We start from the raw sequence: 57,671 nt of genomic DNA on the forward strand, positions 1-57,671 counted from the left end.
ACAAAACCTTCATCACATGCGGATCAACCCGGTTCGGACGGGGAACCCGCTTCTCGGCTGGGTCCTCCTGCCACTCCAGACACAAGCATCGTCCTCCTGGTCGCAGCACTCTTGCCATCTGGCGGATGGACTCCTCCAGTTGATCGGTGATATGAAGGATCAGGGAAGCGATGACTCGATCCACAGCTTCATCCTGGAGGGGAAGCTTTTCCAACATGCCTTCCATCACCTTAATATTCGTGAGTCCCTGTTCCTGTGCACGCCCCCGCATCATGTCCAGCATGGCTGGCTCGGTATCCAGCGCGTAAACCGTGCCTTTCGTTAACTCGGCTGCCGGTATGGAAAAATAGCCGGTACCTGCCCCGATGTCAAGGACATCCACCCCGCCGCTCACTTGGAGCTTCTCTAGCAGCGAAGATGCCGGTAACTCCTTCTTCCTTTCGGGACTTTCCAATCGGTCTATGAGTGACGGATCAAAGCTCTCTTTCATGGTATCGCTTTCCTCCTCGCATGATTGCATTTTTGCTTATACGTACTAATGTGAACCCAGTGAGGGAGAACTCCCCTCATCGGTCTACCATACCTTTGATAGGAAACGATGTAAACCGGTTCGTTGCCTTATATCACTATATCGATCCTTATATCATAGTACTGATAAGATTAATGCAGGTTCGGAACCATTATATATAATAAATGGCCGCAACAGACACCCTGAATTATGATAATCAGGCTAAAAAGGGCATCCCCACGATCATAATGACCATGAAGTTGCCCCAATTTGTACAATTAGTCAGGCTTATCCTCAATCAGCACCTGCTCAGCCAGAAAATCCACAAGATGAACGGCCTCTACGCCATTTTGTTTACCGGCACGCTCGATCCCCCACTTCATCTGCAGCAGGCATCCCGGGTTCGAAGTCACGATGACCTTGGCTCCGGTAGCCTCCACATGTTCCATCTTGTGATCCAGAAGCGTGGTCGACATTTCCGTCTGGGTCAAATTATAAATGCCGGCGGAACCGCAGCATACCTCGGCCCCCTGAAGCTCGCACATCTGTACAGCCGGAAGCAGCTCCATCAGCTGTCGCGGCTCGCCTTGCACCCTCATCACATTGCGCAAGTGGCAAGAGTCCTGATAGGTGACGGTTATGGCCTCGTTCTGCGGGTTTTCCGCCTGAATCGGCGTAAGCGGCCGACCGAGGCTGTGCAGCAGCTCGGAGATGTCCTTCACCTGATCTGCAAAACGAATCGCCGCTTGCTGAAGCCGCTCATCCGGTTCTGCATGCATCAGATGATCGTATTCCTTCAGTAGTGCGCCACAGCCTCCTGCATTGCTTGCAATGTAATCCACGTCCGCTTCCCCGAAAGCCCATATGTTCTGACCGGCCAACTGCTTGGCATCGCCCATCTCACCAGCATGCGCATGCAGCGCTCCGCAGCATACCTGCTCCTCCGGAATGACAATTTCGAACCCGGCCTGCCGCAGCAGCCGTACGGTGTTCACGTTCGTGGATGCAAACATGACATCCATAATGCAGCCACGGAACATCCCGACCCGGCCAACCTTAGCCCCAGCCGCAGGGATAACCATTAGCCTTGAACCGCTGTCTGTCGTCTCGCGGCGGTAGGGCAAGCCAGCCTTGCTCCACAGCTCTTCCAGGCCGTCGCCCGTTACGGGAGGCAGCGCCTTCTCCAGCTGTTGGAGATGGTCGGGAAACAGCTTCATGGCTCCGGAACTGCGCGCAAACTTTTGAAGGCCGGATTTCTGGTAGAACGAAAGCGTCTTGCCGATCAGCTTTAGTCTTCCGCGATGCGGGAATATCCCTTGCAGGAACGTCTTACGGACGACTCGTACCGGCAGCGAATAAGGCTTCTCGGCCGCAATCGCCGCCCGGGTCTGCTCGATCAGCTGACCATATTTCACATCGGAAGGACAAGCAGGCTCACAGGCTCTGCAGCCCAGACATAGATCCATCTGGCTCCGAAAGCTCTCATCCGGCTCCATCAAACCATCCACAACCGCTTTCATAAGCGCAATCCGCCCGCGGGGGGAGGCAGCTTCGAGCCCTGTCTCGAGGAAGGTCGGACAGGCGGTCTGGCAAAACCCGCAACGCATACAATTCGTCAATTGATCCTCATCCAGCGTCAACTTTAACGATTGTGCAAGCTTCTCATGGGTTGAACTCATGCGCGTTCGCCTCCTCTCACGATGTTTCGATCTTCTGATCCTGATCCGAAGCTGAGTCCCGCTCTGTCCGCTCCGCCTGCTCTGTCCGCTCCTGGAAGACAATTCGCTTCCGGGTTTCCGCAAACAACTTGCCGGGATTCATGATCTGGTGCGGATCAATCGCATCCTTAATGGATTTCATCATCTTGATGCCGGCTTGGCCCACCTTCCATTCCAGGTATGGAGCCTTCACGATACCGACGCCATGCTCACCGGTAATGGTGCCCCCCATGGCAATCGCCACCTCAAAGATTTCGGCGAATGCCTGCTCCACGCGGTGAATCTCTTCCGGGTCACGGGCATCCGTCATCGCGGTCGGATGCAGATTGCCATCCCCAGCATGGCCGAATGTGCAAATCTGCACGTCGTATTTCTGGGCGATACGCTGAACTTCAAGCACCATGTCCGCAATTTTCGAACGCGGAACCGTCGCGTCCTCCAAGATCGTGGTCGGCCGCAATCGGGATAGCGCGGCAAGCGCGCTCCGTCTCGCCTCCATTACCTTCGCACCCTCCTCTGGTGTCTTGGCGATGTTGAGCTGAACCGCGCCAGAAGCGAGACATATCTCCTCCAGCTTCTTTAGATCCCGCTCCACATCATCGACATTGCCGTCCTGCTCGATCGCCAGCATCGCTTTGGCGTGAACCGGCAGTCCGATTTTGGCAAATTCCTCAACCACCTGGAGGGTCGGCTGATCCATGAATTCCAAGGTACACGGGAAAATATGATTCGCTATAATATTCGAAACCGTTCGGGCCGCCGCGTTAAGATCGTCGTAGACGGCAACCATCGCCTTCCTGTATGAAGGCTTAGGAATCAACTTAACCGTGGCCTCGGTCAGAATGGCTAGCGTACCGCCTGATCCTACCAACAGTCGGGTCAAATCATACCCTGCCGCGTCCTTCACCAGCTTGCCGCCCGTACGCAGGATGCTGCCATCCGGCAATACGGCTTCCAGGCCAAGGACATAATCCTTGGTCGTTCCATACTTCAAGCCGCGCAGCCCGCCAGCTCCCAGAGCGATATTACCGCCCATCGTGCAGATAATCATGCTGCTTGGATCCGGAGGATAGAACAGCCCTGTCTGTTCAACCGCCAGATGAAACTGCTTTGTATTCAAACCGGTCTGGAAGGTCGCGGTCAGGTTATCGGCATCGATCTCCAGCAGCTTATTCATTCGGGTCATGACCACAATCAGACCGCCCTGAAGCGGAATGGTCCCTCCGCACAGATTGCTGCCAGCCCCCCGCGTAATAACGGGTATGCGGTGTTTTGAGCAAATTTTAACGATGTCGGATACTTCCTGCGTGCTTCCAGGAAAGATAACCCCGTCCGGCATCGCTTGATATAGCGGCGTAGCATCATAACTGTAAGAGACGAGACTTTCCGGATCGTCCTTGAACCACTTTCCGCCAACCACGGCGGCCAGCTGCTCGCGAATAACAGATTCCAGCACGTTGTTTCCCCCTCCCCTATACGGGTTTGACTACAACAAAAAATAATCAATTTACTTATCTAATCGCTGTTTAACATTATCTATCCACCATCGCTTGGCATTACCGTCCCGCGGTCTTTAATGAACGGTTATGCTCGGGTTTATGTTCGGACTAAGCACAGGTTTATGCACGGTTGCTTCCTCCGCTATGGCAGGGCCAGCTTCCCCATAACGGTTGGGCGATCGGCTCCCGTCGCCGCAGGCAAATTGTTAGGAACACCGAGCATGAAGTCATTGCCTAAGAGTGCAAAAATGACGGCTTCTTTGGCATCGTCATCAAAGCCCAGCGCCTTGGAGGTCATGACTTTCTGTTCCGGCAGCAGCTCGCTTAACATGGAGAGCAGCGTCTTGTTGTGGGCTCCTCCGCCGGTCACGATCACTTCATCGATCTTGTAACGAGGAAACACGTATCTCACATAGCTGTCCGCAATAGTATGGGCGGTAAACGCCGTAGCCGTTGCCATCACGTCCTCATCCGAAAGCTTCCTGAGCCTGGCTTGTTCCAGAAATGAAATCGCATAATTATGACCAAACCATTCTCTTCCCGTTGATTTGGGCGGCTCGGCGTGAAAATAAGGATGCTCCATCATCTCGCTTAACAAGGCCTGATCCGGGTTGCCTCGGGCAGCCCATGTTCCGCTGTCGTCATACGAAAGCTGCCCTCCGGACAGCATATGGACTACAGCATCCATGATCATATTGCCGGGCCCGGTATCAAAGGCCAGCACATCCGCAGGATCCGCCCCTGCGGGCAGCGCCGAGCAATTGCCGATCCCGCCGATGTTCTGCAGCAGCCTTCCACGCTGCGGGTGCCGAAACAGGATCAAATCTCCGTAAGGAGCAAACGGAGCCCCTTGCCCCCCAACCGCCATATCTGCGGGACGGAAGTCTCCTACCGTAAGTTTGCCGGTATGCTTGGCGATAACGGATATATCACCGATCTGTAGAGTCGAAGCGACAGCATAGGGATCACCTTGTTCAGGTACAGGCTGATGCCAGATCGTCTGTCCATGTGAACTTACCAAATCCACCTCATCGATTCGCATGCCGGCATCGGCGACCACTTCCAAGACTGCCGCCCCGAACTGATACCCCAGGTATGCATTCATACTGCATACAGCTGCGCTATTGGAATTCTCTTCACTGCACAAATCGCGCAGCCGCTGACGGAGCTCCGGTTCGTATGGCTTGCTATAGTAATGCAGCAGTTCAACCGATGCCTCGAGGCCGCTTCCGTGTATGCGGACGATGGCCGCATCGATGCCGTCAAGCGAAGTGCCCGACATCAGGCCGACCACAACGGTCGGCCCTCCATCCTTCCATGGTGAGAACATCATACTTTACGCCTCCCCATACAGCAGGTAAGGAGCCCGCATCATTCTCCACCGCTCCGCATCCTTGCCCCATTCGGCAACAATGCGCTGGAGTCCGGCTTCTTCGTGGATATGCCGTCGGACATCCTCGCTGCCCGTCAGTAAATCAATAAAATACCGGTTGCGTCCCTCCGGTGGGGTAAGCCACTGGAACTGATCCGGGTACATTCGGCTAACCAGGTTCAGCAGCACAAGCCCTGTACGCACAGCTTCCACTTTTGCCGAATTCGTTACAAACAACATCACCCCGCCGCAGCCTTCGCCCTGATGCTTCGAGAAGGTGGGTGTCATGTACATGGAATGGGCAAACACACCTGGCAGTCCGTACGAGTTGAATGCCTTCGCCAATTCTTCTCCATTGACCCATGGAGCACCGATCCATTCAAACGGCCGGGTCGTCCCCCTGCCTTCCGAAAGATTGGTCCCTTCGAAGAAGCAGGTCCCGCTGTACAGCCGCACCGTATCCATCGTAGGAATGTTCGGGGAAGGCGGTACCCACGGAAGACCCGTGTCGGTATAGACCATGTCGCGCGTCCATCCTTCGAGCTGAATCACATCCAGATCACATCCGGTCCCCCGCAAGTCATTGGCCATGCGCGCAAATTCGCCAATGGTCATCCCGGTGCTAATCGGAATCTGCCATCCTCCCACCATGGATTCATATCCCGGCTGCAGCAAGCCGCCTTCACAGCGCTCACCGCCAAGCGGATTCGGCCGGTCCAGGACAAGCAAGCTCTTGCCTTGCTCAGCGCATGCCTCCATGACATAGAGCAGCGTGGTCAAATACGTGTAGAAACGGACACCGAGGTCTTGAATATCGAAGATGACCGTGTCCACGTTCTTCAGCATGTCGGCATCCGGTTTACGCCGCGAACCATACAGGCTGTACACCGGCACGCCGAATACCGGGTCCACTTCATCATCGACGTGCTTGCCTGCCTGCAGCTGACCGCGCAGCCCATGCTCGCAAGCAAACAAAGCCGTCAATTCGGACTCGGGTAAGCCTGCAATCACCTCGATAGATGAACGAAAATCCGACGTAAGCCCCGTCGGATTCGTGATGACGCCAAGGCGACGACCCGTAAATTTCTCATGCTTGATGTTCGGCAGCATATCAATTCCGCTCCGCACGTTGCTTCTCATCATATGCTTACACCTCTCGCTTCCGAGGCTACCACACCGTCTTCCACCGGTTTGGCCTCTTCCGGATTCAGTACATTATACGTAACCTTGTGCTGGTATATAGCCCACATACCGTTAAACAAAAATCCAAAGGCAACGACCGTAACCATCAGCGGAATCGCAACGCAGAAGGCTTGAAAGCATGCGCCCAATGTATAGGCCGGAAACTTCAGGAACAGCTTGACACTGTGGGCCATGGCCTTGAAGATGCCCATCCCTTCCTGAATGACAAGCTGAAAGGTGTAGAATTGGGAGATGAGCGCCATGACAACAAAATAAGTTTGGAACACGCCAATCGCAAGATAGCCGATCCCCTCTTTGCCTCCGTAATACCACCAGGTGGACCATAGAATCAATGTCATCACCACGAAGAAGAAGCCCATGACGACGGCGGGTCCAAGCCCTTTAAGCGCACCTTGAAACACGTCTTTCAGCCTGGACTTGCCCCGCTCCGTTTTGCGGTGATAGGCATAACAAACACCATAGAACAGCGGCATATACAGAACCGGCAGCAGCACCAGCGCTACCCACAGCGGCACAAACATAACCACCGTTACGAGCACCAGCGAGGTAATCATGCTGTATAAGGCCACCGCCGTAATCTCACGGTAAATCTCAACCCCGGTCTTCTTCAACACATCATTCAGCTTGCGCATAGCTTTCCTCTCCTCTTCGTCGTTGTTTACCAATCGATACGCTGCTCCGTCTCAGGATCGAAGAAATGCACTTTATCGAAATTGAAAATGAAGGTTTTGTCCATGCCCGGATAACCCGTCGTTTCCGGATGAACCTTCGCGGTAACGGTCCGGTTTCCTACGCGGAAGTACACCAAATTCTCAGAACCGAGATGTTCAACGACCTGAACCTTGGTGGAATACTTGTAATCCAGATTGGTTGTGCCTGGCATATCCTCGCCAGTAATATGCTCAGGGCGAATCCCCAGAATAAGATGCCCATTGTCGTATTTGCTCAGCGCACCCGCCATCGCGTCCGGAATGGTAAATGCCCCGCCTTCCATGCGGAGGACATTTCCTTCCTTCTGCACATCGATGAAGTTCATCGGGGGGGAGCCGATAAAGCCAGCCACGAACATGTTCTGCGGATTCGCATACAGCTCGGTTGGTGATGCGATCTGCTGGATAATGCCGTTGTTCATCACGACGATCCGCTCACCGAGCGTCATCGCTTCAACCTGATCATGCGTTACATATACAATGGTGGCTTCCAGACGCTTGTGCAGCTCAGACAGCTCTACCCGCATCTGCACGCGAAGCTTCGCATCCAGGTTCGACAGCGGCTCATCAAAGAGGAACACCTGCGGGTCGCGCACGATGGCCCGCCCTACCGCCACACGCTGACGCTGTCCACCGGACAGCTCGCGCGGCTTCCGGTCAATCATCGACTCCAAGCCGAGAATGGACGCCGCCTGCGCTACCTTTTGCTCAATATAAGCCTTGGGCTTCTTCAAGTTCTTCAAGCCGAAGGAAAGATTCTCGCGAATCGTCATATGCGGATACAGCGCATAATCCTGAAACACCATGGCGATATCCCGGTCTTTCGGATGAAGATTGTTCACCACCCGGTCGCCGATGACGATATCGCCGGACGTCTGACGCTCAAGGCCTGCAATCATGCGCAGCGAGGTGGTTTTGCCGCAGCCGGAAGGACCGACAAATACCACGAACTCTTTATCATTGATCACAAAGTCCGACCCCGCTACAGCGGTAAAGGTCCCTTTGTTGTCGTCTACAAATTCTTTTCGTATATTACGGAATTCTACGCGTGCCATAACTTTGCCTCCTTCTAGCCTTTAACGGCTCCAATGGTGATGCCTTGCAGGAAATAGCGCTGAAGCGAGAAGAACAGGATCATCATCGGCAGTGCCGCGACGGTTGCTCCAGCCATAAGTGCGCCGAAATCGGTCGTGTCCGCATAAACGAAGGAAGCCAGACCGACTTGAATGGTCCTCATTTCCGTCGAATTGGTCACGAGGAAGGGCCAGAAGAAATCGTTCCAGGATGCAACGAACGTGAAAATCGCCAGCACGGCAAGACCCGGTTTAGCCATCGGAAGAATGACTTTCCAGAAGATGCCGAATTCCCCGCAAGCGTCGATACGCGCTGCATGAATCAGAGAGGTAGGCAGCGATGACATGTACTGCTTCATCAAGAAAATATTGCCCACGCTTACAATGCCGGGAAGAAGTATAGCTGTGTATGTATTCCCCAGATCAAATACGTCAATCATCAAAATATAGAGCGGAATCAGCGTCACTTGCGCCGGGATCATCATCGTGCTGAGCAAAACCCAAAATACCGCTTTGTTCCCTGGGAACTTCAGCTTCGCAAAGGCATACCCTGCGAGTGAGGCCAGGAATACGTTGGTCACCGTCAGGATGGACGAGATCAATAAGGAGTTAAAGAGCCATCTCATGACGTTGGTTTTGCCAAAAAAACGCTCGTACGGGGCCACGGAAAATACGTCCGGAATCATTTTCGGGATAAACGAAGCCGCTGATTTGGTGTCCTGCACAGAGCCAATCAACATCCAGTACATCGGAATGATCGTCAGAACGCTCCATACCACCAAGATGACCGAAGCCACAATCAGCATGATCAATTTTGATCTTGATTTCATAGGTGCACCCCCTTTTAGCTTCAGAAATATGCATTAATACTCCACGTCGGACGAGAAGTATTTGAACTGAATGATGGAAATGACAATAATCAATGCGGCTAATACAAAAGATTGCGCTGCTGCGAGTCCAAATTCATAGAAGTTGAAGGCGGTGCTGTAAATCAGGTAGGCGATGGTTGTCGTCGCGAAGTTCGGACCGCCCTGCGTCATCAGATACACCGAGATAAATACCTGGAAGGACGTAATGACACCCGTCACCAGCAGATACAACGTGGTTGGTTTCATCAGCGGCCACGTAATGCGCCAGAATTTGGACCAACCGCTTGCATGGTCAATATCCGCAGCTTCATAGAGGGATTTGGGAATCCCGCCCATGGCAGCCAAATACAGAATAATGCCCGCACCATGAGAACCGAGCCAGTTCATCAAGATGAGCGAAAAGAGTGCGGTGTTCGATTTGCCGAGCCATATGACCGGGTCAAATCCGAACAATCCAATGAAGCGATTCAACAGCCCCGCATGGGTCGGATCGTAAATCGCGAGCCATACGACCGAGATGGTGACGCCGGAAGCAACGGCCGGCAAATACATCGTAGCCTTGAAGAACGTCTGCCATTTATTCTTCATCTGAAAAATAAAAAAGGATAACGCATACGTGATGACAATGTTAACCGGAACGGTACCGATCGTGAATAAAACCGTATTCCTCATGGATTTCCAGAACACTTCATCCTGTACCATCCGTGTGTAATTGTCCGTTCCAATCCATTCGGAGCCCATCACGCTGTATTCCTGAAAGCTCATCAGAAAAGCGGAGGCAACAGGGTAAAGTGTAAATACCAAGAACAACAGTACGGGAGCCAGAATGAATAAATACGCCCATCCATATTCGCGTAGATAACCCTTCATTGGGGGACGCGAGGGCCGGGTTTGCGCCGGGGCAGTCTGCATTTGATTTCCTCCTTTGCGCACAGGTGAAGTATTTTCATGAAGCCTTTTGAAGCCTGGAGTGGTTGGTTTAAAAAGGGAGTGACCCGTTTTGTTCCTGCTAAGGACAACGGGACACCCCCTTATAACTTCAATTACTGTCCTAAAATTTGTTTGCCTTTATCCTTGAAGTCCTGTGCGATCTGCTCCGGTGTCTTCTCTCCCGAAAACAGCGCCTGAATGTTCGGCTTCACCACTTGCTCCTTGAACTTCTTCTGGTTGCCTGAGGCATCTGCATCGAGGTTCAGGGTCACCGGAATTTCTTTGAAGTTTGCGAAAATTTCCGCTGCTTTAATTGTGGATTCCGTACCGAGTCCTTTGCCTTCATAAAACTCCGCTTGGGATTTGCGAACGAAAGGCAACACCAGTTCATTCGCGGAATTGCCGGCTTTCGCGCCGCTCAGTCCTTCCATGATCAGGAACGTGTTCTTCGCATGCTCTTCGCCTTTATCCTTCTTCTGTTTGAAAGCGACATAGCCTTCACCAAACATGGATGTCTTGCGCTCCGCCCCGTCATTATGCGGAACCGGCAGCAGGACGAACTCGATTTTCGCGCCTTGGACCGTACCGCTGTCAATATCCTTCGCGCGGTTCTGGAGCATCACATCGTAGTAAGGAATCGCTTTGGACACAACCGCGGCTTCCTCTGCATAGAACAGATCCATCCGTTTCGCCGGCGTAAGCGCGGCAGTCTCGGCAGGCAAATGCCCGGCTTTCATCAGATCGGACACGAATGTCATCGTGTCCAGAATCCGCTCGTCGTTCCATTGAAACTCGCCTTTATCGTTCAGAACGTCCGGCATGCCGTTGCTGCGTGTCAGCATTTCCATGAAGTCCAGGGAAGTACCGTCCGTCACAAGCGCATACTGCGTATTTCCGTTCGGGAGCTTCTTGGTCAGCTTCTCGGCAGCTGCCTTAAATTCGGTCCAAGTCCAGCCGTTCTCTTGAATAGCCTTCCAGTCGATGCCTGCTTCTTCAAGGATCTTCTTGTTGCCGCCCCAAGCCCAGAGGGATTGGTACAGCGGAAGTCCATATTGTTTGCCCTGGATTTGGCCCAGCTCAAGCGTTCCCGGCAGGTAGTCGTTTTTGATCTCGTCTGTAATATAAGGGGAAAGCTCCAGTGCAAGGCCCGTATCCACATAAGCTCCATCCACTGCGTGGAAATAGAGGTCAGGCGGGTTACCGGCATTCAAGGCCACGTCGAACTTCTTCGGACCTTCAGCCCAGGAGAGCACTTCGGTTTGGACCGTAATGTGCGGATATTTTTCTTTCAAATCCGCCACATGCTCTTTCAACTCATCTTCGTATTTACCATGAACCGGATAAGTCCAGACGACAACCGTATCCTGCTTCGGTGCGGCCTCACCGTTTCCTTCCGAAATGGTCCCGGATCCGCCTTCCGGAGTCTTCGCCCCGCCGGATCCGCCGCAAGCTGCGGTAAACACGAGCATCAAAGAAGCCAACAATGTAAGCCAACCTTTTTTCTTCATGTACTACTCCCCTTATCATTTATATATTTGTGGTTTTCGCTATCAACTACAACCGCTTGATCGCTTGCCGGCTCTCATCCAGGTATTTCACTGAATTCTCGTAATTCCGACTGGCGACGCCCAGATATAAAATATCGATAAGATTAAGCTGCGTAATACGAGAGGACATCGCGCCACTGCGAATCTCGTTCTCCGTGGAAGAGGTGTACAAGGGAATGTCTACCGATCGGCTCAAGGTAGAATCACCGTATTTGGTAATGCCAATCGTCTTGCACCCCTTCTCCCTCGCAATGGCTGCTGCGCGGATCACTTCATCCGTTTCACCGGAGTAGGAAATGCATACGGCCGTATCATCTGGCGTCAGCAGTACCGCCGAGGTGAGCTGAACATGTGGATCCGGAAAAGATATGCATACCTTATTAATCCGCAAAAATTTCTGTTGAGCATCCATCCCGATCAGATTGGAAGCCCCTACCCCGAACATGAAAATGCGCTTCGATTGATCGAGGGCCAGAACGGCCTCTTCTACCTTCCCTTCCTCCATAATCTTCATCGTATCCCGAATCGATTGAATGTTGTTGTTCGAGACGTTCTGTATAATTGCAGAAATGCTGTCATTGGGCCGGATATCCTGATACCCGGTGGCTAATGGCTCCTGCAAATCTCCAGCTACCTTCAGCTTCAGATCCTGATAGCCTTTGAAACCCATCGTTTTGCACAGGCGTACTATGGCAGCCTGACTGGAACCGCTTCGGACTGCAAGATCCGCGACCGACATCTGTATCATCTCTGCCGGTTCCTGCAAAATGAAGGCTGCAACTTTGCGCTCGGACGGATTTAATGAATCATACACCTCACGCAATCGAACCAATCCGCCGTTCATTTCTTGCCCCCCTTTACAAATAATCCTCTGATGATCATTCATATGTAACATTACTTTACACAACTTGAATGAAAGCATGACTGGTATCGCTTTCAATATCAGTGGATTGAGTTTATTATAAATTGTATGAAATTATATTTCAATACATAATTCATGATTTAAAATTTTATTTTACAACACTTCTGTTTTCTCCTATACTGGTTATAGAAAGCGAAGTGGTTCAATATGGAAATTTTTATCGGTGTGGATGGTGGCGGTACCAAGACCGAAGCAACCGCTATCAACAGCGCTGGAGAAGTGTTGTCCCGGTTTACCGGAGGTTCCACCAATCCCTACATTGTAACCTTTGATAAAGCGATGGAGGAACTCCGAACGGTGTTGGATGGGCTTCTGGCACCTCTTTTTAATAAGTCATTAATATTCACATCAATATGTCTTGGAATGTCAGGTGTAAGCTCTGCAGAAGAACGACGTCGTGTTCAGTCCTTCCTTCATTCCTATTTCCAGCAGCGGCAGCTCTCGATGCGTATTTACATGCGCTCGGAAGCCGAAATTTCATTAATGGCCGTACTGGAACGTCAGTATGGAATACTTGCGATCTCGGGAACCGGATCCAATACCTATGCTATAACCAAATCGGGAGACATCCACCGCGTCGGTGGCTGGGGACATCTTCTCGGAGACGAAGGCAGCGGCTATCAGATCGGACTTCAGGCTCTAAAATCTGTCATTAAGAGCCACGAGGGCATTTTGCCACCCACCATCATGAGCAACCTGATTGTTGCAGCCTATCCTCTCCAGCATATTACCGATCTCAAATCTTACATTTACCAGCCCGCTATAACGAAACAGGATATCGCTTCCTTCGCCCGCTGCTGCATAGAAGCAGCCGAAGCCGGTGATGAAGCGGCAAACCGTATCATCCGGCAGCAGGCAGAAGAACTGGCCGATACAACAAGCGCTCTCATCAGGCGGCAAGCTGAATTCGCAGAGAGTGAACTCGTGCGGATCGGCTCGATCTTCAAACATTCGCAATCGTTTCGGGAAACGTACACTAGCATTCTGCTAACGCGTTATCCCCGCCTCCGGTTCCCCGAAGGAAATCGTGAACGTACACCCGCCCATGGCGCGGCCCTGTTAGCCTGCAAGCTATTTACAGACGGCGTCTCTGACTTGCTGTAGCTTTACATCAGTGCCCGTCCATATTCCAAGGCAAAAAAGGAGACCTGTCTCATGACGAATATTCTAAGTCAATTGACAACCGAACAGCCTCATGAAAATACGCAGAACATTGATCAGTTGAGCTCAGAACAAATTATGATCCTCATCAATAGCGAGGATAGCCTGATCACCGATGCGATCCGCGAGCTTATTCCTCTTATAGCCAGAGCGGCAGATCTCGTAGTAGAGGCTTTCCAGAAGGGCGGCAGATTGTTCTATATAGGTGCCGGAACCAGCGGTCGAATCGGGATTCTGGATGCATCCGAGTGTCCGCCTACCTACGGGACAGACCCTTCTATGGTGCAGGGATTGATCGCCGGTGGTTTCAGAGCCGTGAAGGAAGCTATCGAAGGTGCCGAGGATAGCGAGGAGTTAGGTGAACAGGATATCCATGAAAACGGGATCAACGAGAAGGATGTTGTCATCGGCATCGCTGCAAGCGGCCGCACGCCCTATGTTCTTGGTGCAATGAGACGCGCCAAGGAGTGTGGAGCCGTTGTCATCGGACTCTGCAATAACTACGAATCGCCGATGCATCAGTACGCGGATTTTGTGATCGAAGCTGTTGTCGGACCGGAAGTGATCATGGGCTCCACGCGGATGAAGGCCGGTACTTCGCAAAAGCTGATTCTGAACATGCTGACAACGACCGCCATGATTCGAATCGGCAAAGTGTACAAAAACCTAATGGTCGACCTCAACCCGTCCAATAACAAGCTTGTGCATCGCGCCAAACGCATCATCACCCTGGCAACGGGAGCATCTGAGGATGCTGTTGAGAAGGCATACCATGAATCGGGCGCCCATGTCAAAACCGCCATCGTGATGCTTCTGGCTAATGTCAATGCCGTAGAAGCGTCCAAACTCCTTGACGGTACCAGCGGATTTGTTCGCAGCGCGATCGATATGAAAACGACGAAGTAGCATATTTCGTGCTTCTATGGCCTATCATGAACATCGATCGTAAAATGAAACGGGATATCCCAAGATCATGTTGATCTGGAGATATCCCGTTTATTTGTTCGCCAGCATGGACCTTCATTTACTGTTAGTCGTCACCATACTAATGGGCCGATTGGTCTCGTCGTTCCTTGTAGTCCGATCATGCCCTTATCGGATCAATCAGATTTAGCCTCACTCATAGAACCGAGCCTTCTTGAAATGCATAAGTTCATCGACCCTTGTCCGACTTCCAACCTACCTGTTGTTCACTCCATGCCCACAGGCGAGCGGCAAGTTTCGGATCCCTTGCCTTCTCGGTGGTCTTGGCCGGTTTGCATTTAACGTAATATTCCCCTGTCACATGCTCTACTTCAGGGCTTGAAGCCAAGTAAATCGCTGTCCGCGCACCTTCCTGCGCGGTTAGAAAGAACGGACCAAGCAGCTTATGGACCGCTTTGCCAAAGCCTGTATCCCGGTTCACGCCAATGCTGGTACTCACTGCACCGGGATGGAGCGCATTGACCGTTACCTTTGTCGGCTGCAGCCGACGAGCCAGCTCTTTCGTAAATAAAATATTCGCCAATTTGGACTGCGCATAACCTTTGACCACATTGAATCCTTTACCGAGATTAGGGTCATCCAAGTGGATGCTGCCCACTTTGTGTGCGCCAGAGGATACGTTCACAACCCTCCCCTGGCGGGCACGCTGAAGAGGCTCCAGGAGCTCGTTCGTCAGTAAAAAATGCCCCAGATGATTGACCCCCATCATGGCTTCATATCCGTCCTGCGTCAATTCCCGTTTGAGGGTGACCACACCCGCGTTGTTTACCAATACATCGAGCCTATCGTATTTGGCCTTAAAGTCGGAAGCAAAAACTCTGATGCTATCAAAAGAGCCCAAATCCAATGTCATCAGCTCAATTTTCGAGCTGCCGCTCTCTTGTAACGCTTGCCGAAGAGCCGCTTCTCCTCTGGCTTGGCTCCGACAAGCCATGACGACGTGCCCTCCCCCTTTGGCCAGCTCCACGGTTGTCGCCAGGCCCATTCCGGAGTTCGCTCCTGTCACGATGATGATTTTCCCTGTCATGTCATTCATCCACAGACCTCCTGCTTCGTATACCTTCTACCATTGTAATAAAAAAAACGTCTATCGACGTACTTTCTCAGAAGACAGACCGCATTTAGCGGAAGTTTTTCTTGCGAGATAAGGATGGTAAGCCTCTGAAGTTTATACTTTCTTATCTCTAAAAAAAAGTCCCGCCACCAACATCCATTTGGAGACGAGACTTTAATAACGCACTGGATAAAGCTTATGGCAGGCTTAAACTCCTCAAGCACCGCCATTCATCGCAAGTATGATGGCAGCCAGACCGAAACAGAGATTCAGCAAGCACAGAAATACTAGCGTCTGCTTCTGATTGAGTCCCGTTGCCAGCAAACGATAATGCGCCTGGGATGCATCGGCCTGATAGATCGGCTTCGACTGAAGCATTCTGCGGATGACTACAATGATATTATCGAAGATCGGCACGCCCAGTGCGAAGATTGGAACGAATAAGGACGCCAGGGTTGCCCCTTTAAACGCACCATCCAGAGCAATAATCCCGAGTATGAACCCAAGGAAAGTGGCTCCGGCATCCCCCATAAACACTCTGGCCGGCGGCTTGTTGTACTTTAGATATCCTAGCGCGGCACCTACAAGAATGACAGCGAGGAGCGCGGACTCGCCTCTGCCCAGCGTAATCGCCACAACAAACAGCGTACCTCCGGATATGGCGGAGAGTCCTCCGGCAAGACCGTCGATGCCATCCGAGAAATTAATGACTGTCGTTACACCGAATATCCACAGAATCGTTAAGATGAGCTGCAGCCATTCCGGCAGGTTAATATACTGACCCGTAAACGGATTGTTGAATCCTTCAAACGCGATGCCATAGCTGTATACAACGACGGCTGCGCTGACCTGTACAATGAGCTTCGGCAGCGATGCCAGCTCCTTGCCCTGGGACTTATACCAATCGTCCACGAGGCCAATCCCGAGAATCAAGGCGCTACCGATAAAGATACCTACCGCTTCCCTTGAAATGACACCGGTAAGTGCAAAATAAGTGATGAAAAATCCGATAAATATGGCGATTCCCGCCGTCAGCGGTATCGGCTCGCGGTGTATTTTCCGCTCGCTGTCCGGCCTTGGCTTGTCCACAAAATCAAGCTTGATCGCAAGCTTGCGAAATGGCGGAATCAGGACCAATACCAGCACCATAGATATGACAAACGCTGCAAAATATAGCATAGTTTCCTCCCAATAAATGATGAATAATGGAGAACATTGCAATCTAAGTATATGACTTATATCGAACTCTATCAACCTATTAGAAAGAAAAAGACTGCTGCATCAGTAGAATTTCTACTTAGCAGCAGCCCTCCCGGACTTTACAGGTTAAGACTCCTTCTTCACCGCAAGTCCGATGATCATAACGATAAGTGCCAGCAAAGCAATCAACTGATCGATGGTCATGGCCAAAAGCCTCCTTCAAGCAGGATGACTCTTGCCCGGGCTACACATCTCCCTCTCCCGTTAAATGCCTTACGTTTTCCCCACTACCATCTTATGAGGGCTTCCACCCGTTTTATGACGGGGACCGCCAAAAAAACCTGCCCCCGTTTATAAAAAACGGGAGGCAGGTTTGCAGCTTAGCTTTGAAAATGAGGCACTAGATGAGCGATTCGCACAAGCAGTGGATGCTCACCCTGTTGTCCTCAGTGTTCCGTTTATGACATCGCTTCGGATTAAGGCTTCACCTTACTCCGTCACAATGTCATAAATCAATACTGGCGCATCCGCATGATCTGCAATCCGAATGCTCTCATACAGCTTCTGCTTCACGTCATCTACGTTCTCGCGGTTAGCATGAATGGTTACAAGGGAATCGCCCTTCTTCACGGCATCGCCGACCTTCTTGTTCAGCATCAGGCCTACAGCCAAGTCAATCTCGGATTCCTTCGTTGCACGACCGGCTCCAAGCAGCATCGCTGCGGTACCGATCTCATCCGCTACCAGCTCCGCGACAACACCGTCCTGCTGTGCAGGAAGCTCAATCAGATACTGCGCCTTCGGCAGTCGGTCGGGGTGATCCACCACGGATGGATCTCCGCCCTGGTTCTGGATGAATTCCTTGAATTTCTCCAATGCCTTGCCGTTGCGGATAACCTCTCTTAACATCTCTTCGGCATCTTCAAGCGAATCTGCCTTTTGAGCAAGGAAAACCATCTGCCGGCCTAGAGCCAGGCACAGCTCCTCCAGATCCTTCGGACCCTCGCCGCGAAGCGCATCGATTGCTTCCTGTACTTCCAGCGAATTGCCGATCGCAACCCCAAGCGGCTGACTCATATCGGAAATGACGGCCATCGTTTTGCGGCCGACATTGTTGCCAATGCTAACCATGGCGTGTGCCAATTCCCTGGCATCCTCCACGGTTTTCATGAACGCGCCTGCTCCGGTTTTAACATCCAGTACAATCGCATTCGAGCCTGCAGCAATCTTCTTGCTCATAATGGAGCTGGCAATCAGCGGAATGGAATTAACGGTAGCCGTCACATCCCGAAGCGCATACAGTTTTTTGTCCGCCGGGGTGAGATTCCCGGTTTGGCCGATGACGGCGATTTTATGTTGATTCACAAGGTTCACAAATTCATCTTTGCTGATCTCCACATGAAATCCTTCAATGGACTCCAGCTTGTCAATCGTTCCTCCGGTATGGCCGAGGCCGCGTCCGGACATCTTCGCTACGGGAATATCCAGTGCCGCTACAAGCGGAGCCAGAACGAGTGTCGTGGTGTCGCCTACGCCCCCGGTGGAGTGTTTATCAACCTTGATTCCCTCAATTGCGGACAGATCAATCGTTTCTCCGGAGTTTACCATTGCCATCGTCAGGTCCGCCCGCTCCCGATCGGTCATGTCCTGGAAATAAATCGCCATGTTCATGGCGCTCACCTGATAGTCGGGAATATCTCCCTTGGTATATCCGTCGATGAAGAAATTGATCTCTTCGGTTGTCAGTTCCTTGCCGTCTCGCTTCTTCGCAATTAAATCAACCATTCTCATCGTACATTCTCCTCACTGTTTGCGATGATTGTGTTCCTTCCACGGGCACTACAAATGCGGATTGTTCTTCCAATCGCTGTTGCCCCGCTTCACTTCTTTCAAAACAATTCCGCCTGCTTCGTAGGGACAGTTTCCTTACAACGAAATCGCCGTATCCAATGCGACTTCCATCATCTCGTTAAACGTCGTTTGGCGCTCCTCGGATGAAGTCTCTTCCCCTGTCAGCAAGTGGTCACTTACAGTCAGGATCGTCAGAGCATTTACGCCGAAGCGTGCGGCAATTGTGTAGAGGGCCGTTGTTTCCATCTCTACGCCCAGCACGCCGTGCTGCATCAGCTTCTCAACCACTGATTTGTCCTCACGGTAGAACACATCGGACGTGAACACGTTACCGACATGCATCTTAAGGCCTTTCTCCTTGCCGCGCTCATAGGCGCCGAGCAACAGCGGGAAGCTGGCGATCGGGGAGAAATCATAACCGTTAAAGTGGTGACGGTTCATGCCGGAATCCGAGCAAGCCGCCTGGGCCAGGATAACGTCGCGCACACGAACGTGCTCTTGCATCGCACCGCATGTTCCGACACGGAACAAATTTTTGACGCCATAATCCCGGATGAGTTCATTGACATAAATCCCGATGGAAGGCACGCCCATGCCCGAACCTTGCACGGAGATGCGTTTTCCTTTGTAGGTTCCCGTAAATCCGAGCATGCCCCGCACTTCGTTGTAGCAGGTCACATCCTCCAGATACGTCTCGGCAATAAATTTAGCTCGCAACGGGTCGCCTGGCAGCAGAATCGACTCCGCAATATCTCCTGGTTTCGCTCCAATATGTGTACTCATGTCCCATTCCTCCACGTTTTCGATTATTTCAAATCATTCAAAAAGCTTGTTCCGTGCTCTGGCAGCTTCACGCCAAAGTTGTCGGCAACCGTGGCGCCAAGGTCAGCAAAGGTCTTGCAAAGCGGAAGTTCCTTCCCCTCCGCAAAACGTGGAGAATAAACAAGCAGCGGTACGTATTCACGCGTATGGTCCGTTCCTTTGTAAGTCGGATCATTCCCGTGGTCGGCCGTGATGATCAGTAGATCCTTTTCCGTCATTTTCTCAAATACCTCGGGCAGGCGCTGATCGTAATCCTCCAACGCTTGGCCATATCCTTTTGGATCGCGTCGGTGTCCGTATACCGCATCGAAATCCACGAGGTTCAGGAAGCTTAGTCCCTTGAAGGATTCACCCAGGGTTTGCACCATTTTGTCCATGCCGTCCATATTCGATACGGTTCTGACTGCCTTCGTAATGCCTTCGCCATCAAAAATATCGGAGATTTTACCAAGAGCAATGACGTCTAGACCAGCATCTTTCATTTCATTCATCGTGGTACGTCCGAAAGGCTTCAAGGCATAGTCATGCCGATTCGCCGTACGCTTGAAGCTCCCCACCTCGCCAATGAACGGACGCGCGATGATCCGGCCGAGCATATAAGGATCTTCCAGCGTGATTTCGCGGCAGAATTCGCAGATTTCGTACAGCTCTTTCAGTGGAACGATATCCTCATGCGCAGCGATTTGAAGCACGGAGTCCGCCGAGGTATAGATGATCAAAGCCCCCGTTTTTACGTGCTCTTCGCCAAGCTCTTCGATAATCTCCGTTCCGCTGGCCGGCTTGTTGCCGATGACCTTGCGTCCGGTCTTCTCTTCAATGCACTGGATCAGCTCATCCGGGAATCCGTCCGGGAACACGCGGAATGGCGTATCGATATACAAGCCCATGATCTCCCAGTGACCCGTCATGGTATCTTTGCCATTCGAAGCTTCCTGCATCTTCGTATAGTAAGCCCGAGGTTTGTCCGCGACAGGGACTCCCTCGATCTCCCGAATGTTGGACAGCCCGAGCGCTGCCATATTCGGCATGTTGAGCCCGCCGCATTCGCGGGCGATATGACCCAGTGTGTCGGATCCGACATCGTCAAAATCAGCCGCATCCGGTGCTTCACCGATACCTACAGAGTCCAATACGATCAAGTGAATTCGGTCAAAACGTTCCATATCCATTGCTCCCCCTCATATATGAGTTTTTAATCAAACTATCCATAAGGCTCGCTTGTAGTAGTCCTTCAAACCTGGCTTACAGGAACAGTCCAGTAATCGTGGCCGACAGCACGCTCACCAGCGTTGCGCCGTACAACAGCTTGAGACCGAAACGCGCAACCACGTTCCCCTGCTTCTCGTTCAGGCCTTTAACTGCGCCGGCAATGATGCCGATCGAGGAGAAGTTCGCAAAGGACACCAGGAATACCGATACGATACCCACGGTGCGTTCGGACATATTCGTGAAGTTGGCCAGATCGAGCATCGCAACGAACTCATTCGATACCAGCTTCGTAGCCATGATGCTGCCTGCATCCACTGCTTCTTTCCAAGGCACGCCCATGACAAAAGCAAATGGAGCAAAAATATATCCTAACAGCTCCTGGAAGGTGATTCCGAAAATAATATCAAAAATGCCGTTGATCATCGCGATTAAAGCAACGAAACCAAGGAGCATCGCTGCAACGGTAATCGCTACCTTGAAACCGTCCATGATGTACTCGCCCAGCATCTCGAAGAAGGATTGCTTCTCCTCTTCTTGCACCTCCAGGATATCCTCTTCCTTATCCACCTTGTAAGGATTGACGATGGAAGCAATGATAAATCCGCCAAACAGGTTCAGTACAAGCGCGGTCACCACGTACCGTGGCTCGATCATGCTCATGTAAGCACCGACGATCGACATCGATACCGTGGACATCGCGGAAGCACAGAGCGTATACATACGGTGCTTCGGAATTAACGCGATCTGTTTTTTTACCGAAATAAACACTTCGGATTGCCCCAGGATCGCTGAAGCTACCGCATTGTAAGACTCCAGCTTACCCATGCCGTTGACTTTACTCAAGACGAGACCGATATATCTTACGATAAACGGCAGTACCTTAATATATTGAAGTATACCAATCAAAGCGGAAATAAACACGATTGGCAGCAGGACATTCAAGAAGAACGGACCATCACCTTCAATGGCAAAGCCGCCAAATACAAACCCGATTCCGGCTCCGGCGTAGTCAAGCAACGCTTTAAACGTATTCGCTATCCCTTTAACAAGATACTCGCCGACATTGGTGTTCAGCAGTATAAATCCAAGGATCAGCTGCAGCCCAATCATGACAGCCAGCGGACGGTAACGGATGTGGCGCTTATCATTGCTGACAAGGAACGCAAGACCGAATACGACCAGCAAACCTAGTATGGCGATTAAATATTTCATCGTCGTTGCTCCCCCATAGGTGAATTTTTTGATATTACTCGGCTACCGAATCATCGACAATCGAAAATGGCCAAGACATTAGTAGGATGAGCTGGATTGGCCGCCCTCCATGATTTTCACGCCGCAGCTCGCACCGATACGCGTTGCACCCGCTTCAATCATGCGGTCCATGTCTTCCTTGCTGCGTACGCCGCCGGAAGCCTTCACACCGGTGTTCTCGCCAACGGTCTTGCGCATCAGGGCAACGTCTTCCGGCGTCGCTCCGCCCGTGGAGAACCCTGTTGACGTCTTCACGAAATCGGCTCCCGCTTGCACAGACAGCTTGCTTGCACGCACCTTTTCTTCCTCCGTCAGAAGGCTTGTCTCAATGATGACTTTAACCAGAGCTTTGCCTTTCGCCGCGTCCACTACAGCCTGAATATCGTTCAGTACAAACTCATCGTTACGATCTTTAAGCGCTCCAATGTTGATGACCATATCAACCTCTTTGGCCCCGTTAGCGATAGCGTCCTTCGCTTCAAAAGCTTTTACCGCGGATGTCGCAGCTCCCAGTGGGAAACCGATGACCGTGCATACTTTGACGTTGGTGTCCGCTAGCTGCTCAGCACAGTAGGATACCCAAGTCGGGTTCACACAAACCGAAGCAAATCCGTACTTTTTGGCCTCATCCGTAATTTTCGTAATCTCGGCTTGGGTTGCATCCGCCTTCAAGAGCGTGTGGTCGATCATTCCTGCTATATTCATCTGGTTAAAACACTCCTTAATCTGTTTTTTTTGCAATCTTGTAAAAGCGCTATCATAACGCTTAATCATTTAGACGGGACCATCATATCACAGACCTGAACATATGTAAAATGCATATTGAAAATATGTTCATTCCCATTTATTGCAATGATATATATCATTGTTCGCTGATCGACAATTCATCATTCAGGAATAATCTAACAATTCATTCCTTTTACTATGCTCTATACCCGATCAAGGTAAACATAAACAGAAAAGAAGCCCCTCTTCCTGTATAGAGAGCTAATTTCAACGCATTAAAAAACACCTCATCCAGGCGAGCGCGAAGCTGTATCGGCTTCAAATCTCCCTAAAACGAGGTGTCTATTTCATTATCCACATCAAGTTGAGCATTTCATGATAACAAGGCTTGCGCCGTGAACTGGTCCGTCACCAGAATGTTTGCATATTTACCGACCAGCGCCGCTCGAATGGCATCTACCTTTCGCTGCCCGCCTGCGACGAGAATGGATTTCTCCTTGTGCCGAAGATCATCCAAATCGATGCCCACCGTACGATTGTTAATATTCTCGCTGCACACCCTGCCCTCCGCATCAAAAAAACGAGAGCAAATATCGCCCGCACCGATCTTCTGCAGCAGCTTCTGTTCTTCCTTGCTAAGATAGCCGAGCCTAAACAGAAGTGCGTCCTCATGAACAGTACCGACCGTGAACATGGCGATGTTGGCTTGTTTGCCTAATTGGATAATCCGCTGGATATGCCGGTCTCGCTCCACCATTTCTTTCAGCTCAGTGGTATCAAAGATGACGGGCAGCGGCAAATATCTCGCCATCGTGTGGTACGCCTCAGCAAAAAGATTGACAATCTCGGCGGCGTACGTGTTCACATGCGAGTGGCTGACACCGCCCTTCAACTGCACGACCTCTACGCCCCGAACGGGCTTCTGCTGCAGCTGAAGTGCCACGGCATGCATGGTCGTTCCCCAGGTCACGCCGATAATATCAGCATCCTGAACCGTTTCGTGAAGGTAATCGGCTGCCCTTTTGCTGATATGCTTCTGAATTTCGCGGTATTCATTGATGGGGGAATAACTCACCAGCACCTGTTCCAGTTCGTACTTCTTCTTCACTCCTTCGCCCAAAGCGTCCAGGTCCTCGAGAGGGTCCACAATGCTGATCTGCACATAGCCCTGCTCCTTGGCGTGCTGAAGCAGCCTGGAGACCGTAGGACGTGAAACGCCGAGTCTTGTCGCGATATCCTGCTGGCTGTAATCCGACATATAGTACAATCTTGCCGCCTCAATGCTTAGGCGCTGTTTATCCTGATCCATGATCCAACCCACTTTTATTTATGTCGTAACCGAATTGGGTACATTATAACGTGATCTGACACAAAATTCGATAGCGAGTTGGAGCTGGCATATATCTTGAACTAAGGTTACCCCAGTCTGATCAAAACCGCAGATTTATCGTCAGACAATTTAAATCGTGGATAGGTAATACATTCCGGATCGCTATGTTCCAACGCCACCAGCCAATCGGCATACTCTTTCAGTCCCCGCGACTTAATATTGCGGAACAAAATTTCCTCGGAGGTCCATCTGCCCCCATTCACCAATTTTTCAGGATAATAGAGTCCGTCGGTATGGAGCAGCAGCTCCTCAAGCTGAATCCGGTTAATCTTGCCGTACTCAATGAAATCCTCCGCGTCCGAGCGTCCATTCAGAACGGAGTAGCCTCTGGCCGTATTCATTTTTTCTTTATTCTTGAGAATGCGGGGCTTCACCAACTCCCATAATTGATCCTTCGACTGGACTCCGGCCAGGACGGCCTGTTCCCAGATTAGCTTGGATTCATAATCAATATGCGCCACATGGTCCCGTGTCACCATGCGCACAGACCCGTCAGCATAGGCACCCATAATCATGCAGTCGCCTGATTGAGCATATTCGATATAATGGTCAGTAATCCGGATCACTGCAATTCCCGCCGTCCATAACTGATCCTTGGAATCGGTCGGTATGTCGTGCGCCTGCATTTCCACTCCCAATATGCGATTGGCCTCACGGGTCAACTGCTCCAGATTACGCTTTTCTTCCGGTGAAATCTGCTCAAAGTATCGCTTTAACAACTGCGAGGCAATCCGTCCGCCAGTCTCCCCCTCTGAGCCTCGAAACGGCACCAACGAAGTGGCACCGTCTATAACGCCGTATATCTGCAGCTGATCGTTGATAATAAGCGCATCCTCGTTCCAGATACCGCTCCCCTGTATCGACAAATTTTGCACTTTCATCATGTTTTCATATCCCTCCCACGGAGCTCCCCCGCATATGATCTCGTTCTCCAATCTCTGTATGACAGATCAGGGAAGAAGGGGCAGCAGATCGGCCGCCTTCTGCTCCAGATCCGGTCTACGCTCTATCTCCAAGGCTTTCAGTGTTTCATCGATTCGGTTCCAACGTCTGTAATCGTCAGACATTGGTGCAATCCCGTCATCATTCCCGACCAGCCGTAACAACATGTTATAACGGGTCCCCTCCGCTGTTTGCCGCGCCAGCGAGTCCAGGCTGTCTTGACGGACCGGCATATAGCCTGTCGCATCCAGCAAAGTGTCCTGTATATACGGGGAAGCGATGTGGTTAACAAGCTCCTGCGCCAGTTCTCTGTTGCCTCCCCCGGCAAGCACGGCGAAAGCGCTAAAGCCCGGCGAGACCCCTTGGTCCACTGCTCCCGGCAGAGGAACTACGCCATAATTGAACTTGCCTGCAATATACTTATCCATCCACTGCATATGTTGCGAGCTTGATACCAGAAGCAGAATCTGTCCGTCCATGAATTCACTCAGAGCCAGTCGGTGCTCCAGAGGAAACATCACACCGGAATCAAACACCAGCCTGTTCCATGCCCCGAGAAGTTCAAGCAGCCGCTCTCCCCTCTCCTCTTCTGCCGGATGGCCCCACATATTCAAAAAAACAAAGGCCAAATTCTCATCCACAGCCATTACCTGCTTCCACTTAATGGACGCATTGCGATGGTTCAGACCTCTCACCCAGCCTGAAATCTCTTCATTTAATTGCTCAAGATCCGCAAATTCCAGTTCTCTCTGAAAACTTGCGTTTCGAAGCTTGTCTTGATTATAGTAAAGTACCGGAATCGATGCACCGGCAGGCATCGCCCACAGCTTACCTTGAAACGTGAACGCATTGCGGGCTGAAGCCGTTAGGTCCGTTGTCTCACCTGGCAGTTTGATGGGCACGAGCGCCCCGTCTTCTGCCCATTCCGCCAGACCGTAGGCATTGTTCAATTCCGCAATTTGCGGAGCACGTCCTGCAGAGATGGCAGCTGACAATTCCGAATGCAGCGCCTCATACGATTGGAAGGTGCGCACATTCATCTCCACTTCATGATAACGAGCCTGCAAGGACTTAAGTATCGGTTCCCATTCACTGCTGTAAATCCAGCATTCCATTCGCTCAATTTCCTTGATTCTCTGCTCCGGCGGATGCCCGAGCCGCCGGAAATAAGTCGAGTAAACGACCAGACTTCCGGCAATAATCAGTACAAAGACAATCCAGATCAGCCCATTCTTGCTCCAAATCCGATTTTTCCGCTCCAGCATGCACCCCTCCTTTTTTTACATTATAAAAGGAAGCAATATTGAAGGAGAACTACCAAATCGAGCATCGCAAGCATAAGTTACAAGGACAACCCCTTGCTGCCCGACAACTTGTTCGCAATCAGCAGCGATATAAGCGTAGTCACCGTAAGAATAGAGGCAAGTGCGGCGCCGGTGCCGTAATTGGAGGTAAAAACCTCACTGTAGATCGTGACGGATATGGTCGCCGTTGCTCCATAATACAGAACAAGCGTGGAGCTTAATTCATTAATCGTTGTAATCCAGCTGAGGATGGCTCCGGATATAACGCCTGGCGCCATCAGCCGGCCCGTCGTTTTGAAGAAAGTTTTCATCGGCGGCACGCCAAGGCTGATCGAAGCCTCTTCCACGCTTCGGTCCAGCTGGTGAAGAACCGCCGTACTCGACCTGATCGTGTACGGGATTTTTCGTATCACGTAGGCAATGACAAGGATGATCCATGTTCCGGTCAGCACTATCGGCGGCTTGTTAAAGGCAATGATCAGACTTATACCAAGCACGGTGCCCGGCATGATATAGGGAATCATAATGATGCCGTCGATAAAAGCCGTGAATTTGGACCTTCGCCGCACGAGAATATAAGCGATGAGCATGCCAGCAATAACCATGACGATGATGGACAACACAGAGTAAGAGTACGTATTCATGATCGCTTTGGGCACACGGAAGAACACTTCTTTATAGCTGTCTAGACTGAATCCGCTATGGAACACCGGTCCCTTTTTCGCAAGGAAGGAGGTCACAAGCACGGTCAGCTGGGGCATAATGGATATACAGGCTGGAATAAATGCCAGCACGGTCAACAGAACCTTTGGCATCCGCTTCAGCTTCTTCACTGTCGGGGTTCGCATGCCGGTCATGGAATAATTTTTGCGGGATACAAAATACCGCTGACCAAACAAAACGGCCGTTGAGAAAAAGATCATGACAACACTCAGCGTGCTGGCCATTGCGGGATTGCCGCCCATCTCACTGATAAATTGCTCGTAGGCCAGAATCGGCAGCACTTTATAGCCCTGCCCAAGCAGCATTGGCGTGCCGAAATCGGCAAATGAAGCCATAAATACCATCAGTGCCCCTGCCGACAGCGTAGGAAATATGAGCGGCAGCGTCACGGTTCGCAAACGATTCCATGCTGTCATTCCCAGACTCTCGGATGCTTCTTCCAACGAAGTATCGATCGTCTTGAGTGCACCGGATACATACAGGAAAATATGAGGGTAGAATTGCAGGGCAAATACGATGACAATCCCGTGCCAGCCGTAGATAGAAGGAATATCAATCCCCAACTCCCGGATGAACCTCGTAACAAAGCCGTTATTGCCCATCAATAAAATCCATGAATACGCTCCGATAAATGGCGGAGATAGCAGAGACATAATCACCATCATCTGCATCAAGCCTTTGCATTTGATGTCGTATCTTGTTGCGATGTAGGCTAGCGGGGTGCCGATCAGAATCGCCAGCACGGTTGCCAACGCTGATACAAGAAAGCTGTTCAGCAGAGCCTGATGGTAATACTTGAGCTGAAAGAAATCCAGGTAGTTCTGCAGGGTTATGCTCCCGTCCTTGCCGATAAAGCTGTTTAACAGCAGGGACACCAGCGGGTAAATAATGAACACCAGCATGAAGATATACACACATACGGTTACAAACGTCCAGAAATCCCATCTTCTGAGCAGCAGACGCTGTCCAACGGTCGGAGACCCGACGGGCTTAAGCTTCGCCTGCACGATAGATCACCTCCAGGCCAACGCTGTCATACATAACGGACCGTTGAAGCTGAAAATCCAGAAACAACCGTTGCTTCTCCTGAAACAGACTTAGGGTTTTGCCCGGATAATCATGTACATCGATAAAGGTCCCGTCCTCAAGCTTCATTAAGTAACTCACCTTATCGCCCAAGAAGCTGACAGCTTGAACGATTCCTTCAAAAGCAAAAGTGGGACTTGGTTCCGCGCTGATCTGCACCCGCTCGGGACGAATTGAAAAAATCACTTTGCCTGAATAAGATTGTTTGATTGGCAGCTGCGTCTCTTTGCCGAGCAATCGTATTGTTCCGATCCCGTCGTCACCGCCCGATTCAGGCGTGCAGGTTCCTTCCAGAAAGTTGGAAGTACCGATAAAATTGGCCACGAACTGATTCCGGGGGTATTGATAGATGTCCCTCGGGGAAGCGATCTGCTGGATGACTCCCTCGCTCAGTACTGCGATCCGGTCCGAAACGGCGAGCGCCTCTTCCTGGTCATGCGTCACATAAATAGTGGTGATATTAAGCTCCTTTTGCAATTGACGGATATCGGTCCGCATTTTCACCCGGAGCTTGGCATCCAAATTGGACAGCGGCTCGTCCATTAGCAGCAGTGCGGGACGGATGACAATTGCTCTTGCCAGAGCAATCCGCTGCTGCTGTCCCCCGCTCATGTTACCGGGTATCCTGTCTCGGAGATCGGCCAGCTCCACCATCTCCAGCGCTTCCATCACCCGGCTCTCGATGTCCCGTTTCGAAATTTTCCGGGCGCGAAGCCCGTAGGCCACATTGTCAAACACACTCAAATGGGGGAAGATCGCGTAATTCTGAAATACCATCCCGATATTGCGCTCATGGGTAGGCACGTCATTAATGACTCGGCTGCCAAAGTAGATATCCCCTTCCTCTTGTTTATAGAAGCCGGCAATCGTTCGGAGAAGAGTGGTTTTCCCACAGCCGCTCGGTCCCAGCAGGGTAAAAAACTCCCCTTCGTTTATTGAAAAATGCGCATCATTAACCGCCTTGTTCTCTCCAAAGTATTTTGTAACATGATCGAATACCACTTGACTCATGAATGCCTCCATATCCGAGAGGACGACTGCCCACGGATCAGCCAGCCATCCCCCCACCTTTGTGCTCTATTCCTTGCCCATCATAATATCGTTGAATCTACTGATAACGGCTTCTTTGTTATCTGAAGCCCAGCTAAAGTCGTAATCAACCAGTTCGATGTCCGCAGTCTGAGGCAAGCCTTCCACCGGTTCTACATCATCTCGAACCGAGCGGCGCTTAAACTCCTTTTGCACCAGTTCCTGCACATCCTTGCTGACAATAAAATCAATAAACTGCTTCGCTTCATCCGGATTTTTGGTTCCTTTGATGATTGCAGCCCCATCAGGTACAGCCGAAGTGCCTTCGCTCGGATAAATAATGCCGATCTGCGAGCCGCCTTCCATGTACCGCAGCGCAGCATCTTCCAGTGTGATGCCGAGAGCAAACTCACCGTCAGGTACCGCGCGTTGGACCAGACTGGAACCCGACAAAATTTTGCCGTCCATATTGGCCACAAGTTTCTTGACATACTCCCACCCCTGCTCGTCGTCCTTACCAAAAGCCGTCAGCATGGTCACCAATTGCGTATAGGAGGAGCCCGACTTGCCTGGATCGGCAAATGCAATCTGCCCCTTCCACTTGGGATCCAGCAGATCCTCCCAAGATGCAGGCAGCTCATCCTCGGATACCAGCTCTTTGTTGTAAGTGATTACCATCGGGAGAGCGTTAAACGGTGTCCAATAGTTGGACGGATCCAGATAGCCCGGGAAAATATCACCCTTCTCGTTTGTTTGATACGGCTCGAAATATTCGCTAAATGATGCCAAGGAATCGGCTCCTCCTGCCCAAAAAATATCCCCGAGCGGATTGCTTGCCTCAGCCTGCACACGCTTCAGCAATTCCCCTGTACCGCCGGAGATCAGATCCACGGATATACCTGTCCGATCCTGAAACTCTTTGATAATCGGGTTGTTGATTTCGGCTGCATTCGGCGAATAAATGGTCAGCTTTCCCGTACCCGCGCTGGAATTCGAATTGGAATTCGAGGAATCGGACTCCCCCTTGCCTTCGGTCGCAGGAGCACCACAAGCTGTAATAACACCTAACAAAATGATCACACTAGCGATTGCGGTAAGCCATCTTTTCACCATTTTTTTGTATCCCCCTTATTTTTGTGTTATTTTCCCTTCCACGAATTTACTATACCTGTCAGGCTTCCACCTCTCAACGAGACAAAATTGCATAAATGTTTAATTTTTTGCTTAATTGCGTGAATGTAAGCGTTTAAAAAAGAAGGCCTTTAGCTTTCAAAGGCCTTCTTCATCCAATTTTCTTACACAAATATTACATTCCATGTGATTCCAGCATTCTTTTACGATATTCCGTCGGCGTTTCTCCAGTATATTTACGAAAAATTTGACTGAAATAACGGGAATCCTGATACCCCACGGCAAGCGAAACCTCATAAATTCTCACATTCTCGTCCCCCAGCAATCTCTTTGCCTGCTCTACTCTTAACCGGGTTAAATATTCTATAAAGCTTACACCAAGCCGTTTGCGGAACAGACGGCTGAAATGCGCCTCGCTCAAGTGAAACCGGGCAGCCAGCTGTTGCAGGCTGATATCTTCGTTAAAATTATGCTGGATATACGCCTCTACTTGCCGGAACCCTTCGGCAAAATGCACGGCAGCATTATCCAGATGTTCGATGTCACCGTATACGGACACCCCGCTCTGTTTACTTGCTGCTCTATGCCTGACAACCTCTAACGCTTCCTGATATGCTCGGTCCAGCTGCTCAAGCCCCCCATATGAGAGACTTACCCCGACATAGACCAGCGCTTTGCCAAATCCGGTGACGGTTTCCTTCAACATGCCCACTGCCCCTTCGTCATCGGGAATAATGCACGCTCTTTGCAGTTCATCTATCATAATCAAGGGACCGTAAATGCGGGCATACAACCGTTCCTTTATATGCAGCCACCGCTCATGCCGCCGCTCCTCGCCTTCTTCCTCCATCTGTACCACGGCAACCCGTATCTTCTGTAAGCCGGCAGTCTCCTCCAGCCATTCCTTCAGCATCTCCAAGGAGACCGTATCCGTGATTCCGAGCATGCTGTCATGAATCAGCTTCTGAACAACGAGTGATTCCCTATCCCTTTTCCAACTCTGCAGCTGCTCCATCACGCTGGCATGCTGCCTCGTCCGGACAAGCTCCTTACATACCTTGTCAATTGCCTTTACCAACGTATCGGGATCTGTCGGCTTTAACACAAAATCGGAGGCTTTGAGTTTGATCGCCTGCTGGGCATAAACAAAGTCATCAAATCCGGTAAGAAAAATCACCTTCAGCTCTGGACAGAACTCCTGGGCGGACCATGCCAACTCAAGACCGTCCATGCCGGGCATTCGAATGTCAGAGATGAGAATATCCGGTTGAAACGCCTGAATTTGCTGCACAGCCTGTTCTCCGTCCGCCGCTTCACCGACCAGAACACAATTCAGTGCCTCCCAATTGATCGTCTGCTTCAATCCTTCGCGGATCATCCATTCATCATCGGCAATCAGAATTTTAAACATCGCTTACCGCCTCCCGTATAATCGGTATACTTAGACTGACCTTAGTCCCTTGACCCGGCAAGCTATCAATATGCAGAACGTAGGCATGTCCAAAATGCAGTTCCAGCCTCCGCAAGAGATTATGAAGTCCGATTCCGGTCGTGCTGGTCTCCTCACCGGAAACGTACTCTCCCCGCAGGATGCGCTGCAGTTTATCCGGAGCTATCCCGAGTCCGTTATCCTCCACCACGAACAGCACCCGCTCTCCCGCCAATCGGCCGGAGATAAGCAGACTACCCTGACCGGCTTTCATCTCGAGTCCATGGTTGATCGCATTCTCCACCAGCGGCTGAATTAGCAATTTGGGGATGCATAAATCCAGAATGCCTTCTTCGATCTCCACCGAAATCGTAATTTTATCCCGATAACGAATTTCTTGGATTGTCAGATAATTGCGAATTTGCTGCATATCCTCACGAATGGGGATAACGGTATTTCCTCGCCGGATGCTGAAGCGCAGCAGGCTGCCCAGCGAAACCGCGATGCTGCTGATCACCTCGATCCTGTGAATCCGCGCCATCCAATTAATGGAATCCAGCGCATTGTACAAAAAATGGGGGGTGAACTGGGCATGAATCGCTTTGATCTCCGCCTCCTGCACCTTTAGCTGCTTCTCGTACACCTGGTTAATCAATTCCTTGATCCTCTGAAGCATCCGGTTAAAGCTTCCGCCAAGATGACCAACCTCATCCCGGTACTTCGAATCGAAGGTGACCTCAAGGTCTCCCTTCTCAACCTGCCTCATTAGTCGACGCAGCTTGTGGAGCGGTCGGGTAATGTAATCGGACAGCAAGAAGGCCGTGCAGTAAGAGATCAACACTCCGAATATGACAATGAATATCGTGAAATTGCGAATGCTGGCGCTCTCACCGGTTAAAGCGCTTACAGGAACCACATTGATCAATTTAAAACCATGGGTATCGGATGTATCATAAATCACCATATGTTCAATATCCTGTTCCATTATTCGGAAGAATCCCTTTCTTTCTTGCAGAATGGTGGAAAGGTAAGGTTTCTCGAGGCGCGTGCCGACCTCCAGTTTGGAGAGATGGCTGGAAATGATATATCCTTTGTCATCCAAAAGATACACTTCTCCCCCGTCATACCGGTAAGCCCTTTCATATTTATCCGCGAGGGCAGGCTCCATAATGTCCACGATGAAATACCCCAGCGGTTTGCCGGTATCAATCTGCTTAAGTAATCGGCCAGAGCTGAGGACCGTCCCGTAATCCTCGAATTTTTTCAAGGAATAATGGCTATCCCAGACAACATCGCCACCTGCCAGCCTTGCTTTACGAAAAAGCCCCCAATCCGCGTTATAACGTAGATAGGAGCTTGGTATAAATTTTCCCGTAAAGTAACGGTCTCCGTTCTCTCCGAGCACATACAGCTGGATATCCCATGATTTAAAACCGAGGAAGCTGTTCAAAATGGCAGCGACCGTCTGCTGGTCGCGGTATTTCTCTTCCACGCTTCGAGCAGCCGGCTTGGACAGAATATCCTGAATGTCTTTGTTGCTGTACAGATACATGGACAGCTGTTCAATATCTTCGACGAAGTAATTAAGGCTGTAGTTGATTTGAGATAGGTTTTCCAGAATGATTTCATTGGCTTTGGTCTGGATTTCACTAGAGGCTTTACGAATGGAGAAAATACCTAACACTGCGAGAGGGATGACCGCAATCAGAAGAAACAGCAGCATCAGCTTAGTCTTTAGTTCCATGGCATGCAAACGATCCATCCAATAGTTCATGACTGGCTCACCCATTTTCACTCGAATTTCAGATTAATATAGCATAAAATGTCGGATGCACCAATCCTCTGGCACCTATATACTGATTTCTCTCAGAGATGATCCCTGATTCTGCAGCTTTACCGTTTACGAATGACATGCCCGTTAAATCGGATAAGCTCTGTGCCTTCAGCCAATAAAAATACACCCCTAAGAATTTAAATCGGTTAAACCCAAGGTTTAATCCAATCTCCATTCCAAGGGGTGTACTTCAACCCTCATACGGATGTCGTCTAGCGAGGCAAAACTTTAGATGAATGCTTTGTATTCCAGCGGAGATACCCGGCCATAAGAAGCTTTCGCACCTTGGATCGGTGCCGCCCAGGCCACGGCATTCGTAATTACCTGCTGAATTTCAGGTTGATGATAGGTCGGAAATGCTTCATGTCCCGGTCTAAAATAGAACAGCTTGCCGCGTCCGCGCTTGTAACAGCAGCCACTGCGGAATACCTCGCCACCTTCGAACCAGGAGACAAACACCAGTTCATCCGGTGCCGGGATCTCAAAGCGCTCACCGTACATTTCTTCCTGCGGAACCTCGATATATTCTCCAAGTCCGCTAACAATCGGATGGCTGGGATCGATGATCCATAACCGCTCCTTCTCACCGTCATCGCGCCATTTCAGTGCGCCTGTATTCGTGCCGAGAAGGCGCTGGAAGATCTTCGAGCCGTGACCGGAATGCAGCACGATGATCCCCATGCCGTCCAGTACGCGCTGGCGCACTTTTTCCACGATATCATCCCGCACTTCGCCGTGAGCCACATGCCCCCACCAGATCAGAACATCCGTTGAAGCGAGCACCTCATCCGTCAAGCCGTGTTCCGGATCATCCAGTACGGCGGTGCGTACAACGAACTGTGCATCCTTTCCCAGAAAATCAGCAATCGTACGGTGGATGCCTTCAGGGTAAATCTTAGCGATCTGATCATTATGTCTCTCGTGCCGGTATTCATTCCATACCGTTACATTGATATTAGCCAAGGGTAGTGGCCTCCTTTAATATTGAAATAAAGCGACCTCTTATACATTCATCCCAAGTATAGGCTGTGTTACAATGAACGGGAATGTGTGAAAGTTACTCTTTTTGTACAAAAACGACTTCGCGTTTTTTTGGGAGAGAGGGTGGAATTCGTGCTATCGATGAACGCTGACTATGTGCCAAGGATCAAACTGATGGGGTTTGTCTCCTACAAGAACCCCTGGATTCATTTCAAGCGGAACACACACGAGTATATTCTGTATTTCGTGAAGAGCGGCGAGCTTCATATGCGGGAGAACGGCGTTTCCCATGTGCTCAAGAAAGGCGACTTACTGGTCCTTGAACCGCATCTGGACCACGAGGGAACACAGAAACGTCCCTGTGACTACTACTATATTCATTTTGAACACCCCGATATTCATCAAGCCCCCGAGCGGCCCTTGTCCTTGCTAGCCAAGCAATGGATCATGGGGGAGAACCAAACGGCAGGCAAAGATGACAGCAGGCAGCTATATTTCCCCAAGACCTGCACGCTAACCCAGAAAAAAAGCCTTCATCACATGTACCATGCCCTCGGCGAAATGCTGCAGCTATACAGACGGAAGCACTTTAACCGCAGTTTGACCGCGCTCAAATTCATGGAAATGCTGATCGAGCTGTCCCGTGAGAGCCTGTTCGATGAGCTGGAGAAGAACAGCCCGCACACCAAGTCTTATATGAAGGTGCATGCACTGCTCGACTACATCCATGAACATTACGCCGAGAAAATCATCAGCTCGGAGATCGAGCAGCGATTCGAATGCAACTATGATTACATCAATCGAGTGTTCGTCAAGCTTACCGGCCATACGATCATGCGCTATGTGAATCAGGTTCGAATCAATCATGCCAAGGAGTTAATCGAGGCCACCCACCTCAGCTTTGGGGAGATTGGTTATCTGACCGGCCTGGAGGATCCGTTCTATTTCAGCAAGGTGTTCAAAAAATATGTCGGTATGTCCCCCAATCAATACTATAAGCAGGTCCGCGAGAAGGAATAAGGTGAAGTGTACTCGTGGCTAAGCTCACGGTATAACAGTCGCCCTATTGTGGATAGATCCACTGCAAGCGTAACGGCTACCTCCGGTTTTGGGGATAACCGGTCTCCTCCCACCAGTTAATGGGGAGTTATGCTTGCACTTCTCCACATTTGTTCACAAACGCTGGATAACTACCATGAAATATATGATCGAAATTCGATTTGTGCAGAATGAACGGGGATAATGTTTATAACTCTGTGTATAACGAAGCCATTCATAATGTTATACACAGTCCTTCCGGTGTGAAGTAAGCGTCCTTAGTTTGCATTATCCACATGCGTTGATTTGGATTTTTTTGCACTTGAATCCTAGGGTCAATGGCATATCAAAAAAGCGAAGACAAGGAAGCCTCCTCCCTGTCTTCGCTTATTGTAAGGTGCCGCCCAGACGCGATAAATACGTTGCTATAAAACTACGGCTTTTTATAAAACTTCGGACGTTTCTCTTCTGTAATCCCTCTTTATTTGCGCCCGTAATCGGCCTTAATCTCTCCCCAGCTCTTCGTTTGCCATTTCAGCACCTTGTTCTCATATGTATTGGTTCGAAGCCAGTGCTCGGCCCGGTCCACCAGATCCCAGATCTCTTGGGTTGACGCGTCGCGCGGAAGCGTGGTGGCCACCTTCTTCTGCTTCAGCCATTTGAGTGCATTCATGGAATCACTGTACACCGTTTTGGTGCTGCCCATTTTCTTCAGGTAAGCCAGCGCGTGGACGATGGCCAGAAACTCTCCGAGATTGTTCGTTCCCTTCGAAATCGGTCCGCACGAGAACAGAATATCTCCCGTCTGCGTATCCACGCCTTTATACTCGACAGGTCCAGGGTTTCCTCGCGTCCCCACATCTACGGAGATGCTGTCATAATCGATCTCGCCCGGTTCTTCAGCGGCTGATGCGCTGATGCGCTTGTAGCTCTTGGAGCCTGAGCTGCCGGGCTTGCTTCCGGACTGCTGCCCCCAGTAATTTTTATAACCTGCCGCATAAGCCTGTTCCGCTTCGCTTCGGGATTCGAACGCCTTGAACTTCGCACCTGTAAACTGATTGACCTGCTGTTGGCATTCGCCCCAGCTTGTATAAATTCCGGGCACTTTACCTACCCAGACTACATAATATTTTTGCTTCGCCATCATAAACCTCCATTCCGAACTAACCTCTCTAGCGTACTATATCACATCCTCCGAAACCAACAAAAAAAGCGCCATCGTCTCCGATCCGCTTTCTGTGCTTAATCTTATTCAATTGTTCCTGTTTCGTCGGCTTCACTCTCACATGCTGTGACAGCGAACTGTAATCTTCGTTGGTCTTTCTCATCGAGACGGCTGACCATGTTCCGGCACGTTCCGCTTTGCGGAGCGATTTTTGCGTTTTGGTACGGGCCATGAGGCTCACTCTCCTTGTATTATGGGATTTCCTATATTGTACGGCAAAATGGGTGGGAATGGAACAACTGCCGGTCAGGTTCCGGCCACTCCGCATGAACGAACTATCGCCTGCAGTATATTCATAAAACCTATGATATAATACGGAATCATTGGAGAATAGATCCCAAACAGACAGGAGGAGTTGAACCGATATGAAACTGGAGCGGCTCATATCCATGATTTACATGCTGCTGAACAACGAGATCCTGTCCGCGTCTGCCCTGGCAGAGAAATATAACGTGTCCCAAAGAACCATATACCGCGACATCGATGCGATCTGCGCAGCCGGCATTCCGGTTGTATCGTATCAAGGGGTGAACGGCGGGTATGGCATTATGGAGCAATACAAGATGGACAAAAGCTTGCTCGGCTCTTACGATGTCAGCGCCCTGATCACCATCCTGCACAGCATGTCAACGGTGTTTGAGGATGAACGGGCCATGGATACCATTCAGCGTCTGCAAACCATAGACCGTTCCGGCAATTCCGCATCGCAGGGATTGTCCATGGATATCGGGAGCTGGCGCTCTTACAACGAAAGCCTCCGTCTCCTTCGCCGCGCCATTACCGACAAGCATGTGATCTCCTTTCAATACATAAGCGCCAAGAATGAACGCATTCGCCGTAAAGTCGAACCTCTGCGACTCATGTATAAATTCGGATCCTGGTATTTGTACGGCTTCTGCAGAACCAGAGCCGATTACCGCGAATTCCGGATTTCGAGAATGTCGGAGCTGTCCCCATCCGCCGAGCCCTTTCAACATCAGCATTCAGAGGAGCACACGCACGGGCCCCATCTTCAAGAGCAGAATCCGTTCCACCGAGGGGAGCAGCACAGCTGGAAACCTTCATCCGATGCGATAGAAGTTATCCTTCACGTATCCCCCCGGGCCTTGGCCAAAGCAATGGATCAATTCTATGATGTGCAGCGGGAATTTCATGATGACGGCTCGCTCCGTCTCACGTTCAAGGTCGAACATCCGGATTCCTGGTGGTTCTGGTCTACCCTGCTGAGCTTTGGCGAGGATATCGAGATCATTGAGCCCGCTGACTTAAGGACGCGCATGCAATCCAAATTAGAAAAAATGCTGAAGGTTTACGCATAAGTATGACAGTCCGCTGTCATACTTTTTTATTTACAATGTTCCCAAGAAAGCAAAACACGAAGCCAAAGGGGACGATCACGATGAACTATCCTGTCAAAATGTATGAGTACCATGTATGGGCCAACCAAGCGATATTCAACCGCCTGCTGGAACTGCCGGGCGAATTGTACAATCGGAAAATAACGAGCATTTTCCCAACCGTATCCGAAGCGTTGATTCACATCTACACGGCGGATCTCGGATGGATGAACATTTTATCCGGAATGGACATGAACCATGCTTTAACGGAGGCCTTCCAGCTCCGAGACGAGCTTGAGTCCATTTCACTGGAGGACCTAAACCTCCGGTTTATCGAGCTGTCAGAGCGATTCACGGCTTTTCTCAGCCATAATCCTGACCTGGAACGGATCATCCGATTGGATAATCCTTATGCCGGGATCCGGGATACCCGCCTGTCCGAGATTATGCTTCATGTCGTGAACCACGGCACGTACCATCGTGGAAATATTGCCGCCATGATGCGCCAGCTCGGAAGCTCCTCCGCGATGACCGACTACGCTTTTTTTTGGTACCAGAGTGAGCAGGAGTTGGTTCTTACCTGAATGACTCGAAGCATAGCGGCAATCGCCCCTCGCCCCTGATCCGGAAATCCCATATCGGGTATCAGGCCGGCAAATACTGCACCCAAAAAGCCTGCTTCAGAATCGGGTTCCAAGGCAGGCTTTCCTATTACATGTGTTCTACAATTTCAATTTGCGTCCTTCCGTCAATCGTACCCAGAAGCCGCCTTTGAAACTTTTCGGTTCATGGGAGATAATGAACGCCTGCGGCGACATTTTGGATAGTGACTCCATCAACCGCCGCTCGTTCTTCCGTTTCACGAGCACTTGAAGCACGAGCCGTTTGCCATCCTTGCCGTCCGCTTCCCAGGCGGTCACGCCATATCCTTTCTCCCGCAGGTTCATCGCCAGGTTCGTCTCAACGGAATTAACGATAACCTGTACCACGATGTATCCGAGTGCCAAATATTCCTCGATCCGACTGCCGGCATATACGCCAAGGCCGAAGCCCAGGCAATAGGCCGCCATATTAAAAGGATTGTCCAGATTTTGCAGGACGAGATTGAGGCCGAGCAGGTAGACGAATACCTCCAGCATGGCCAGAAGGGAGGCGATCCCCCTTCTGCCTTTGATCATCAGAATCAGCCGCAGCGAAAAGATCGAGACATAGACTACGTTGATGCCGATGATGGAACCGATAAGTGTCAGCGAGATCATTGAGAATCACGAGTGGCGATATACTCCGGTCTTGGCTTCTGGCCCGAATACGGCTGCTTGACCTTGTTCTCCACGCTGTTATAAACCATGAAAATATTGCTGCGCGGCATCGGCGTAATGTTACTGTTCGAACCGTGCATAATGTTGCAGTCAAAAATCACGATTGAGCCCGCTTTGCCAACCGGCGTGTCGATACCGCCTTTCTTCACCATGCTTGTCAGGCTGTCATGATCCGGAACACCGTACTCCTGCTTACGCAGGGAATCCTTGAAGTGATCCTCCGGCGTTTGGCCGATGCAGGCCACGAATTCCTTATGCGACCCCGGCACAACCATAAGCGGTCCGTTATAAGGGTAGTTATCCTCCAGGGCAATGGAGCAGCTCAACGCTCTCATGCGTGGCATGCCATCCTCGACATGCCACGTTTCGAAATCGGAGTGCCAATAGAACTCCTTGCCCGTAAAGCCCGGCTTGTAATTAATTCGGGATTGATGGATATACGTCTCGCCTCCCAAGAGGTATTCCATAATCGCCAGGAGTCTCGGATGCTGGGATAGCTTCTTGAACACTTCATGGCTCTCATGCACCGCGAATACCGACCGCACTTCATTCCCGCCCGGCTCCCGGATCACTTCATCCTTGTCCGATTCTCTTGCCGTTACCTGCAAACTGCGGGCTTCCGCCTGATATTTCGACAGCTCCTCTCGACCAAAAAAGTCTTCCAGGAATAAATATCCGTTGCGCTCATAGAAGTCGGATTGCTCCTGCGTTAACGCTGCATCCGGACTCCATTCGGAATGAACGACAGGATCCTGTCTCTTTAGGATTCGGGGCTCCGCATGCACTCTTGAAGGATAAACGTCCAGTTCTTTTTCCTGAAGGGCCGACACATGATTATTACTCATCGCATATCATCTCCTTAATCTGAAATTGGGGCGAGCAGCGGGTAGGTTCCTTCCTCATCGTGAACTTCAGCACCGGTAAGCGGCGGATTGAATACGCAGACCATCCGCATCTGCGAACGGGCTCTCAAATAATGCTTCTCATGACCGTCCAGCGCGTACATCATCCCTGGGGATATCGGGTAGGTTTCACCCCCGATAACCTCGATCTCCCCCTCCCCTTCGATGCAATACACGGCTTCGACGTGGTTTTTGTACCAGATCAGCGTCTCCGTTCCGGCCTTGATGAGGGTATCATTGAGAGAGAAACCCATGCCGTCCTTGGTGAGCAGCAGCCTTCTCGAATTCCATGTCTTGGTATCGATATCGTCCTTGGTATCCACGATCTCTTCCAAATGTTTAACAATCATGACAACCTCTCCTCTGCAGCTAATTGTTTCATACTGTTCTCAAATATCCCCAATCCCTGTGTCAATGTGTTCATTTCAATCGTCAGCGGCGGCATCAGCTTTGCCACTTCGCTGTGCGGACCCGACGTTTCCATAATCAATCCTTGCTCGAAAGCGATCTCGGACAGTCTGCTTGCAAGTTCCGGCTTATCAAAAGCAACCCCCTGAATCATGCCTCTGCCGCGAATATCGCCGACGAGCTTAGGGTAATCCTTCACAACGCCTTCCAATGATTGGCGAATCCGATTCTCCCTAATGCCGATATCGAGCTGAAAATCTTTCGTTTTCCAATAATTCAGCGCTTCGGCCGCGGCCACGAATCCGAGATTATTGCCCCGGAAGGTACCGTTGTGCTCCCCCGGCTCCCATATATCGATCTCCGGCTTGATCAGCGTAATCGCCATCGGCAAGCCAAAGCCGCCAATCGATTTCGAGAGACATACGATATCCGGCTCAATGTCGGCATCATCAAAACTAAAGAACGGCCCGGTTCTGCCGCAGCCCATCTGGATATCATCCAAAATAAGCAGCATCCCCTTATCCTTACAGATGCGTGTCAGCTTTTGCAGCCATTCCCGGCTGGCGGCGTTTAATCCGCCTTCCCCCTGCACCGCCTCGACGATCACCGCAGCCGGAAGCGGAATGCCGCTTCCCGGATCATCCAGAAGCTTCTCCATATATGCCATCGTATCCACGTCATCGCCAAAGTAACCGTCATAAGGCATAAATACCGAATGGCTCAGATCCACGCCTGCGCCTTGGCGTTTGAAGGAATTGCCGGTAACCGCCAGCGATCCCAGCGACATGCCATGAAAGGCATTCGTGAAGCATAGAACGGTGCTGCGCCCCGTCACTTTGCGGGCGATTTTGAGCGCTGCCTCTACGGCATTCGTTCCGGTCGGACCGGGAAACATCACTTTGTGATCCCACCCGCGCGGCTTCAGGATGACTTCCTGAAATCGGGTCAGAAACGTTTCCTTTGCATCCGTAGCCATATCCAGACTATGCGTGACGCCGTCCCTCAGAATGTAGTCGACCAGTTTCTCGCGAATCTTCTCATTGTTATGTCCGTAATTTAAAGCACCGGCTCCCGCAAAAAAATCAATGTATTCATTGCCCTGCGTATCCCACAGCTTCGCATTCCGTGCCTTGTCGAAAACGGTCTGAAAGCTCCGGCAATAACTTCTTACTTCCGATTCCAGCTTGTTAAACACAGTAAGCTTCGGTTTCTCCATGACTTGGTTGTCCATAGTTCCCTCCATTTGTTTAAATGTCATTGAAAAAGGGGCCAATCACGAATAACGGCTCATCTTCATGAGATGTCCCATCAGGGAACATCTCTGCTCCATAACCTACGGTTACGGTGCTGGGAATGGATTTCTCCTCGGCATAACCGAGAAACAAACGACGGGACGCCATGTTGCTCGGCGATACCGTAGCTTCAATATAACGGACACCATGGCATGCCTTCTGATTCATGAGACCTGTCAGCATCGCCTTGGCAATGCCTTGCCTCCGATGCGAATTAGCAACGGCCACTTGCCATACGAACAGCGTCTCCGGATTACGAGGAGAACGGAAGGCGGAAATAAAACCGATGATATCTCCTTCATGCTCGGCGATCATGCAGGTATCATGGAAGTAATCTCCAAGCAGCATGTAACAATAAGGGGAGTTCAGATCAAGCGATCCGGTGTCGCGTATGAGCTCCCACACCCGGGTGCCATCCCGTGCTTCCGGTCTTCGGTAAACAATTTCGGTTTCGGTATCCACAGCCATTCTATACATCACCTCTTTCCAGAACTAATTTCCGTTGGAACGGAATCGCTGCAGGAAGCTCTGCAGTCGCTCGCTCTGGGGATTATCGAATATCTCCTCCGGCGTGCCCTGCTCAACGATCCTTCCATCGGCTCCGAATATGACCCGATCCGCGATTTCCTTCGCAAAATCCATCTCATGCGTAATCAGCATCATGGCCATTTCGCCTTCATCCGCGATTTCCCGAATGACCTCCAGCACCTCGCCGACCAGCTCCGGATCAAGAGCCGAGGTGACCTCGTCAAACACCATTACCTTCGGCCGCATGACCAGCGCTCTGGCGATGGCAACCCGCTGCTTCTGCCCCCCGGACAGATTGGACGGATACATCTTCAGCTTGTCGGCCAAACCGACCTTGCTTAGCATGGAGACGGCCCGCTCCTCCGCCTCTTCCTTGGATAAACCCAGCACCTTACGCGGGGCCTCCGTCACATTGCGAAGTACATTCATGTGCGGGAACAGATTAAAATGCTGGAAGATCATGCCGACGTTGCATCGCATCCGGTGCAAATGCTTTTCGCTGGCCCGAACCAGCTTCCCTTTCTCTTCCATATGCCAGAGCAGCTCGCCATCAACCTCGATGGTTCCTTCGGTGGGTTCTTCCAGCGTCATCAGCATCCGGCCCATTGTCGTTTTGCCCGATCCGCTTGGACCGATCACAGCCACCTTTTCTCCAGGCTGCATCTCCAGATCGATGCCTTTAAGCACCTGGAGATCACCAAACGACTTGGTCACGCCCGTATATTTCACAATCGGCTTGGTACCCGTAGCGGGATTGTTCCCCTGCTGCGGTACCTTCGAAGCTTCCGCTTGCTCATCGATCACAACGGCATTCAATAGACTCCCTCCTTTATTTTCCACGCTGCAGATTCAAACGTTTTTCCAGCCTTTGCACAAGCAAAGATGCGATATAACTGATGATCAGGAACAGAATCCCGACCAGCGTATACGGCTCAAATGCACGGAACGACTGCGACACGATATTTTTGGCCGTCAGCATCATCTCCACCAGCGTGATGGCGCATAGAATCGGCGTTTCTTTAAACATGACAATTAAATAATTGCCCAGTACCGGAATGATTGGCGGCACCGCTTGCGGCAGGATAATACTTCGCCAGGTTTTAGCTTTCGTGTAATTCAGTGCTGTGGCAGCCTCCCATTGCCCCTTCGGCACTCCCTCGATTCCGGAACGGTACACCTCGGACAGATAGGTGCTGTAATGCAGCCCGAGACCGATGACCCCGGCATAGAAGGCCGGAATGGAAATTCCCGTTAGGAGCGGCAGACTGTAATACAGGAAGAAGACCTGAACCAGCAGCGGTGTATTGCGAATAAATTCAATGATTCCTTTGGTTATAAGCGACAACAGCTTAAATCGGCTCCGCGTCGCAAAGGCAAGCAGCAATCCGATGATTAATGCCACCACGAAAGCGCAGATCGTCACCCATACCGTCATCTTTAACGCACTCAAGAGCTGCGGCAGGATATCCCACACATAGTTCCAGTCCCACATGTCTATAACCTCCCCGCTGTCCATTTACGCTCCAGCAGTCGAACTGCCAGCGATACGAGCGTAGCAATGACAAAATACATGAGGAGCAGCAGTACCAGAATCTCGGTCGTCCAGGAGATGTAATTGTTGCGGAGCACCATCGCCTGATACGTCAAATCCGCCATGGTGATGAAATAAACCAATGAGGTGGATTTGATGAGTTCCACAAGCTGATTCCCGAAAGGGGGAAGCATTCGCAAGGAAGCTTGAGGCAATATCACATTCAACAGCCTTTGCCAAGGCTTCAGATTAAGCGCTAAAGCGGCCTCCCACTGTCCTTTCGGAACGGCCAGCACAGCGCTTCGGACGATCTCCGAGCCGTATGCGCCGAAGTTTAGCCCGATCGCAAGGATGGCCGCCAACATTTTCGGCAGCTCGATGCCGATGAACGGAAGAGCGAAATACAACCAAAACAGCTGCACCAGCAAGGAGGTTCCCCGAAAGACTTCCACGTACACGGCTGTCAATGTGCGAATGATCCACAGCTTCGACAGTCGGCATAACCCGGCTGCAAAGGACATCACGACCGCAAGGATGGCTGAAAAGAAAGCTACCACAATCGTGATCTCCGCCCCTTTTAGCAGCGTAGGGAGAAAATCAATCCACGAATTCGGCATACTATTCCCCGCAAAGCGCAGCAGCCGTCATTTCACCCGGAAGCTCTTCTTCTGTGAATCCGAACTTCTGCAGAATTTCCAGCAGCTCGCCCGATTCCTTCATTTTTTGCAGCTCCGCATTATAAGCCTCCTGGAACTCGGTATCCGCTTGGCGGAACGCCGTAGCTCCATAACCCCGAACGCTTTCTCCATCGATGACCGGCTGCTCGAAATCAGTTACACGTTCGATGTTGTCATCACTAGCCGAATCCAGCATCGCCTGCAGAGAGGGTCCCGTCATGGTAATCGCCTGTACCCGGTCTGCCTGAAGGGCGCTAATAGCCGAGGCCTGGTCGGGGACCTGTATGATCCGGTCTGAAGGAATACCGGACTTCTCCATATAGCCGATTTCAACCGCGCCTGTCATGACGGCGACCTTAGCCTGGTCATGATTAGCAATATCCTCATAACTTCCGAGTTCCATCGGATTCCCTTGCTTCACCGCAATGGCTTCCCCGATGCTGTACTCCGGATTGGCAAACAATACGGCGGAGCAGCGGTCCGGATTAATGAACATGCCTGCGGTGATTAGATCAAACCGCTCGGCCTGCAGTCCGGCAACCAGTGAACCGAATTCCGTCAGCTCTCCCCTCATTTCCTTGATGCCAAGCCGCTCCAGAATAACCCGAGCAATCTCAACGGCTTCTCCCGTCAGCTCCCCGTTGGCCTCTTTATAGGCATAAGGCTTCTCATTCGCAAAACCTACGGTGATATACCCTTGCTCCATGGCGCGATCCAGTGTACTCCCTTTGTCACCGCAAGCCGCAAGCAATACCACCATAGTCACTGATAACATCAGCACAAGCACTCTCTTCAAAACCTTCCACAACCTTTCGTTATGACTTTGCAATCCTTACAAAATGGCATGTTGAAATTACCCTTGTTAACGCATATGTTAACTTGGATATAAGGACATTCAGACACCTTGCACGGGTCGGGGCTTCAGGGAAGATGATTCATCCATCTCCTTGCACGCTTAAACCCAATGCCATCCGACTGATTCAATTGGTTAAACATTTGCAGGCCTTGCCCCTCCTCTTTAGCAGAATACAAAAAGACCACCAAACAGGGGATTTAGACATAGCTCCGCCAGCAGGGGGTCAAAAAATAGAGAAAAGGCCCCTAAGAGAATCAAGGGCCTTTGTTATGAACATCCATTATGTATGCAAGACCCATCCACTGCTGACGAGGTTAGCTGACGGACTCGGGTAAGATGGTACCCTACACTCATGATTCCAAGTGACTCGCCCCTGGTGAAACTGGTTCCCCCGCTTTCCGGAAAATGTATGCCGGAAACTAAGCGTGTGTCCATGATAAAGGGAAGTTTAGGAAAAGTCAAACCCCTTAAACCGCTTTTTCTGGAAATTCACACGCAGAAATGCCATTCTTCCGGGGTGTATGACAAGCTAGAAAAATGCCTCATTCAAGCTTGTCCACCTACAACATAGGAATTTTATCCCAGACCAATTTTTCGCTATATAGCAGGCGTTTGCCATGCCTCCCTTACTCGTTCATGTGATGGATAGTTTATGCCATGAATTAGACCAAAACAGTGGAAAGCTTCTACAACTCCATCTGAACCAAAAAAAATTTTTGATTATCCATTAAAAACCCATTATGACTCATTTACTTCTAGTTACGGGAGCGCTGGTGCCAGCATCATATATTAACCGCCGATAAGTGTCGGGATTTTTGGTCCATGGATTATACGGCTGTATATCCGCCATCCACCAGTAAGCTTGTGCCTGTAATGAAGGACGCATCTTCACTGGCAAGGAACAACACGGCTTTGGCTACTTCTTCCGGCTGTCCCAAGCGGCCCATCGGATGAAGGCCGACCAGGTGCTCGGTGATCGCTTCCGTTCTTCCCTTAATAAGCGGAGTATCGATGTATCCCGGGCATACGGCATTGACCCGGATCCCTTTTGGAGCATAATCCGCGCCCATCGACTGGGTTAACAGCTTAACGCCTCCCTTAGCGGAAGCATAAGCGGTAACACCCGCTTTTCCGACATGGCTATGGATCGAGCCGCAGTTTACGATCGCCCCTCCGGTTCCTTGGGATAACATCTGTTGGATTACATATTTATCACACAGGAACACCCCTGTAAGATTAATATCAATCGTCTTTTGCCAGTTGTCCATCGACAACTGATCAGCAGGGGCATCATGAGCAATGCCTGCATTGGCGAACAATACATCGACACGGCCAAAATGCTCAACCGTCTGCTTCACCATATTTGCAACTTCCTGTTCTTGGGTCACATCCGTCTTAACGAACAGCGTTTCAAAGCCTGCGCCTCTTAATTCATCCGAAACAGCCTGTCCCCGGTCCGAATAATCTGCAATAACAACCTTGGCTCCCTCTTCTACAAAAAGCCTTACTGCTGCTTCGCCGATCCCGCTGGCGCCTCCCGTCACAATGACAACCTTGGATTCAAATTTCATTTGTCGACCACTCCTATATTGTGAATTCATCATATCGATTCCATATTCATGTAGAGTTAACATATTCCAGGCATGATATTCCACAAGCCCCTGTTTCTTTCATGAACAACATCCTATCGAATAACGGCATATGGACGCTCACAACTTAATATTCGCCGCATCCTAACCTTATCCAGCCTGTCCATTGTTATACAGGCCGCTCGATTGTAAACATCTCTCCCAGTGAAGCATAGATATTACCAGCCATACGGCTCACAGGCTTCAACTTGGCAGCGTCAATCCGGCCTTGCTCGTAAAGTTCCTCCGCAACATGGAAGCGGACTACGCGGGCAATCAGCAGATCGGCACCAGGCAGCTGATCCGCTGCATTCAAAGTGACGACCTGCTCCAGCACGCATTCCATGCGAATCTTGCTCTCCAGAACGCCGGGAACTTTAACGACCTCGCTAACGACCGGGGTTAAATGCGCTCTGTCAAGTTCACTCTCATGCGGGGGCAGGTTCGCCGCCGTTTCGTTCACGGCTTCAACATTGTCTTCGTCCACGATGTGGATGACAAGCTCACCGCTTTGCATGGCATTTCTCGCTGTATCCTTAGCCGTACCGTTCTTCCGCTGAACGGAAACGGACAGCAGGGGCGGATTGCTGGACAGAATGGAGAAATAACTGAATGGTGCCGCATTCAGCACACCGTCCTCCGATAATGTCGTAACAAAAGCGATCGGTCGCGGAACAACGCTCCCGATGAGCAGCTTGTAAGTGTCCCGTTCGCTTTGGGTATTCGGGTCAATGGATATCACTTTAGTTACCCCTCTCTTGTGTTTTGACTTGAATAGGCTCCAGACCTTCCTCAATACGGGCTCGCTCCGGTTCAAACCAGGCAGGTAGTTTCAATTGTTCCCCCAGTGAGTCCAGATCTTCATCCACCGTAAATCCGGGTAGATCGGTTGCGATCTCAAACAAGATCCCCCCTCGTTCCCTGAAATATAACGATTTGAAATAGTTGCGGTTCTTAATATCCGTTGGCAAAAAGCCATGCTGTTTCACCCACTCTTGCCATGTAACATGCTCAACATCATCTTGAGCCCGCCATGCGATATGATGGGTCGTTCCGGCCCCCCCGGCGCCCCACGGGATATCCCGCATCGGTAAATCAATCACGTTGCCGAAGGGCCCTGCTGACTGAAACCGCGCATAGTTAACGTCCTCTCCCATGAAGGTCAGTCCCATTACCTGCTCCAGCGCTATCTTCGTTTCCTTCCACTTGCTGCTGAACAGGACCGCACCACCAAACCCCTTAATCGCTGTGTCCGGCGTTACATCGTCTACAGACCAACTGCTCTTCGGTCCGTCTTCCCGCTCGACCAGCTCCAGAGAAAGTCCATCGCGATCGGAGAACTGAAGATAGTGTTCGTTAAACCGAAAGGCTTTCATGACAGGAACGCCGAAGCTCCGTAAACGCTGTTCCCAATAAGGCAGGGCACCCGCAGGGACAACAAATGTTGTATACCCAACCTGCCCTCCTCCACGTCTCCCTCTTCGCGAAGCAGGAGACGGAAAGAAGGTGATAATAGTCCCCGGGTGTCCCTCTTCATCCCCGAAATACAAATGGTACACCTCAGGCGCATCGAAATTCACCGTCTTCTTCACCAATCTGAGCCCCAGCACACCCGTATAAAAATCAACATTCTTCTGCGGGTCCTGTGCATAAGCGGTAATATGATGAATGCCTGCTGTTTGTAATGCCATATTCATCGCCTCCTCATTGTTTCCGTGTCCAACCCGATGTTTCCATACATGATTTCTGGTTCATATAATTAAAATATACAATCTTTAAATTTAATATCTTTAATTTAAGATTATATATTTTTCATATCATTGTCAAGCGCGCCTTCAAACCTCGGGCATATAAAAAGCCGCCAAGAACGCTTCCACGCTCTTAGGCGGCTTCAGTATGCAGCTACGACCGCATGCCTATCACCCATCTATGCTTTTTGCCACTTTTCCTTAAAGAATAGCTGATAAACTCTCGTTACGATAATCTTAATGATCATGTAAATCGGTACCACCAGCAGAACCCCTATAATTCCGCCGAGATCCTGTCCCACCAAAACCAGGATAATGATCGTAATGGGATGGATAGCCAGCTGTTTGCCAAAGATATATGGTCCAATCAGGTTATCCTGAATCTGCTGAGCTGCCAGAATGACAACAAGCGACCAGATCGCCGTTCCAGGGGATTGAATGAAGCCGATGATCACGATCGGGATCGAGGATAGAATAGCTCCGATAAATGGTATGAAATTCGCGATAACCGCCACGGTCGTCAGCAGTAATGCATAAGGAAGACCAATAATCAGGAAGCCGATGTACATCAAAACACCCAGCGCCAGATTGACGAGCACTCGTCCAACGATGAACCCTTTGAGGGCATTGTTGATTTCATCCAGTACCGAAGCTCCCACTTCCTTGAAGCGGTTAGGCAAAAAGCTGACAATCATCTCTCCGAACTTCCCGCCTTCCTTCAGCATGTAATACAGCAGGATCGGGAACGTAAATAAAACGATGGCAAAGTTCGACACGAACGAGAAGAGGTTCATAATATAATTCGTCAGGAACGTGAAGCCTTGATTCAAATAATCGGTTAATTGGGTAAGTGGATTAGAATTCTCCGGAAATATCTCCTTAAAGAGCCCGTTATTTTCCCACTCCTGCAGCTGTTCACCTAAGGCAGCAAATAATGCGGGCGCATTCTCCACAAGAGCAATGATCTGATCCCGCAGAGATGGCCATACCCCAATAATAAAACCTGTAAGTATGCCTGCAAACACGACATATAGGAGCAGGATGGCCAGTGAGCGATTTAGCTTGCGCTTTTCGAGAAGATCAACCAGCGGCCTGAGCAGGTAATAGAAGAATCCTGACAGCATCAGCGGCACGAGGATGATCGAGAAGAACGAAAGTACCGGTCTGAATATAAAATCCACCAGCGATCCCAAATAAATAATAATGAGGACCAGAATCACGGCGAGACATAATTTGAAAAACTTGTTCATTTTCAGCAAAAAGCATGCCCCTTCTCCTATTTTTTTCACCATCGTATCATGACAATGTGTGCATATACAAATCGCTTGCGTCTACACTGGTATAGGATGTCGGATTGTAGCGCCATCGCTTATATAACCATTCCGTTCACTTCATCCTGCCGATATATACTTCTCCTAACGCCTCACGTATAATATGAAGGATTGCAAGGGCAAGGATATAGTTTAGGAGGATATTATGAACATGCATGTTACATCCATCACTCTTGGTCTGATCATCGTACTGAATATCGTGTTCTCCATGTTCGTGGTTTTTAGGGAACGGCGGGATGCCGGCTCCACCTGGGCATGGCTGCTGGTGCTGTCTTTTATCCCGATTTTGGGCTTTGCGCTCTACCTGTTGTTCGCCCAAAATTTAAGAAGAATCCGTCTCTTTCATTGGGGTGATCTGCAGAAAACAGGCATTGAGAAGGTATTGCTGTCTCAAATGGAAGGGATGACTAACGGGGAATACCCGTTCAGCAATCAAGCCGCGGCGGATAGCAGCGATTTAATCCATATGCATATCAATGAGAATCAGGCGATCCTTACGGACGACAACATCGTTGAAATTTTCACGGATGGACGCAAGAAATTTGAACGGTTGTTTCAGGATATTGAGGAAGCCAAAGTCTATATACATATTCAATACTACATCATCCGTCGGGACGAGCTGGGCAAGAAGCTGATGTCCCTGTTGACCAAAAAAGCAAAGGAAGGCGTGAAAGTCCGGGTTCTGTACGACGAGCTGGGCTCGCGTCAATTAACCAAGGGCTTCTTCAAAGCATTTCGCGAAGCCGGCGGAGAAGCCGAGGCCTTCTTCCCGTCCAAGCTGCGCTTCATTAATCTGCGCTTGAATTACCGGAATCACCGAAAGCTCGCTATCATTGATGGCGACATCGGATATGTGGGCGGTTTTAACGTTGGGGATGAGTACCTGGGTCTCAACTCCAGGTTCGGCTATTGGCGAGACACTCATCTGCGCATTCAAGGTGAAGCTGTTTATGCGATGCAGGTTCGCTTCATTCTCGACTGGAATCAGGCTTCGCACCATCACGATATTTCTTATGAATCGAATCTGTTTCCCAAGATCGATTCGCCTGGCAATGTCGGGATTCAGATTGTGACCAGCGGTCCGGATTCCAGATATGAACACATCAAGAACGGTTATATCAAAATGATTTCGTCCGCCAAGAAATCGATTCATATTCAGACGCCGTATTTTATCCCCGATGCCAGCCTCCTGGATGCGCTCCGCATTGCGGCGCTGTCCGGCGTTGAGGTTAACCTGATGATTCCCGATAAACCGGACCATCCCTTTGTCTATTGGGCGACCTTATCCTATATCGGGGAAATGCTAAGAACCGGGGCTAACGTGTATCTCTACAATAATGGCTTCATTCATGCCAAGACCATCATCATTGACGAGAAGATTTCTTCGGTCGGCACGGCGAATATCGATGTTCGAAGCTTCAAGCTGAATTTTGAAGTGAATGCGTTCCTGTACGATGAGGATTTATCAAAACAATTGACTCACATCTTTCATCAGGATCTGCAGGTATCCAGCCAGCTTACGATGAAGCAGTATCTGGAGCGATCAAGGTGGATCAAGTTTAAGGAATCCATCTCACGCTTGCTGTCGCCTATTCTGTAAAACAAGCCCTTAGCGCTGCCGCAACATTTAGCAATCCAGAAGAAATGCGGGAGACTCAGACCGTTTATACTAAAGCCAAGGAAAACGAATCCATCATTTTAAAAGTGGGAAGGATGTTGTACGTGGCTAAACTGACACCGTATATTTTCTCTGAGGATGCAAAAGCGCAGGCTGAGTTTTATACCCAAGCATTAGGCGGGGAGATCTTGTCCGTGCAAACCCATGGCGAGATTCCTGGAACCAAGGAAGAGCTTAAAGACAAGGTCATGCATCTTAGTCTGGTAGCAGGAGGAATTCCAATCTTTATGTCGGACTCCATATTCCAAACCCTGGAGCGAGGGAACGGAATTCATCTGAGCCTGTCGTTTGAAAGTGATGCTGAAGCACATGAAGCTTTTGACCGCTTGGCAGAGGGCGGTAAGGTGCTTGATCCGCTGAAGACTCAATTCTGGGGAGCGCTGTTCGGGTTGCTGGAAGACAAGTTCGGCGTATTGTGGCAGGTAACGACTGAAGTCCAAGTCAATTAATAGTAGAAGGCCCTTCAAGTTTCACTTGGAGGGCTTTTTTTTTGCGTGATTTATTTGGAGCTCCAACGTTCCACGACTTCCGCTGCGGCCAATCGGCTTGTGTCCAAAAAGACCTCAGTCCTTATTCTCCAATTGATCACTCACCTCGTATAGATGCAGCGATAATTCATCACCTTCGGCATGACCTAAAATAGCGCCGTAACGACTGCGCAAATTCATCCAGCACTCGTGAATCACTTTCTCCAAAGCCTTCCCTTTATCGGTTGTATAGATCAATGACATCCTTCCTTCCACCCGATTATAAACCAGCCCTTTAACGGCCAGCTTCTCAACCAGTCGGGTTACGGTAGAAGGCTGAAGATGAAGAATTTCGCCTAATTCCTTCTGCGAGATCCCTTCCTTCTCATATACAGCCATAAGCAAATAAGCATAGGTGGGCGACAATCCGCTTGCGGCAAACTCATCTTCGGCCATCTTGGTGATAACCCTGCTAAGACGATTGGTAGTGAAGTAAAGACATTCCTTGATATACGTATTTAACATAACGGCTACCTCTTTCGCTGAGTTCATCCTGTTGAATCACCTTTTATTGTTTGCACATACAAATATAATGGATTTCCAAATAAAAGTAAAGCGGCAGATTCCCCCCATAACCCTGGGAGACCTCTGCCGTCATTTTATTAGGTGTATGCTTCTTCATGTTGTGATCCTGCAACTGCTTGCTTTAATGCTTCTATTCGACGTGGCTCTGATCCATGTACATGACTTCCCACAGATGACCATCCGGATCCTGGAAGCTCCAGCCATACATAAAGCCATGATCTACCGGATCATTGGAAGGCGACCCTCCTGCGGAAAGCGCAGCATTGACGATTTCGTCCACCTGCTCCCGGCTTTCGGCGGATAGTGCCAAAATCACTTCCGTTGTGTTCGCGGCATTCGACAGATCTTTCTTGGTGAACGTCTTGAAATAATCCTCGGTGAGCAGCATGGCAAAGATGTTATCGCCTATGACCAGGCAAGCCGCGTTTTTGTCCGTAAATTGTGCATTAAATTCAAAACCGATTTTTGAGAAAAAGTCCTTCGTTTTCTCCAAGTTCTTAACAGGTAGGTTCACAAAAATATTGTCGCTTTTCAAAGCCATTCCGAATCACCTCTTCGATTTGATAGATTCATCTTAGCATGAGCTGCAGCACGACATTTCTCTTCATTTGCTATGTTCAATCCAAACTACGGGAATCCAGCTGGCGAAGCATATTCAGAATCCAGTTGCTTAACAAAACACAGCAGCCATTCAGCCGACTATAGCTAATAATTCCTTATCGAAAAAAAAGGATGCCTCCAGGCCGTGTTAAAACTCGCCTGGGAGACATCCCACTTTATTACGAATCCATGTTAGTTAGATAAACCCACTGCACGCAGCAATCTCATGACGGTTACCACCGTCTGAGCTTTGGTTACATGAGATTGTGGATCCAGCTTGGAGGCGGATACGCCTTGCATAATCTTCTGCTCCACGACGAAAGCGACAGACGACTTCGCATAAGACGAAACCTTGGCGTGGTCTTTAAATTTGTTTAACAATCCTTGGTTAGCTTCGTTCTTCTTGCCGGCATAATTCAGCACATTACTCAGCATGACGGCCAATTCCTCACGCGTAATTAAGCTGTTTGGATCAAAAATATCGCCTGAGCGTCCCTTCACTAACCCTGCCGCTTTCGCTGCTGCAATCTCTCTAGCATGCAGGGATTTCGAATCTACATCCTTGAAGTTGGAATTACTGTCGTCAGGCAGAATACCGAGCGCTTTCACTACAATGGATATAATCTCGGCACGGGTAATTTGTTTATTACCGCCGAAAGATCCGTTACTTTCTCCAGTAACGATCAGCTTGGCAGCAGCCTGAGCAATGTCTTCCCGTGCCCAAGAAGGGATCGCGTCACTAAACCGGATATCTTGCTGAACCAGAGCATAAATACCGCTGCCAGTTTTCTTGATTTCAACAGTTACCGTGCCATCCGCGTTAACTTTAAACAAGGTTGGAACGGATCGAAGCTCATGGGTACCTGGTGTATAAACCACTCCGGTAGCACGTTTTACATTTATCTTTATCGCATCGACGTTCATAAATTCGCTGACATGGGTTTTGCCGAAATGCTTCAGTTCAGTCGTTGTCTTATCCGCGTTTATTTGCTCAAGCTTGAACGATAGCGGATTGGCTAGTACCTCTCCTCCCTTAAGCAGTGTCTCCATGCTTGCTGCATCGGCAGCCCCCGGAGAAACAATCGAGACTTTCACAGGACCGGAAACCGTAATCAGCGAAGCCGGAATCCGATATTCTGTCCCGTTCACGATAATGGAGAGACTGGCCTTGGCTCCTTTTTTCGCAACGGCTGCGATGATTTCTTGCGGAATCTCAACCTCAGCCTGCTTCGCACCCGCACCCGCATGGATCTGGAAGTTGGAGGAATCCGAAAGGTTAATGCTGTTAACAGCTGTAGCCGTTGGTATGGTCACCACAGCTTTATCGCCATGAAGCGTGACGTTTGCCTCTAGCTGATCTTTGGCTTTAGGCGGTTGTGGCGTCGAAGGCGTTGGTGAACCAGAGCCTCCCGATCCTCCTGATCCGCCGGAACCGTCAGATCCACCGGAACCGCTGCTTGAAGTCGTTACGCTAAGCAGATTCGAAGCGCTGGAGACGCGGTTAATCTCATCTCCCGTTCGATCTACCGCAAGCACATGAATCTTGTAGTTCGTCAGAGAGCTAAGGCCATTCACGGTATAACTATTCTCTGTAACCAAGCCGGACAAAGCATGATTCACATATACTTCATATCCCGTTGCACCTGCCACAGCATCCCATTTCACCTGAATAGAGCTTGACCCGACACTTACCTTTGAGAGATTCGCCGGAGTTGGAAGTGCTGAAGCATTAACTTTGCCGTTGATCGGCAGGTCGTGAATGAGTTGAGTCGTCAGCGTTTTGTTGCGGTCACCGCTGATATCCCAGCTCATGACGCCTGCAATATCCAACGATTTGACGATGGAAGCCGTATATTTCATGGTGTTTTTATCGTTGTAGGTGATGAACACTTTATTTTGATCATTGTACAGGTAAGGCACCTTGGCGGATTCGTTCCAATATCTCTTATAGCCGTTCTTGTCGATGTACTTATTCTCGAGATCGCTAAAGTCGAAAATGCCCTGTTCCCACGATTTCAAAACAGTCCCGCCCTTATTGCAAGTCTGATACTGACCAAGCTGACCACAGCCATCCCAGCCCTTACCGTAGTAAGGAACGCCTACAATCAACTTATGTGTCGGCACTCCTCCGTTCAAATGACCTAACAAACCGCCAAGCACATGATTTCTTGGAGCGGAGGACCTCAAGAGAGCTTTATCATAAAATAATGGTGAATTATGATGACCGAACGGGTCATCTTTGCCACTGTAGTCATAAGTCATAATATTAATGAAATCCAGATACTGGACGGAATTCGCAAAGTCTGCGTTAACGGTAAAGTTATCTCCCTGACCGGAAGCAATCGTCAGCAGATAATATGTTCCATCCTCAGACCCTGCAGCATCCAATGCCTCGCGTACGGTTTTCATTAATAATGCGAAGTTTTCTTTGTCCTCCGGTGCTCTGGAGTTTTCCTCCGCCCCGCCTTCGACCGGGTACTCCCAATCGATATCCAAGCCATCAAACTTGTACTCCCGGAGGAATTTCACAGCAGAATTAGCAAAAGTACGGCGTGTTTCTTCCGTCATGGCTATATTGGAGAAATTTTTAGACCAGGTCCAGCCACCTACTGAGACTATAAGTTTCAAATGAGGGTTCGTTGCCTTGATGGATTCAAAAGCTGCGAAATTCTGAAAATCAAATGTCGGATCTCCAATCACAATTTCTCCGTCATGGACGTATCGATCCTGTGCAGGAATATTAGGATCTTCGCAGGCTCTCGGCCCGCTTCCGTATTTTTTCCAACAAATATCGGCGAAGGCATAATTAATGTGAGTGATCTGTGATACATCCAAGTCACCAGGATGAAAATTACGCTCTTCGCTACTAGCTGACCAAGAAGTGTAGTACGTAATATTGTTATAATTGCTGCCAGGAACTACCGACACTGCTTCGCTTTCAGGCGAAGTCCATAGGCCGTTATGGCCCACTACCTTATACGAATAGGTCTTTCCTTCTTCCAGTCCAGCAGCTACATACCGACTCCCGCTACTCGAACCAACCTTTACTCCATCCTGATAAATATCATAGCTTGTGACCCCAGGCACCGGTGCCCAGCCCAGTGAAACCGTAGATCGTGTAGCCGTCACTACCTGTAACCCTTGAGGTTGAGCCAGTTCCCCCCACTTAAGGGTAACGGCATTACTATTGGCGGATGCTTCCAAAGCTCCATTTACGCTTCTCTGCGCGCCTACTTTAAAAATATAAGTCTCTCCTGCTTCCAAAGGTCCATAAGTAGCCGTGGTAACGGAGTTTTCCCAAGTGCCGCCTTTCCATGCTCCATTAATATAAATGTCATAAGCTTCGGCTCCAGGACTCGAACCCCAACTCAGCGTAACCGTATCTTCCGTTACATCGTCAATTTTAAGTTGGCTTGGAGGAGTCAACGGTGCATCTTTATATTCAGCTTCGTCTTTGGTTGTGGTGAATTCCAATACATTGCTTTTGTGTTCTTTTTTCACGTCGCCGTCCCACGTAATATAGATTTTGTAGGTCGTTTCAGGTGTCAATCCGGTCACGGCACGGGTCCAATAATTGCCCCATGCCAGCCACTTGCCTGAATCCGCGTCCCACACCTGTATATTGTTTTCACCTTCGACGGGTTTGAAATCCCATTGAAATATCGCCATATTATGAGAGACACTTTCAATACGAAGATTCTGCGGTGCCAGCGGATCCTGGGCTTCATTGGTCTGGGCTTTATACGTTGAGTTCGTTACTGTCGCGGGCTCTAGGCCGGAGTTAACTGTGGAAATGTCAGTAGAAATGTCTGTAGGAGGAGCACTTTCTGCTGCATAGGATGCAGGCGCATTAAAGAGTGGCGTAAAAATAAGAATAAGGGCCAAAAAGCATATCACCCATTTCGGGTGCTTTTTCGTTATAAATGATGTCACCGTTTTCACCTCTGTTGATAAATTTCGATTGCAAATGATACAGCATTTCAATGAATGTCTGTCCCTCGGTGTCATCGAGTGTTTCTTTGATGACTTGCCTATTTTCGCATATCGCTCAAATCCAACTTGT

The 57,671-nt window shown here is 50.1% G+C and carries 52 protein-coding genes and 1 riboswitch (1 of these 53 cut by a window edge); of the genes, 7 read left to right on the forward strand and 45 right to left on the reverse strand.

Annotation, left to right across the window (positions count from 1 at the left end; genetic code table 11):
• The 11 genes from NYE54_RS29925 to NYE54_RS29975 form a co-directional block, all read right to left on the reverse strand.
• Positions 1-490 carry the 5' portion of a class I SAM-dependent methyltransferase gene (locus tag NYE54_RS29925; protein WP_339268195.1) on the reverse strand. 77 nt of this gene lie to the left of the window's left edge, so the window shows 490 of its 567 coding nt (coding positions 1-490); its start codon is at positions 488-490; the stop codon falls past the left edge of the window.
• Positions 491-786: 296 nt separating this feature from the next.
• Positions 787-2,187, reverse strand: coding sequence for a (Fe-S)-binding protein (locus tag NYE54_RS29930; protein WP_339268197.1), 1,401 nt, complete (start codon positions 2,185-2,187; stop codon positions 787-789).
• 16 nt (positions 2,188-2,203) lie between these two features.
• The gene (locus NYE54_RS29935) at positions 2,204-3,682 is read right to left on the reverse strand and encodes an FAD-linked oxidase C-terminal domain-containing protein (RefSeq protein ID WP_339268199.1); all 1,479 of its coding nucleotides are present in this window, start codon (positions 3,680-3,682) and stop codon (positions 2,204-2,206) included.
• A gap of 185 nt (positions 3,683-3,867) precedes the next feature.
• The gene (locus NYE54_RS29940) at positions 3,868-5,058 is read right to left on the reverse strand and encodes an anhydro-N-acetylmuramic acid kinase (RefSeq protein WP_339268201.1); all 1,191 of its coding nucleotides are present in this window, start codon (positions 5,056-5,058) and stop codon (positions 3,868-3,870) included.
• Between the two features lie 3 nt (positions 5,059-5,061).
• Positions 5,062-6,240 (reverse strand): DUF1343 domain-containing protein, encoded by a 1,179-nt coding sequence (locus tag NYE54_RS29945; protein ID WP_339268203.1) that lies wholly within the window; start codon positions 6,238-6,240, stop codon positions 5,062-5,064.
• Positions 6,237-6,932, reverse strand: a complete 696-nt coding sequence (locus tag NYE54_RS29950) for a hypothetical protein (protein WP_339268205.1) — start codon at positions 6,930-6,932, stop codon at positions 6,237-6,239. The genes NYE54_RS29945 and NYE54_RS29950 overlap by 4 nt, the downstream gene beginning before the upstream one ends.
• A 26-nt stretch (positions 6,933-6,958) precedes the next feature.
• Entirely contained in the window at positions 6,959-8,065 is a 1,107-nt protein-coding gene (gene ugpC / locus NYE54_RS29955) for a sn-glycerol-3-phosphate ABC transporter ATP-binding protein UgpC (RefSeq protein WP_215161917.1), read from the reverse strand.
• Positions 8,066-8,079: 14 nt separating this feature from the next.
• Entirely contained in the window at positions 8,080-8,913 is an 834-nt protein-coding gene (locus NYE54_RS29960) for a carbohydrate ABC transporter permease (protein WP_076325335.1), read from the reverse strand.
• A gap of 33 nt (positions 8,914-8,946) precedes the next feature.
• Entirely contained in the window at positions 8,947-9,864 is a 918-nt protein-coding gene (locus tag NYE54_RS29965) for a sugar ABC transporter permease (RefSeq protein WP_339268207.1), read from the reverse strand.
• Positions 9,865-9,995: 131 nt separating this feature from the next.
• Positions 9,996-11,390 (reverse strand): extracellular solute-binding protein, encoded by a 1,395-nt coding sequence (locus tag NYE54_RS29970; RefSeq protein ID WP_339268208.1) that lies wholly within the window; start codon positions 11,388-11,390, stop codon positions 9,996-9,998.
• Positions 11,391-11,436: 46 nt separating this feature from the next.
• Positions 11,437-12,273, reverse strand: coding sequence for a MurR/RpiR family transcriptional regulator (locus tag NYE54_RS29975; RefSeq protein WP_076325332.1), 837 nt, complete (start codon positions 12,271-12,273; stop codon positions 11,437-11,439).
• A 225-nt stretch (positions 12,274-12,498) separates the two neighbouring features.
• On the opposite strand from NYE54_RS29975, the gene NYE54_RS29980 reads away from it, so the two are divergent.
• On the forward strand, positions 12,499-13,455 hold the full coding sequence (locus NYE54_RS29980; RefSeq protein ID WP_339268210.1) for a BadF/BadG/BcrA/BcrD ATPase family protein: 957 nt from the start codon (positions 12,499-12,501) through the stop codon (positions 13,453-13,455).
• Between the two features lie 51 nt (positions 13,456-13,506).
• Positions 13,507-14,418 (forward strand): N-acetylmuramic acid 6-phosphate etherase, encoded by a 912-nt coding sequence (gene murQ / locus NYE54_RS29985; protein WP_339268212.1) that lies wholly within the window; start codon positions 13,507-13,509, stop codon positions 14,416-14,418.
• Between the two features lie 247 nt (positions 14,419-14,665).
• Here murQ and NYE54_RS29990 read toward each other — a convergent pair whose 3' ends face one another.
• The 16 genes from NYE54_RS29990 to NYE54_RS30065 all read right to left on the reverse strand — a co-directional run bounded on the left by NYE54_RS29990 (position 14,666) and on the right by NYE54_RS30065 (position 34,440).
• A complete protein-coding gene (locus NYE54_RS29990) occupies positions 14,666-15,532 on the reverse strand; it encodes an SDR family oxidoreductase (RefSeq protein ID WP_339268213.1) in 867 nt (288 codons plus the stop codon).
• 234 nt (positions 15,533-15,766) lie between these two features.
• The gene (locus NYE54_RS29995; RefSeq protein WP_076325329.1) at positions 15,767-16,729 is read right to left on the reverse strand and encodes an MraY family glycosyltransferase; all 963 of its coding nucleotides are present in this window, start codon (positions 16,727-16,729) and stop codon (positions 15,767-15,769) included.
• 510 nt (positions 16,730-17,239) lie between these two features.
• Positions 17,240-18,541, reverse strand: a complete 1,302-nt coding sequence (locus tag NYE54_RS30000; protein WP_339268215.1) for a pyrimidine-nucleoside phosphorylase — start codon at positions 18,539-18,541, stop codon at positions 17,240-17,242.
• A 135-nt stretch (positions 18,542-18,676) separates the two neighbouring features.
• Positions 18,677-19,384: a purine-nucleoside phosphorylase gene (deoD, locus tag NYE54_RS30005; RefSeq protein ID WP_076325327.1), complete on the reverse strand. Its 708-nt coding sequence runs from the start codon at positions 19,382-19,384 to the stop codon at positions 18,677-18,679.
• 23 nt (positions 19,385-19,407) lie between these two features.
• Complete coding sequence (deoB, locus tag NYE54_RS30010; RefSeq protein ID WP_339268218.1) at positions 19,408-20,586, reverse strand: phosphopentomutase; 1,179 nt, start codon at positions 20,584-20,586, stop codon at positions 19,408-19,410.
• 79 nt (positions 20,587-20,665) lie between these two features.
• Positions 20,666-21,844, reverse strand: coding sequence for a NupC/NupG family nucleoside CNT transporter (locus tag NYE54_RS30015; protein ID WP_339268220.1), 1,179 nt, complete (start codon positions 21,842-21,844; stop codon positions 20,666-20,668).
• A gap of 78 nt (positions 21,845-21,922) precedes the next feature.
• The gene (gene deoC / locus NYE54_RS30020) at positions 21,923-22,588 is read right to left on the reverse strand and encodes a deoxyribose-phosphate aldolase (RefSeq protein WP_076325324.1); all 666 of its coding nucleotides are present in this window, start codon (positions 22,586-22,588) and stop codon (positions 21,923-21,925) included.
• Positions 22,589-22,982: 394 nt separating this feature from the next.
• On the reverse strand, positions 22,983-23,918 hold the full coding sequence (locus tag NYE54_RS30025) for a sugar-binding transcriptional regulator (RefSeq protein ID WP_076325323.1): 936 nt from the start codon (positions 23,916-23,918) through the stop codon (positions 22,983-22,985).
• 107 nt (positions 23,919-24,025) lie between these two features.
• Positions 24,026-24,883: a protein phosphatase 2C domain-containing protein gene (locus tag NYE54_RS30030; RefSeq protein WP_339268222.1), complete on the reverse strand. Its 858-nt coding sequence runs from the start codon at positions 24,881-24,883 to the stop codon at positions 24,026-24,028.
• A 66-nt stretch (positions 24,884-24,949) separates the two neighbouring features.
• On the reverse strand, positions 24,950-26,206 hold the full coding sequence (locus tag NYE54_RS30035; protein ID WP_339268224.1) for an extracellular solute-binding protein: 1,257 nt from the start codon (positions 26,204-26,206) through the stop codon (positions 24,950-24,952).
• Between the two features lie 77 nt (positions 26,207-26,283).
• Positions 26,284-27,975: an iron ABC transporter permease gene (locus NYE54_RS30040; protein WP_254778282.1), complete on the reverse strand. Its 1,692-nt coding sequence runs from the start codon at positions 27,973-27,975 to the stop codon at positions 26,284-26,286.
• On the reverse strand, positions 27,959-29,065 hold the full coding sequence (locus tag NYE54_RS30045) for an ABC transporter ATP-binding protein (RefSeq protein ID WP_339268229.1): 1,107 nt from the start codon (positions 29,063-29,065) through the stop codon (positions 27,959-27,961). Before NYE54_RS30045 ends, NYE54_RS30040 begins: the two co-directional genes overlap by 17 nt.
• Positions 29,066-29,131: 66 nt before the next feature.
• On the reverse strand, positions 29,132-30,196 hold the full coding sequence (locus NYE54_RS30050; protein ID WP_076325320.1) for an ABC transporter substrate-binding protein: 1,065 nt from the start codon (positions 30,194-30,196) through the stop codon (positions 29,132-29,134).
• A 193-nt stretch (positions 30,197-30,389) separates the two neighbouring features.
• Positions 30,390-31,625 carry a response regulator gene (locus tag NYE54_RS30055; protein ID WP_339268231.1) on the reverse strand — a complete coding sequence of 412 codons (1,236 nt, stop codon included), beginning with the start codon at positions 31,623-31,625 and terminating at the stop codon, positions 30,390-30,392.
• Positions 31,618-33,417: a sensor histidine kinase gene (locus NYE54_RS30060; RefSeq protein WP_339268233.1), complete on the reverse strand. Its 1,800-nt coding sequence runs from the start codon at positions 33,415-33,417 to the stop codon at positions 31,618-31,620. The genes NYE54_RS30055 and NYE54_RS30060 overlap by 8 nt, the downstream gene beginning before the upstream one ends.
• Positions 33,418-33,705: 288 nt before the next feature.
• Positions 33,706-34,440, reverse strand: a complete 735-nt coding sequence (locus NYE54_RS30065; RefSeq protein WP_339268234.1) for a ThuA domain-containing protein — start codon at positions 34,438-34,440, stop codon at positions 33,706-33,708.
• Between the two features lie 159 nt (positions 34,441-34,599).
• On the opposite strand from NYE54_RS30065, the gene NYE54_RS30070 reads away from it, so the two are divergent.
• On the forward strand, positions 34,600-35,478 hold the full coding sequence (locus NYE54_RS30070; RefSeq protein ID WP_339273697.1) for an AraC family transcriptional regulator: 879 nt from the start codon (positions 34,600-34,602) through the stop codon (positions 35,476-35,478).
• A gap of 499 nt (positions 35,479-35,977) precedes the next feature.
• Here NYE54_RS30070 and NYE54_RS30075 read toward each other — a convergent pair whose 3' ends face one another.
• Both NYE54_RS30075 and NYE54_RS30080 read right to left on the reverse strand, forming a co-directional pair.
• Positions 35,978-36,640 carry a ribonuclease H family protein gene (locus NYE54_RS30075; RefSeq protein ID WP_339268236.1) on the reverse strand — a complete coding sequence of 221 codons (663 nt, stop codon included), beginning with the start codon at positions 36,638-36,640 and terminating at the stop codon, positions 35,978-35,980.
• Positions 36,641-36,668: 28 nt separating this feature from the next.
• A complete protein-coding gene (locus NYE54_RS30080) occupies positions 36,669-36,893 on the reverse strand; it encodes a hypothetical protein (protein WP_076325315.1) in 225 nt (74 codons plus the stop codon).
• 193 nt (positions 36,894-37,086) lie between these two features.
• On the opposite strand from NYE54_RS30080, the gene NYE54_RS30085 reads away from it, so the two are divergent.
• Together NYE54_RS30085 and NYE54_RS30090 are read left to right on the forward strand one after the other, a co-directional pair.
• On the forward strand, positions 37,087-38,040 hold the full coding sequence (locus NYE54_RS30085) for a YafY family protein (protein WP_339268239.1): 954 nt from the start codon (positions 37,087-37,089) through the stop codon (positions 38,038-38,040).
• An 80-nt stretch (positions 38,041-38,120) separates the two neighbouring features.
• Positions 38,121-38,642, forward strand: a complete 522-nt coding sequence (locus NYE54_RS30090) for a DinB family protein (RefSeq protein ID WP_339268241.1) — start codon at positions 38,121-38,123, stop codon at positions 38,640-38,642.
• A gap of 138 nt (positions 38,643-38,780) precedes the next feature.
• Here the strand turns inward: NYE54_RS30090 and NYE54_RS30095 are convergent, their stop codons facing one another.
• The 13 genes from NYE54_RS30095 to NYE54_RS30155 form a co-directional block, all read right to left on the reverse strand.
• Complete coding sequence (locus tag NYE54_RS30095; protein WP_076325312.1) at positions 38,781-39,317, reverse strand: DUF2179 domain-containing protein; 537 nt, start codon at positions 39,315-39,317, stop codon at positions 38,781-38,783.
• Positions 39,314-40,222, reverse strand: a complete 909-nt coding sequence (gene thpD / locus NYE54_RS30100) for an ectoine hydroxylase (RefSeq protein ID WP_339268243.1) — start codon at positions 40,220-40,222, stop codon at positions 39,314-39,316. Before thpD ends, NYE54_RS30095 begins: the two co-directional genes overlap by 4 nt.
• A gap of 14 nt (positions 40,223-40,236) precedes the next feature.
• Positions 40,237-40,629, reverse strand: coding sequence for an ectoine synthase (locus NYE54_RS30105; protein ID WP_076325310.1), 393 nt, complete (start codon positions 40,627-40,629; stop codon positions 40,237-40,239).
• Positions 40,626-41,918, reverse strand: a complete 1,293-nt coding sequence (gene ectB, locus NYE54_RS30110; protein WP_339268245.1) for a diaminobutyrate--2-oxoglutarate transaminase — start codon at positions 41,916-41,918, stop codon at positions 40,626-40,628. Before ectB ends, NYE54_RS30105 begins: the two co-directional genes overlap by 4 nt.
• A 16-nt stretch (positions 41,919-41,934) precedes the next feature.
• Entirely contained in the window at positions 41,935-42,447 is a 513-nt protein-coding gene (gene ectA, locus NYE54_RS30115; RefSeq protein ID WP_215161873.1) for a diaminobutyrate acetyltransferase, read from the reverse strand.
• A 24-nt stretch (positions 42,448-42,471) separates the two neighbouring features.
• Positions 42,472-43,323: an ectoine/hydroxyectoine ABC transporter ATP-binding protein EhuA gene (gene ehuA / locus NYE54_RS30120; RefSeq protein WP_339268248.1), complete on the reverse strand. Its 852-nt coding sequence runs from the start codon at positions 43,321-43,323 to the stop codon at positions 42,472-42,474.
• A 13-nt stretch (positions 43,324-43,336) separates the two neighbouring features.
• A complete protein-coding gene (gene ehuD, locus NYE54_RS30125; protein WP_339268250.1) occupies positions 43,337-43,999 on the reverse strand; it encodes an ectoine/hydroxyectoine ABC transporter permease subunit EhuD in 663 nt (220 codons plus the stop codon).
• Between the two features lie 2 nt (positions 44,000-44,001).
• Positions 44,002-44,655, reverse strand: a complete 654-nt coding sequence (gene ehuC / locus NYE54_RS30130; RefSeq protein WP_339268252.1) for an ectoine/hydroxyectoine ABC transporter permease subunit EhuC — start codon at positions 44,653-44,655, stop codon at positions 44,002-44,004.
• A 1-nt stretch (position 44,656) separates the two neighbouring features.
• Positions 44,657-45,490, reverse strand: coding sequence for an ectoine/hydroxyectoine ABC transporter substrate-binding protein EhuB (gene ehuB / locus NYE54_RS30135; RefSeq protein ID WP_339273699.1), 834 nt, complete (start codon positions 45,488-45,490; stop codon positions 44,657-44,659).
• Between the two features lie 371 nt (positions 45,491-45,861).
• A riboswitch (cyclic di-AMP (ydaO/yuaA leader) is annotated at positions 45,862-46,007 on the reverse strand.
• 391 nt (positions 46,008-46,398) lie between these two features.
• Complete coding sequence (locus NYE54_RS30140; protein WP_076325305.1) at positions 46,399-47,142, reverse strand: SDR family NAD(P)-dependent oxidoreductase; 744 nt, start codon at positions 47,140-47,142, stop codon at positions 46,399-46,401.
• Positions 47,143-47,329: 187 nt separating this feature from the next.
• Positions 47,330-47,941, reverse strand: a complete 612-nt coding sequence (locus NYE54_RS30145) for a flavin reductase family protein (RefSeq protein ID WP_339268254.1) — start codon at positions 47,939-47,941, stop codon at positions 47,330-47,332.
• Position 47,942: 1 nt separating this feature from the next.
• A complete protein-coding gene (locus NYE54_RS30150) occupies positions 47,943-48,890 on the reverse strand; it encodes a ring-cleaving dioxygenase (protein WP_339268256.1) in 948 nt (315 codons plus the stop codon).
• Between the two features lie 236 nt (positions 48,891-49,126).
• The gene (locus NYE54_RS30155) at positions 49,127-50,206 is read right to left on the reverse strand and encodes an AI-2E family transporter (RefSeq protein ID WP_339268258.1); all 1,080 of its coding nucleotides are present in this window, start codon (positions 50,204-50,206) and stop codon (positions 49,127-49,129) included.
• 223 nt (positions 50,207-50,429) lie between these two features.
• Between NYE54_RS30155 and cls the strand changes: the two genes are divergently transcribed.
• Complete coding sequence (gene cls, locus NYE54_RS30160; protein WP_339273701.1) at positions 50,430-51,878, forward strand: cardiolipin synthase; 1,449 nt, start codon at positions 50,430-50,432, stop codon at positions 51,876-51,878.
• A gap of 122 nt (positions 51,879-52,000) precedes the next feature.
• Entirely contained in the window at positions 52,001-52,405 is a 405-nt protein-coding gene (locus tag NYE54_RS30165) for a VOC family protein (protein WP_076325301.1), read from the forward strand.
• Positions 52,406-52,519: 114 nt separating this feature from the next.
• On the opposite strand, the gene NYE54_RS30170 is transcribed toward NYE54_RS30165, so the two are convergent.
• The 3 genes from NYE54_RS30170 to NYE54_RS30180 form a co-directional block, all read right to left on the reverse strand.
• On the reverse strand, positions 52,520-52,948 hold the full coding sequence (locus NYE54_RS30170) for a MarR family transcriptional regulator (protein WP_339273703.1): 429 nt from the start codon (positions 52,946-52,948) through the stop codon (positions 52,520-52,522).
• 190 nt (positions 52,949-53,138) lie between these two features.
• Entirely contained in the window at positions 53,139-53,549 is a 411-nt protein-coding gene (locus tag NYE54_RS30175; protein ID WP_339268260.1) for a VOC family protein, read from the reverse strand.
• 251 nt (positions 53,550-53,800) lie between these two features.
• Positions 53,801-57,493: a glycosyl hydrolase family 18 protein gene (locus NYE54_RS30180; RefSeq protein WP_339268262.1), complete on the reverse strand. Its 3,693-nt coding sequence runs from the start codon at positions 57,491-57,493 to the stop codon at positions 53,801-53,803.
• Between the last annotated feature and the right edge of the window lie 178 nt (positions 57,494-57,671).

The sequence above is a fragment of the Paenibacillus sp. FSL K6-1330 genome, from assembly GCF_037976825.1.
GTDB lineage: Bacteria > Bacillota > Bacilli > Paenibacillales > Paenibacillaceae > Paenibacillus_AQ.

Excerpts from the sequence above, each read along its gene's own strand:
- NYE54_RS30095 (WP_076325312.1), bottom strand. The coding sequence starts at position 39,317 with ATGATCTCGCTGACACTTATCGGTTCCATCATCGGCATCAACGTAGTC.
- NYE54_RS29990 (WP_339268213.1), bottom strand. The coding sequence starts at position 15,532 with ATGAATGACATGACAGGGAAAATCATCATCGTGACAGGAGCGAACTCC.
- NYE54_RS30025 (WP_076325323.1), bottom strand. The coding sequence starts at position 23,918 with ATGGATCAGGATAAACAGCGCCTAAGCATTGAGGCGGCAAGATTGTAC.
- NYE54_RS30030 (WP_339268222.1), bottom strand. The coding sequence starts at position 24,883 with ATGATGAAAGTGCAAAATTTGTCGATACAGGGGAGCGGTATCTGGAAC.
- deoD (WP_076325327.1), bottom strand. The coding sequence starts at position 19,384 with ATGAGTACACATATTGGAGCGAAACCAGGAGATATTGCGGAGTCGATT.
- NYE54_RS29950 (WP_339268205.1), bottom strand. The coding sequence starts at position 6,932 with ATGCGCAAGCTGAATGATGTGTTGAAGAAGACCGGGGTTGAGATTTAC.
- NYE54_RS30140 (WP_076325305.1), bottom strand. The coding sequence starts at position 47,142 with ATGAAATTTGAATCCAAGGTTGTCATTGTGACGGGAGGCGCCAGCGGG.
- ehuD (WP_339268250.1), bottom strand. The coding sequence starts at position 43,999 with ATGTGGGACTGGAACTATGTGTGGGATATCCTGCCGCAGCTCTTGAGT.
- NYE54_RS30170 (WP_339273703.1), bottom strand. The coding sequence starts at position 52,948 with ATGTTAAATACGTATATCAAGGAATGTCTTTACTTCACTACCAATCGT.
- NYE54_RS30015 (WP_339268220.1), bottom strand. The coding sequence starts at position 21,844 with ATGAAATATTTAATCGCCATACTAGGTTTGCTGGTCGTATTCGGTCTT.
- NYE54_RS30045 (WP_339268229.1), bottom strand. The coding sequence starts at position 29,065 with ATGAGTCAAGTGGTATTCGATCATGTTACAAAATACTTTGGAGAGAAC.
- NYE54_RS29940 (WP_339268201.1), bottom strand. The coding sequence starts at position 5,058 with ATGATGTTCTCACCATGGAAGGATGGAGGGCCGACCGTTGTGGTCGGC.
- NYE54_RS29945 (WP_339268203.1), bottom strand. The coding sequence starts at position 6,240 with ATGATGAGAAGCAACGTGCGGAGCGGAATTGATATGCTGCCGAACATC.
- NYE54_RS30075 (WP_339268236.1), bottom strand. The coding sequence starts at position 36,640 with ATGGCGAAGCAAAAATATTATGTAGTCTGGGTAGGTAAAGTGCCCGGA.
- NYE54_RS29970 (WP_339268208.1), bottom strand. The coding sequence starts at position 11,390 with ATGAAGAAAAAAGGTTGGCTTACATTGTTGGCTTCTTTGATGCTCGTG.
- cls (WP_339273701.1), top strand. The coding sequence starts at position 50,430 with ATGCATGTTACATCCATCACTCTTGGTCTGATCATCGTACTGAATATC.
- NYE54_RS29965 (WP_339268207.1), bottom strand. The coding sequence starts at position 9,864 with ATGCAGACTGCCCCGGCGCAAACCCGGCCCTCGCGTCCCCCAATGAAG.
- deoC (WP_076325324.1), bottom strand. The coding sequence starts at position 22,588 with ATGAATATAGCAGGAATGATCGACCACACGCTCTTGAAGGCGGATGCA.
- NYE54_RS29980 (WP_339268210.1), top strand. The coding sequence starts at position 12,499 with ATGGAAATTTTTATCGGTGTGGATGGTGGCGGTACCAAGACCGAAGCA.
- NYE54_RS30150 (WP_339268256.1), bottom strand. The coding sequence starts at position 48,890 with ATGGCATTACAAACAGCAGGCATTCATCATATTACCGCTTATGCACAG.
- NYE54_RS30060 (WP_339268233.1), bottom strand. The coding sequence starts at position 33,417 with ATGAACTATTGGATGGATCGTTTGCATGCCATGGAACTAAAGACTAAG.
- NYE54_RS30055 (WP_339268231.1), bottom strand. The coding sequence starts at position 31,625 with ATGTTTAAAATTCTGATTGCCGATGATGAATGGATGATCCGCGAAGGA.
- ectB (WP_339268245.1), bottom strand. The coding sequence starts at position 41,918 with ATGGACAACCAAGTCATGGAGAAACCGAAGCTTACTGTGTTTAACAAG.
- NYE54_RS30000 (WP_339268215.1), bottom strand. The coding sequence starts at position 18,541 with ATGAGAATGGTTGATTTAATTGCGAAGAAGCGAGACGGCAAGGAACTG.
- NYE54_RS29995 (WP_076325329.1), bottom strand. The coding sequence starts at position 16,729 with ATGCTATATTTTGCAGCGTTTGTCATATCTATGGTGCTGGTATTGGTC.
- NYE54_RS30090 (WP_339268241.1), top strand. The coding sequence starts at position 38,121 with ATGAACTATCCTGTCAAAATGTATGAGTACCATGTATGGGCCAACCAA.
- ehuC (WP_339268252.1), bottom strand. The coding sequence starts at position 44,655 with ATGCCGAATTCGTGGATTGATTTTCTCCCTACGCTGCTAAAAGGGGCG.
- NYE54_RS30175 (WP_339268260.1), bottom strand. The coding sequence starts at position 53,549 with ATGGCTTTGAAAAGCGACAATATTTTTGTGAACCTACCTGTTAAGAAC.
- NYE54_RS29975 (WP_076325332.1), bottom strand. The coding sequence starts at position 12,273 with ATGAACGGCGGATTGGTTCGATTGCGTGAGGTGTATGATTCATTAAAT.
- ectA (WP_215161873.1), bottom strand. The coding sequence starts at position 42,447 with ATGGCTGTGGATACCGAAACCGAAATTGTTTACCGAAGACCGGAAGCA.
- NYE54_RS30105 (WP_076325310.1), bottom strand. The coding sequence starts at position 40,629 with ATGATTGTTAAACATTTGGAAGAGATCGTGGATACCAAGGACGATATC.
- NYE54_RS30080 (WP_076325315.1), bottom strand. The coding sequence starts at position 36,893 with ATGGCCCGTACCAAAACGCAAAAATCGCTCCGCAAAGCGGAACGTGCC.
- NYE54_RS30070 (WP_339273697.1), top strand. The coding sequence starts at position 34,600 with ATGAACGCTGACTATGTGCCAAGGATCAAACTGATGGGGTTTGTCTCC.
- NYE54_RS29930 (WP_339268197.1), bottom strand. The coding sequence starts at position 2,187 with ATGAGTTCAACCCATGAGAAGCTTGCACAATCGTTAAAGTTGACGCTG.
- NYE54_RS29960 (WP_076325335.1), bottom strand. The coding sequence starts at position 8,913 with ATGAAATCAAGATCAAAATTGATCATGCTGATTGTGGCTTCGGTCATC.
- deoB (WP_339268218.1), bottom strand. The coding sequence starts at position 20,586 with ATGGAACGTTTTGACCGAATTCACTTGATCGTATTGGACTCTGTAGGT.
- murQ (WP_339268212.1), top strand. The coding sequence starts at position 13,507 with ATGACGAATATTCTAAGTCAATTGACAACCGAACAGCCTCATGAAAAT.
- ehuB (WP_339273699.1), bottom strand. The coding sequence starts at position 45,490 with ATGTTATCAGTGACTATGGTGGTATTGCTTGCGGCTTGCGGTGACAAA.
- thpD (WP_339268243.1), bottom strand. The coding sequence starts at position 40,222 with ATGAGTAATAATCATGTGTCGGCCCTTCAGGAAAAAGAACTGGACGTT.
- NYE54_RS30050 (WP_076325320.1), bottom strand. The coding sequence starts at position 30,196 with ATGGTGAAAAGATGGCTTACCGCAATCGCTAGTGTGATCATTTTGTTA.
- ugpC (WP_215161917.1), bottom strand. The coding sequence starts at position 8,065 with ATGGCACGCGTAGAATTCCGTAATATACGAAAAGAATTTGTAGACGAC.
- NYE54_RS30085 (WP_339268239.1), top strand. The coding sequence starts at position 37,087 with ATGAAACTGGAGCGGCTCATATCCATGATTTACATGCTGCTGAACAAC.
- NYE54_RS30035 (WP_339268224.1), bottom strand. The coding sequence starts at position 26,206 with ATGCTGGAGCGGAAAAATCGGATTTGGAGCAAGAATGGGCTGATCTGG.